Below are 52903 nucleotides of genomic sequence, written 5' to 3' on the forward strand. Positions count from 1 at the left end.
GGTTCGGACCAGGTCGCCGAACTGGACGGACGGATGCTGGACAAACCCGGCACGCCAGAGCTCGCCCGCGAACAGCTGGCCGCCAGTTCCGGCCGCAGCGTGCAGTTCCACACCGCGCTGTGCCTGTTCGATACGCGCAGCGGCGAGCGGCACGTGCATGTCGACCGCACCCGCGTGCAGTTCCGCGTGCTGGGCGCGGATGAAATCGCCCGCTACGTCGAACGCGAACAGCCGCTGGACTGCGCCGGCAGTTTCAAATGCGAAGGGCTGGGCATCAGCCTGTTCGAGCGCATCGACAACGAAGACCCGTCCGCCCTGATCGGCCTGCCGCTGATCGCGCTCGCGCGGCTGCTGCGCACGGCCGGCGTCGCGCTGCCCTAACGGAACGACGCGGCACCTTCGCGCCAGATCACGCAGTTGCCCGGCGCCACTGGCGCCGATCCCGCCACCGGCACGCGCCCGGCATAGAAAGCGATGCGCTTGCGTCCGTCGAACAGATCCAGCCGTTGCAGCGGTTGCGGATTATCGATGCGCTTGCACAGCGAACCGAGCCAGTCGGAACGCTCGCGGATACGCAGCGAGGTTTCGTCGACCGCCAGCAGCATCGGTGCACCGGCCTGCGCCTGGCGCAGCGCGGCTTCGTCGCGATGCCATACCGCGAGCTGCGGCGCGCGCCCGTGCTTGGTATTGAGCGGACTGTCCAGCGCATACACCGGCACCGCGCCGTCGAGCTGGAATTCGAGCTCCGAAGCCAGCATGAAATTGTCGGCCACCAGCACACCCGGATGCGCAGCGAGCAAAGCGCGCGCTGCATCGCCGCTCTCGCGCCAGCCCACGAAGCGCGCAGGAAATGCCTTGACGCCGGCCAGCGCCGTCGCGCCGCGCTCGCTCGCCGCCATGCCCAGATAGGCCAGTCCGCTCAAATGCCCGAACAGCGCCATGCCCACCGCCGCGATGGTGACCCACCGGATCCAGCGCCTTCCCCACAATGGCCGCAGCAACACCGGCAAGGCGCCCAGCAGCGGCAGATAACCCGGCAGCGGCCAGTGCGCGCGGAAACGCTCGTCGTCGGCAAACAGGCCGAGTACGAAATACAGCAGCACGAAGCACAGCGAAGCGATCGCGATCAGATCCCACGGCGCCCCTTCGCCGCGCCGCCGCCAGCTACGCCACGCCGCCCACAGCAGCAGGCCGTACAGCAGCGGCGTACATGCGGCGGCCTGTTCCAGCGGCTGCACCAGCGCATCGGCATGGAAGCTCCACGGATTGCGCTCCACCACCTGGAACGCCAGGCCCGCGCCGCGCTGCTGCCAGTTGGAAACCGCCAGCGGAATCAGCCCCAGCAGCGACAGCACCAGCGCGATCCAGAATCCCGGCCGGCGCCATTGCAGGCGTCCGCGCGGCGTCAGCAGCAGCAGGCCCAGCCCGGCCAGCATCGGCATCACCGCGCGGTAGTGCGTCAGCCAGCACACGGCCAGCGCCGCGCCGAGCAGCAGCCAGTCGCGCAGGCGGTCGTCCTGCATGGCGCGCAGCAGCGCGAACAGGGCCAGCATGCTGGCCACCGTCAGCGGCACGTCCGGCACCGCCATCACGCCCAGCGTGCCGGCCAGCGGCAGCGCCAGGCACAGCAGGCCGGCCTGCCAGCCGGCGCGCGCATCGAAAGCGCGGCGGGCGAACGCGACCACCAGCCACGGCAGCGCACTGCCCACCAGCAGGAACGGCCAGCGCATGCCGAGCACGCCATGGCCGGCCAGCGCTTCGCCGAGGCGGATCATCCACGCGGTGAACGGCGGCAGGTCGCTGTAGCCCCAGGCCGGATGCCGGCTCTCCTGCCAATAGAACGCCTCGTCGCCGAACGGCGCCAGTTGCGCGGCGACCGCAATACGTGCCCCAAGCAGCACAAGAAAGGCAATGAGAAACGCGCCTCGCCAGCGCGCGAGGCCCGGGGCTACACTGCCGCGATCATGCATGGCTCATGCCCTGCCCCATCTCATCCCTCTGCGCGTTGCCATGTCCGCGATCACTCCACTCCACGATGACGCCCTGCACTCCCGCCTCGACGCCGCCATGGCGCAGGTCAACCAGGTGCTGCTCGGCAAGCCGCGCCAGGTCAAGCTGGCTTTCACCTGCCTGATCGCCGGCGGCCACCTGCTGCTGGAAGACGTGCCGGGCGTGGGCAAGACCACCCTCGCGCATGCGCTCGCCGCAAGTTTTGCGCTGGACTTCCAGCGCGTGCAGTTCACCAGCGACCTGTTGCCGTCGGACATTATCGGGGTGAGCGTCTACGAGCGCGAGACCGGCCAGTTCCGTTTCCACCCCGGCCCGATCTTCACCGGCCTGCTGCTGGCCGACGAGATCAACCGCGCCACGCCGAAGACGCAGAGCGCGCTGCTCGAGGCGATGGCCGAGGGCCAGGTCACCGTGGACGGCCAGACGCACACCTTGCCGCAGCCGTTCTTCGTGGTGGCCACGCAGAATCCGCTGGACCTGGCCGGCACCTTCCCGCTGCCGGATTCGCAGCTGGACCGCTTCATGCTGCGCGTCTCGCTGGACTATCCCGACGCCGCCGCCGAACGCGCCCTGCTCACCGGCAGCGACCGCCGCGACCTGCTGGCCCAGCTCAGCCCCAAGCTGGACGGCCCCGCGCTGTCCACCCTGCATCGCCAGGCGCAGGCGATCACCGCCAGCCCGGCCCTGCTCGACTACCTGCAGGCGCTGCTGGCCGCCAGCCGCCGCCATGCGGAAATCCGCGTGGGCCTGTCGCCGCGCGCCGGCCTGGCCCTGCTCAATGCTTCGCGCACCTGGGCCATGCTGTCCGGCCGCGGGCACGTGCTGCCGGAAGACATCCAGGCACTGTTCGTGCCGCTGGCCGGCCACCGCCTGGTACCCGCCCGCGGCGCCAACGGCGACGCGCTCGCGCGCCAGCTGCTTGCCGAGGTGGCGGTGGATTGATGGCCATGGGCGTGGCCGACACCTACCGCCGCTTTCAGCAATGGGCCGAGCGCCGGCTGCCGGCACTCACCCGCTACCGCCGTCCGGAAAGCCTGCCGGTCGAACTGCACCGGCGCCGCATCTATATCGTGCCCAGCGGGCTGGGCGCGGCGTTCGGCGTGCTGCTGATGATCATGCTGGCCGGCGCGCTCAACTACGCCAACAACGCCGCCCTGCTGCTCACCTGCATGCTGGCCGCGGCGTGCACGGCGAGCATGCTGGTGGCATTCCGCGCGCTCGACGGCCTGCGCCTCACCGCGATCCAGGCCGGCCACGCCACCGCTGGCGAAGCGCTGACCCTGCAATTGCACGTGGATGCCGGCGTGCGCGCGCGCCAGGCGATCCGCATGGAAATGGACGGCCGGATGCAGGCCTTCGCGGTCCGTGCGCATCAGCAGCTGCCGGTGGAGATCGCGCTGCAGACCGACCGCCGCGGCTGGCAGCAGCTGCCGCGCATCCAGCTGTGGACCAGCTGGCCGCTCGGCTTGTTCCGCGCGTGGAGCTGGCTGTATCCGGACATGTCGGTGCTGGTATGGCCGCGCCCGGAAGCGGAAGGACCGCCGCCGCGCTCGCCCACCGACGACCCCACCCATCAGCGGCTGCATCACGGCGACGACCTCGCCGCGCTGCGCGACTACCGCGCGGGCGATTCGCAGCGGCGCATCGCCTGGAAAGCCAGCGCGCGGCATGAAGGCCTGCTGGTGAAGGATTTCGAGCAGCCGCGCCCGCGCCTGGAATGGCGGCTGGACTGGCGCGACCTGAAGCACCTGGACAGCGAATCGCGCATCTCCCGCCTGGCCCGCTGGCTGGGCGAGGCCGAGGCCCGCGGCGTGCCGTCCAGCCTGTGGCTGCCCGGCGAGGAGATCGGCCATGGCGCCGGCCCCGCGCATTACGCGCGCTGCATGAATGCGCTGGCGAAGCTGCCATGAGCCCGGCATCGAACAACGCGGAAGCGAAAACGTTCGGCCTGTTCCGCCGCAAGCGCGACGAGGCGCCGCTCGATACGCGCGTCTTCGACCTGCTCTGCCTCACCGCCGCGGTGGTGCTGGTGCTGCACGCCATCCATCTGCCGCCCTGGCTGGATGCCGCCCTGATGGCGGTGCTGGCACTGCGCTGGTGGCAGCGCCGCCGCAAGCCGGGGCGCGCGCCGGCCTATCTGAAGCTGCCGCTGGTGGTAATGCTCGCGGCCACGGTGATCTTCCACTACGGCAACATCTTCGGACGCGAGCCCGGCTCCGCGCTGGCCGTAGGCCTGCTGGTGCTGAAGCTGCTGGAGACCGAGACGGCGCGCGACGCCAAGGTCGCCGTGGCCTTCGCCTGCTTCACCTTGATGGCCGCGCTGCTGTCGGACCAGGGCATGGTCGCCACCTTCGTGGTGGCACTGGGCCTGCTGCCGGCGGTCGCCAGCCTGCGCGCGCTGCAGCCGGCGCGCCTGCCCACCAGCCTGCCGCGCGAACTGCTGCCGGCGCTGGGCCTGCTCGCCGCGGCACTGCCGTTGTCGCTGCTGGCCTTCGTGCTGGTGCCGCGGCTGGAATCGCCGCTGTGGGGCGCGCCGCCGTCGGGGCAGGCGCGCACGGGCTTGAGCGATGGGATGTCCCCGGGCGATTTCGTCGACTTGCTTACCGACGACCGCCCCGCCCTGCGCGCCAGCTTCGACCAGGGCGTGCCCGCACCGGAGCAGCGCTATTTCCGCGCCTATGTGATGTGGCATTACGACGGCCGCCGCTGGAACAGCGTGCCGAGCGGCCGTGCGCCGGTGCCGGTCGAAGCCATCGACAGCATCGGCTACCGCATCGCGCTGGAACCGACCAGCCAGCGCGTGCTGCCGGCGCTGGACGTGCCGTTGGAAGCACCGCCGAATGCCACCCTGGGCAGCGACCACGACATCACCAGCAGCAAGCCGGTGCAGGATCCGCTTACCTACGAACTGCGCTCGGCCGTGCGCTACCGCCTGCAGCCGGAGCTGGACGACTTTGCGCGGCGTCGCGCGCTGCAGCTGCCCGAGGGTTTCAATCCGCGCGCGCTGGCGCTGGCGGCGCAGTGGAAGCAGGCCTACGGCACCCGCGATGCGGCCATCGTGGCCGCGGCGCTGTCGCTGTTCCACGACGGCGGCTTCAGCTACACCCTGGCGCCCGCGCCGCTGGGCCGCGACGCGGTGGACGATTTCCTGTTCGGCACCCACGAAGGATTCTGCGAACACTACGCCTCGGCCTTCACCGTGCTGATGCGCGCCGCCGGCGTGCCGGCGCGCGTCGTCACCGGCTACCAGGGCGGCTACTGGAACAAGCTCGGCCAGTACCTGCTGGTGCGCCAGTCCGACGCGCATGCCTGGAGCGAGGTATGGCTGGACGGCCGCGGCTGGGTGCGCATCGACCCCACCGCCGCGGTGCGGCCGGAGCGGGTCAGCCTGGGCGCCGCGGCGGCCGCCGCCGCCGCGGGCCAGTCCGAATGGCAGGGCGCGGCCTGGCTGCGCGACCTGCGCAACCGCTGGGACGTCGTCAACCATTGGTGGAGCGAAGGCGTTATCGGCTTCGACGCACTCAGGCAACGCGGGCTCCTCACGCCATTCGGCGTCCGCAACACGGATACGATGACCCTGAGCGTGCTGCTGGCGGCCAGCAGCGTGGCGTTCGCCCTGCTCGGCCTGGCCTGGGCCCTGTGGCGGCGGCGCGACGAAGACCCCCTGCGGGCCGCGCTGCGCACGCTGGAGCGCAAGCTGGCTTTGGCCGGCGTGGCGCGCAGGAGCAGCGAGGGCCCGCAGCATTACCTGCAGCGCGCGGCCCGGGCCCTGCCCGGCCAGCGCGCGCAGCTGGACCAACTGATGAGGAGCTACCTCGACCTGCGCTATGCCCATCAAACCCCGCCGCCCGATCCCCTGCGACGGTTCCGCCGGGCGGTGCGGGAATTCAGACCCCGACACGTGGTCAAATGAACCGAACGACTGAATGTTTCGGATCACGGAAGATCCGCCCGATCATGGAGAAAGCGGTCATGTCCACCTACAAGTTCCTCGCTACCGCAGCCGTGACGGCTACGCTGGCGGCCTGCGCAACCATCCCCCAGCCGTTGCAGGGCACCTATACCGAAATCACCACGGCCCAGGCGCAGCAAGGCGGCGCCGGCGGCAGCAAGGTCCGCTGGGGCGGCGAGATCATCAAGACCGAACCCGGCCCGCAGGAAACCTGCTTCTTCCTGCTCTCGCGTCCGCTGGACAGCGAAGCCCGGCCGAAGATGGCCACCGACAACGACAGCCAGGGCCGCTTCGTGGCCTGCCGTTCGGGCTTCTACGATCCGGAGGTGTTCTCGCGCGGCCGCGAGCTCACCGTCACCGGCACCCTGCACGGCACCGTGTCGCAGAAGGTGGGCGAGTACGACTACGCCTATCCGCGCGTCGAGGCCGACGTGGTCTACCTGTGGCCCAAGCGCGTCGCCGTGCGCTACCCGCCGGGCTACTACGACCCGTTCTGGGGTCCGGGCTTCGGTCCGTACTGGGGCCCGGGCTGGGGTCCGTGGGGCGACCCGTTCTGGTACCAGCCGCGGGTGATCGTGGTGCCGCGCGCGGTGCCGCGGGGCAAGTAAGCCAGACGTCCAAACTAAAAACGCCGGCCCCTGGGCCGGCGTTTTTTTGTGCCTCGTCGCGCGCGGCTCAGCCCGGCGGCCAATGCATGCGCCGTCCCGCCAGCAGATGCACGTGCAGATGAAACACCGTCTGCCCGCCGTGCTCGTTGCAATTGATCACCGTGCGGTAGCCGTCCTTCGCCAGGCCCTGCTCGCGCGCATACGCGGCCGCGGCCAGCAGCAGCTTGCCCAGCAGTTCGGCGTCGCCGGGCTGGGCTTCGTCCAGCGAGGCGATCGCGCGCTTGGGTACGAACAGCACGTGCACCGGCGCCTGCGGGTTGAGGTCGCGGAAGGCCAGCACGTCCTCGTCTTCGTAGACGATGTCGGCGGGGATGTCGCGCCGGATGATCTTTCCGAAAATCGTATCGGCCATGCTCAGGCTTCCTTCTGTGATGGTTTCAGCCCAGCGTCTGGCGGCTGCCGAAGGCATGCGCCAGGGTGCTGCGGTCGACGTATTCCAGCTCGCCGCCCAGCGGCACGCCGTGCGCCAGCCGCGTCGGCTTGACCTTGGCCGCGCGCGCCAGCTGCGCCAGGTAATGCGCGGTGGCTTCGCCTTCCACGGTGGGATTGGTGGCGATCACCATTTCCTCGATCTCGCCTTCGGCCAGCCGCTCGGTGAGCAGGTCCAGGCCCAGTTCTTCCGGCCCCAGCCCGTCCAGCGGCGACAGCCGGCCCAGCAGCACGAAGTACTGGCCGCGGTAGCCGGTGGCCTGTTCGATCGCCGCCAGCTCGGTGGGCGACTCCACCACGCACAGCACCTGCCGGTCGCGGCTGCTGCTGGCGCAGAGGGAACACACCGGCTCCTCGCTGAAATTGCGGCAGCGCGTGCAGTTACCGATGCGCTGCATGGCCTGCTCCAGCACCTGGGCCAGGCGCAGGCCGCGCTCGCGTTCGCGCTCCAGCAGATGGAAGGCCATGCGCTGGGCGCTCTTGCCGCCCACGCCGGGCAGGCAGCGCAGGGCTTCGATCAAATCGGTGAGGAGTTTGCTCACGTGGCTTAGAACGGCAGCTTGAAACCGGGCGGCAGGTTCATGCCGGAGGTGACGCCGCCGAGCTTGTTCTTGCTGGCCTCGCCCACTTTGTTGACGGCGTCGTTGATCGCCGCGGCGACCAGGTCCTCGGCCATCTCGGGGTCGTCCGCGAACAGCTTGCGGTCGATCTGCACGCGGCGCACTTCATGCGCGCCGCTCATCACCACGGTGACCAGGCCGCCGCCGGAACTGCCGGTGACTTCCAGCTTGGCGATCTCTTCCTGCGCGCGCTTCATTTCTTCCTGCATGCGCTGCGCCTGCTGCATCAGCTGGCCGATCTGTCCTCTCATGACGCGTACTCCGAAGGCTTAGGTGTATCAGGGTTCAAACGGCTTGACCGACTGCGGCAGCACGCGCGCGCCGAATTCCTTGCGCAGCGACTGCACCAGCGGGTCTTCCTCGATCGATTGTTCGGCGGCCGACTGCGCGGCCGAGCGCGCATGGGCCGCGCGCGCGGCGGGCGTTTCGGCGCCGCTGGAGCGGTCGTCGACGAAGCGCAGGCGGATGCGTTCGCCCAGCGCCTGGCTGATGCGCTCTTCCATCTGGCCGACCATCGGCTCCACCGCCAGGTGCATGTACATCGGCTGCAGCGCCAGCACCAGGGTCGAGCCTTCGCGGTCGCGCAAGGTGGCGTTCTGCGCGAGCTGGCCCATCGGGCCGCGCAGGCTGGCCTGTTCGATCAGGCTGTCCCAGTGCGGCAGGCCGCGCGCGTCGAGCGCGGGTGCGGCGCGCGGCGCGGGCGCCGGCACGGCTGCGGGTTCGATGCGCGGCGCGGGTGCTTCGGCGGCGCGCGGCGCCGGGCGTTCCAGCGCAGGCGCGGACATCGGCGGCGCGGAGCGCGCCGGTGCGGGCGCGGCGGCGGGACGCGGCGCGGCAACGGCCGGACGCTCGGCGCGCGCCGGCTCGCCCTCGCCCGCCGGGCGGAACGCCAGCATGCGCAGCAGCGCCATCTCGAAACCGGTGCGCGCATCCGGTGCCAGCGCGAGGTCGCGGCGGCCGCCGATGGCGATCTGGTAGTACAGCTGCACGTCTTCCGGACCCAGACGCTCCGCCAGCGCGGCGAGCGCGGCTTCGTCGCCGCCGTCGCCTTCGGGGCGATAGCCCGGCACCAGCTGCAACAGCTGCAGGCGATGCAGCACGGCGGCGAGGTCGTCGAGCACGCCGCCGAAATCCGGCGAGAACGAGGCGATGCGCGCGCATTCGGCCATCAGCTGGTCGCCGTCGCCCGCAGCGAGCGCCTCGAGCACGCCCAGCACCTGGCCGCGCGCGACGCTGCCCAGCATGGCGCGCACGTCGTCCAGCTTGAGCGCGCCGCCGCCGTAGGCGATGGCCTGGTCCAGCAGCGACAGGCCGTCGCGCAGCGAACCGTCGGCGGCGCGGGCCAGCTCGACGATGGCGCCGTCTTCGTAAGCGATGGCTTCGGCGCCGAGGATGTGGCGCATCTGCCCGGAGATCTGTTCCGGCAGCAGGCGCTTGAGATTGAACTTGAGGCAGCGCGACAGCACCGTCACCGGCAGCTTCTGCGGGTCGGTGGTGGCGAGCAGGAACTTCACGTGCGGCGGCGGCTCTTCCAGCGTCTTGAGCAGCGCGTTGAAGGCCGGCTTGGACAGCATGTGCACCTCGTCCACCAGGTACACCTTGAAGCGTCCGCGCGCCGGCGCGTACTGCGCGTTCTCGATCACTTCGCGCACGTCGTCCACGCCGGTGTTGCTGGCCGCGTCGATCTCCAGCAGGTCGACGAAGCGGCCGGCGTCCACCGCGGTGCACACCGCGCACTCGCCGCAGGGATCGGCCGACTCGCCGCGCTCGCAGTTGAGCGACTTGGCGAAGATGCGCGCGATGGTGGTCTTGCCCACGCCGCGCGTGCCGGTGAACAGGTAGGCGTGGTGCATGCGGCCGGTATCGAGCGCATTGGTGAGCGCGCGCACCACATGCTCCTGCCCGACCAGTTCGGCGAACTTGCGGGGGCGCCATTTGCGCGCGAGTACCTGATAGGACATGCGTTGGAAACCTGCTGGACGCCGGGCTGGCGCGGCCCTTTGGAGCTGCGCAGCGAGGACGGGAATGAAGTGGCGGGATACTAACTTGGGGCGACGTCCGATTGTGCCAAGTCGCCTACGGCAAGTCAGCACGGTCGCTTGCGGCACGTCGGTACGGGAGGCGGCGCGAATGCGCGTGGCGGAGCCCGAAAAGGCGGCGACCCCGCCAGCCACACCCCGGCACCCGAATCATTCGCTACCGTTGCTCCCTTCCGGGCCTGGCGGGATTTACGAACTATCGTCGCGGGGGGACCGACGGGGTCACCATAGACGGTGGGCTGGTCGCCCTGGTCGACGGTTGCGCCAGGCGCGGACCGTCATGCGATTTCACTGGCGGAGAGGGCGGGATTCGAACCCGCGATACGGGGATAAGCCGTATACACACTTTCCAGGCGTGCTCCTTCAACCACTCGGACACCTCTCCGCGATGGTGAAATCGCCTTGCCGGGCATTCCAGCCCGGCAAAGAGGGGAAATCATAGCGGCAGGCCCCGATCCAGACAAGCCGCCTCAAGCGCTGCCTCAACCGGCATCCGGCCGTGGCGCCGCCGGCGGCGGCAGCGCGATCCGCTCGCCAGCGGCGGCGATGGCATAGCCGCGGGCGGCCAGCGCCGCACCGTCGGCGGCGCTGCCGTAGTGGTACAGGCGCAGGCGGCCGCGCAGGGCCTGCGGGTATTCGCGCTCGATATCGTCGATGCCGGTATGCGAGGGATTGCCGACCAGGCCGCAGTCGTGCGCCACCAGCTCGGTGCCGGCCGCGTAGCGCGCCAGCATCTCCGGCACCGGCCGCGTGTCGCCGGTATAGGCGAAGCTGCCGCCCAGGGCGAGGCCGAACGAGGTCTGCGGCAGGTGGTGGCGGGTGGGAAATACGTCGAACCACTGCCCGTCCAGCCAGAAACCGCGATGGCAGGGAATCAGCTGGAACGCCTCCCAGAAATTCACCCCGCCCTCGGCCAGCACGCCGGGATAGTCCGCCACCCGCGCCTGCAGCCAGCTCATCAGCGCCGCATGCACGAACAGCCTGGTGCGCCCGCGCCGCGCTTCGTCGAACCACAGGCGGAAGAACAGCCGCTCCATGCCGCCGACGTGGTCCATATGCGTGTGCGTGATGAACAGCGCCGGCGGCACGTCGCCGTAGGCGGCCACGTAGCGGTCCAGCGTGTCCGGCCCGCAGTCGATCAGCAGCAGCGGCGCGCCGTCGCGCTCCAGTACCGCGGCGGAAGAGCCCAGCTCCACCGCGTGCGCGGCGCCGACGCCCAGGAAATGCAGGTTCCAGTTCATGCGGCCGCTTCCTCGCGCAGGCAAACCAGGCTCATGGCGCGTCGCCGCCGACGCCGAACGCCGCGGCGTAGCTTTGCGCCAGCGGCTGCCACACGGTCTTCTCAAACACCGCCTCGCTTTCGGCGCCCGCGCCCAGCTTGAGCAGCGAACGGCGCAGGCGCTGCAGGTTGGCCGTGCGCCAGGCTTCGGCCGGCGCACGCCGCTCGCCGCGGTCGAAATCGATCAGGTACAGGCCCGGCTCCGCCACCAGGATGTTGTGCGCGTTGAGATCGGCATGCCACACGCCGGCGCGGTGGAAGCGCGCGATCATGTCGCCGGTGCGCTCGGCCAGGGCGGCGTCGAGGCTGCCCCAGGCCAGGCATTCGGCCAGCGTGCGCGCGGAAGGGACGTGGCGGGTGATCAGATCGGCGGTATAGAACGGGCCGTGGCGCCGGTAGCGCGCGGCGATCGGCTCGGGCACCGGCAGGCCTTCGCGCGCCATCGCGGCGAGCAGGCGGAATTCGGCGAAGCTGCGCGTGCGGTCGGCGCCGGTCCACACATAGCGGTCGCCCAGGAACCGGGCCACCATGCCGCCGCGGCGATAGTGGCGCAGCACGCCCTCGCCCGCCGGCGTGCCGACCAGGGCGACGCCGCCGCGCCCGCCGGTCTGCATGCGCAAGGCGCCCAGTTCGCGCCAGTGGCTAGGCATGAACCAGTCATCGTCGACTTGTGACGAAACCGTGGGGTCGAACAGAATCGCCCCGCCCGCCTTCGTCCGGACCTGCTCTTGCGCCATCATGTGCGACCCGGCACCCCATCCGATAATCATTGATTCTAGCCCACGCCATGCCTGCTCCCACCTCCATCTGCCTGCTGCGCACTTCGGCCATCGGCGACGTCACCCATGTCGTGCCGCTGGTGCACACCTTGCGCAGGGCCTGGCCGCAGGTGGAGCTGACCTGGATCGTCGGCAAGCTGGAGCGCCGCCTGGTCGGCGACCTGCCCGGCGTGGACTTCGTCACCTTCGACAAGGGCGCCGGCTGGGCCGGCATGCGCGCGGTGCATGAGGCCCTGCGCGGCCGCCGCTTCGACGCGCTGCTGCAGATGCAGGTGGCGATGCGCTCCAACCTGCTCAGCCTGGGCATCAAGGCGAAACGCCGCGTGGGCTACGACAAGGCGCGCGCCAAGGACCTGCATGGGCTGGTCATCAACGAGCGCATTCCGGCGCGCACCGGCGAACACGTGCTGGAGGCGATCGGCAGCTTCTGCGAGCCGCTGGGGCTGCAGCAGACCGAGGTTCGCTGGGATATTCCCCTGCCGGAAGAAGCGCTCGCCTGGGCGGCCGAACAGCTGCCGCCGGGCGCGCCGGTGCTGCTGGTCAGCCCCACCTCCAGCCACGCGCTGCGCAACTGGCGCCCGGAGCGCTATGCCGCGGTGATGGACCATGCCGCGCAGCGCGGCTGGCGCGTCATGCTGATCGGCGGCCCCTCGCCGGGCGAGCGCAGCATGGCCGACGCCGTGCTGGCCGCCTGCCGCCTGCCGCATACCGACCTGACCGGCAAGGACACGCTCAAGCGCCTGCTGGCGATGCTGGCGCGCGCCTCGCTGCTGCTCACCCCGGATTCCGGCCCGATGCACATGGCCAATACGGTGGGCTGCAAGGTGCTGGGCCTGCATGCGGCAAGCAACCCGGACCGCTCGGGCCCCTATTCCGACCGCCGCTGGTGCGTGAACAAGTACGACGCGGCCGCGCGCAAATACCTGGGCAAGCCGGCCAGCGAGATTCCCTGGGGCAGCAAGATCGAATACGCGGGCGTGATGGACCTGATCGAGGTCGACGACGTGATCGAGCGGTTCGAGGCTTATGCGGCGACGCTCGGCGCCTGAGGGATAGCGGGCCGGCTTTTTTTGCTCGTCATTCCGGCGCAGGCCGGAATCCAGTAGCGACAAGGCTCGATGGTCGCCAGAACGTTCAAGAGCGGCAGCTTGGAGTCACTCACTCCATGAAGCGCTCCGTCACTGGATTCCGGCCTGCGCCGGAATGACGGCGGTAGGCCGTCAGCCGGCCTTGTAGTCTTTGTACGACTTCTCTTCCACCAGCTGCGAGCCCAGCTTCAGGTTGATCTCGCGCTTCACCGCCGCGCGCTCGTCGTTGCGGAAGTACACCGCGCGCGCCAGCTCGATGAACTCCTGGTCGAAAGCCTGGGCCTTTTCCTTCAGGCGGATGCGGTCTTCGATATCCCACAGCGTTTCGTTGACCGCCAGCAGGCGGGCGCGCTCGTCGCCGATGTCGGTGGCCGCGGCCGGATGGGCGGCCCAGGTGGTATTGAGCTGATCCAGCTCGTTGCGCACGTTGGCCAGCTTGGCCGGGTCGGTCATCTGCTTGGACTTGATCTCCAGGATGGTGATCTTGTCGATCAGCTCACCGTAGGACACCGGGACTAGGATCAGGCTCATGGGAACTCCCTTCGAAAAACAGGCCTGGCACGCGGACGGCGCCGGCAGATTGCACATGATAGAGACAATACCTGGCCGATGGTTCAGCTGATCCGAATAGACTGTGCGGGCCTCACTACACCGGGAGAATCCAATGAACACCAAGCAGCTCCTCATCCTGCCCCTGGCAGCCGCCCTCGCCTTCGCTTCCATGGGCGCCGCCGCGCAGTCCTCCAGCACCAGCCGCCGTCCGGCGGTCGATGCCGCCGGCCAGCTCAACGGCAACGTGCTGATCCGCCGCGACGGCATCTTCCTGCGCTGCACGCAGTGCGGCACGGTCGAGTCGATCGAGCGCACCGTCACCCAGGGCGCCGACCACGGCACCGCCGGCGCGATCATCGGCGCGGTCGCCGGCGGCGTGCTAGGCAACCAGGTCGGCAAGGGCAACGGCCGCAAGGCGGCGACCGTGCTCGGCGCGGTGGGCGGCGGCTTCGCCGGCAACCGCATCGGCCGCGGCGGCAGCAGCGAAAGCTTCACGCTGCGCCTGCGCATGGGCGACGGCGGCTACACCAACGTCACCGTGCCGGACGCCAGCGCGATCCGCGAGGGCGACATCGTGCAGGTGGACCAGGACGGCAACGTGGTGCGCGTGCAGTAAGCGCGGCGCATGCGGTTCGAAGAGCGCGGCCGGTGGCGACACCGGCCGCGTTTTTTTGCACGACGGTGAAATCGCGGCCGCCGTGCTGTCATTCCGGCACAGGCCGGAATGACGGCTGAGAGGTATCGCGACCGGTGGATTGCCGTTGCGGATCAGCTGCGACGGGCCGCCACCAGCTTCTCGGCCACCGCATCGAAGAACGCCTGGGGCAGCACGGCCCGCACCGACACGACCCACGCCTGCGCAGGCGCCAACGCCGCGCATTTCACCGCGTCCTTCTCGGTCATCAGCACCGCAGCGCCGTCGCCGAAATCCAGTTCGCCGGAAACGTAGGCGTGGTGGTCGGGGAAAGGATGCGGCACCACTTCGATGCCGCGCGCGCGCAGGTCTTCGAAGAAGCGTTCGGGGTTGCCGATGCCGGCCACCGCATGCACGCGCTGGCTGCGGAACGCATCCAACGATTGGGTGACGCCATCGCGCAAGGCGCGCGCCGTGCCGCCTTCGAGGCGCATCGGCACTTCGCCCGCTTCGGCGCTGCCGCCGTTGCAGACGCGGAAATCCACTTCGCCCAGGCGCGCCAGCGGTTCGCGCAGCGGGCCGGCCGGCAGCAAGCGCCGGTTGCCGAAGCGGCGGGCGCCGTCGATCACGCAGATTTCCACGTCGCGGCGCAGGCGATAGTGCTGCAGGCCGTCGTCGGCAAGAATCGCGTCGCAGCCGGCGTCGATCAAGAGGCGCGCTGCCGCGGGGCGGTCGCGGCCTACCGCCACGGGCGTGCCGGCGGCGTGGATCAGGCAGGGTTCGTCGCCGAAGCGCGCAGGGTCCGGCTTGTCGCCGAGCAGAAGCGGTCCTTGTTCGGTGCCGCCATAACCGCGGCTCACCACGCCCGGACGGAAACCGCGCAAACGCAGCGCTTCGGCCAGCGCGATGGTCAACGGCGTCTTGCCGGTGCCGCCGACGCTGACGTTGCCGACCACGAGTACCGGTACCGGCAAGCGCACGCTGGACCACAGGCCGCTTCGATAGAGGCGTCGGCGCAGCCGCGTGACGCCGCCGTACAGCCCCGCCAGCGGCGCGGTCCACCACGGCGCCGTGCCCTTGCCGTACCAGGCCGCGGCTAGCGTGTCGGCCAGCGCCACGGCGGCCTCAGTCGCTCGCCTTGTCGTGGAACTGCATGCGGTGCAGCGCGGCGTAGTGGCCGCTCAGGGCGAGCAGCTCCGCGTGCGTGCCGCGCTCGACGATGCGGCCCTGGTCCATCACCGCGATCTGGTCGGCGTGCTCGATGGTGGACAGGCGGTGCGCGATCACCAGGGTGGTGCGGTCGCGCATCAGGCGCTGCAGCGCCTGCTGGATCAGCCGCTCGGATTCGGTATCCAGCGCGCTGGTCGCCTCGTCCAGCACCAGGATCGGCGCATTCTTCAGGATCGCGCGGGCGATGGCGATGCGCTGGCGCTGGCCGCCGGAAAGCATGTTGCCGGCCTGGCCGATCTGGCTGTGGATGCCCTTGGGCAGGCGCTGGATGAATTCCATCGCATTGGCCGCCTCGGCCGCGGCGACGATGTCCTTCTCGCTGGCGCCTTCCAGCTCGCCGTAGGCGATGTTCTCCGCCACGCTGCCGTCGAACAGCACCACGCTCTGCCCCACCCAGGCGATCTGCCGGCGCAGCGAGGCCAGGGTGTAGCTGGCGTAGTCGTGGCCGTCCAGGTCGATGGTGCCGGCACTGGGTTCGTAGAAGCGCGGCAGCAGGCTGACCAGGCTGCTCTTGCCGCTGCCGGAGCGGCCGACCAGGGCGGTGACCGTGCCGGGGCGGCAGTGCAGGTCGACGCCGCGCAGCGCTTCGAAATCGTTGCGCGCATAGGTGAGGCGCACGTCGTTGAACACGATGTCGCCGCGGGTGCGCTCCAGCACGCGGGTGCCGGTGTCCACTTCCGGCGGCAGGTCGATGATGCCGAACAGGTCTTCGCAGGCGGCCACGCCGCGCTGCACGCTGGCCTGCACGCCGGTGAGGCGCTTGAGCGAAGGCAGCATGCCGCCCATCGAGGTGAGCACGGTGATGAACACGCCGGGCGAGATGCTGTCGATCACGTTCGGCCGCGTGCCCAGGTATACCAGCAGGGCCAGCGCGAACGCCGCCGCGGTCTGGATGGTGGCGCTGGAGAACGCGCTGGTCACCGCGACTTTCAGGTTCAGCCGCTTGGAATGCTCGGTGACCTGCTCGAAGCGCTCGGCTTCGCGCTTCTGGCCGCCGTAGATGCGCACCTCGCGATGGGCGCCGACGGATTCCTCCACCGTGCCGGTGACCGAACCCATGGTGCCCTGGATGCGCTTGCTGATGGTGCGGTAGCGCCGGCTGACCACGGTGACGATCAGCACCACCGCCGGCACCATGATCAGCAGCGCCATGGTGAGGTAGGCGCTGGTCGAGAGCATCACGTACATCATGCCGACGATCATCAGCCCTTCCGTGACCGCCACCTTCACCGCGTCGGTGGAAGCCTGCGCCACCTGTTCGCTGGTGTAGGTGATGCGCGACACCTGCTGGCCGGAATGCTCGCTGCCGAAGAAGGCCGCCGGCAGGCGCAGATAGGCGTCGAACACGTCGCGGCGGATGTTCTGCACCACGTTGCGGCCGATATAGGCAATGCCGTAGTCGTTCAGCACGATGGCCACGCCGCGCAGCACGAACAGCCCGATGATCCAGATCGGCATCCAGAAGATCAGGTAGGCGTCCTTGTGCGCGAACAGCTCGTCGATCATCGGCCGCAGCAGCTTGGTGAACGCGGCGAGGCAGCCGCTCTCCAGCGCCATGCCGACCAGCGAGACCAGGCCCACCACCCAGTAGCGGCGGGTATAGCCGAGCAGGCGCTTGTAGGTCCGCCAGGTCTCGGCGTCCCACACGGAGGCTTTCTTGTTGCTCACCGGTTCGCGCCCATGACGTCGGCGCCCGCTGTTTCGGCGCCCATTTAGCGCGAGCCCGCCTGGGTCGGCGTGGTGGCGATGGACAGCTTGGTAAAGCCGAGCTGGCCGAGCGCGTCCATCGCGGTGACCACGTTCTGGTGCGGCGTCATGGCGTCGGCGCGGATGGTCACCTGGCGTTCGCGGTCGTCGCCGGCGATGTTGGCGATGGCCTGCTTGAGCGGTTCGATGCCCTGCCCCAGCACTTCGTCGGTGCCGACGTAGTAGTGCCCGTCGCGGTCCACCACGATGGTGAGCGCGGGCGCCTGCATGTCGCGCTCGTCCGCGCTGGCCTTGGGCAGGGTCACCTGCATCCGCGTGTGCTGGACGAAGGTGGTGGTGAGTACGAAGAACATCAGCAGGGTGAGCAATACGTCGATCAGCGAGATCACGTTGATCTCGAAGTCGTCCTGCCGGCGGTCGTTGCCGATGCGCATGCCGGGTCAGCCCGCGGTCGACTCGGCGGCCGGACGGCGCGGACGCGCCGCGGCCGGAGCGGCGACGGTGAGCTCGTCCAGCAGCACGGTGGTCTGCTTCTCCATCTCCACGCAGTAGCCGGCCACCCTGGAACGGAAATAGCGGTGCAGCACGTAGGCGGGAATCGCCACCACCAGGCCGCTGGCGGTGCAGATCAGCGCCTCGCCGATGCCGCCGGCCATCTTCAGCGGATCGCCGACACCGCCCTTCATCACGTCCATGAACATGCGGATCAGGCCGACCACGGTGCCCAGCAGGCCCAGCAGCGGGCCGATCAGGGCGATGGTGCCGAGCGTGTTGAGGTAGCGCTCCATGTTGTGCACCACATGGCGGCCAGTGTCCTCGATGCGCTCCTTGATCAGCTCGCGCGGACGGTTGCGCACGGCCAGCGCGGCGGCCAGCAGTTCGCCCAGCGGCGAGCCGGTGGCGAGGGTGGCCAGGTGGGCCGGATCGAGCTGGCCCGAGCGCGCCCATTCGCGCACTTCGTCGCCCAGGCCGGGCGGCAGGACCGACTTGCGGCGCAGGGTCCAGCAGCGCTCCAGCACGATCGCCAGCGCGATCGCCGAACAGATCAGGATGGGCAGCATTGCCCAACCGCCAGCCATCAGGATATCCAGCACGACTACACCCACCCATGCGATCGAATTGCAGGGGCGCATCATAGCAGTCCCGTCCGGCGGTTCCGCGGCGCCCGTGGCAAATGCGCGATGCATCGCACACGGCCTGGAAACCGGCGCATGCAGGGGCTTGCTCGCGCCAGTAGCGGGCGCGGTGGCGGCGCCATGCGCGGACCACGCGAGGTGCCCCGCCAGCCGGAAAATCCACCTCGATCGCCCCCTGCTCCGCGGTGTTCAGCAGGGGCACCCCGGACGCGGCATAGCGCTGCGCCACCAGCGGATGCGGATGGCCGAAGCGGTTGCGCCAGCCGGCCGAGACCAGGGCCAGCACCGGCGCCAGTCCGCGGACCAGGGCCGGCCCGGACGAGGTGCGGCTGCCGTGGTGCGGCACCTGCAGCACCAGCGGCGGGCCGGATCCCACGGTTACGGGCAGGCCGCGTTCCGCCGGCAGGCCGATATCGCCGGTGAGCAGCAGGCGGCCGCCCGTGCCTTCCGCCAGCAACACGCAGGAGCGGTCGTTGCCGCGTGCTCCGGCGGCGCCGATGGCCGGACCGAGCATGCGGAAGCGCACGCCGTCCCAGTCCCAGGCTTGTCCTTCCGCACAGGCGGCCGCGGGCACCGGCGTGCGCTGCGGTTCGCCGGCCAGCCGCGCGGCTTCCGGATGCGCCTTGGCCACCGCGGGTGCGCCGCCGGCGTGGTCGTTGTCGGCATGGCTGACCACCAGCAGGTCCAGCCGCGCGATGCCCAGCGCGCGCAGCGAAGGCAGCACCGCGGCTTCGCCAAGGTCGAACTCGGAAGGAAAGCGCGCGCCGGCATCGAATACCAGGGCGTGCTGCCGTGTGCGCAGCACCACTGCCAGCCCCTGCCCCACGTCCAGCATCCACACGCGGAATGCGCCCTCCGGCGGACGCTCCACCGCCGGCCACAACAGCGGCAGGAACAGCAGCGCACCCAGCCAGCGCATCGGCGTGCCGCGCGGCAACAGCATCCAGCCGGCGCCGAGCAGCGCCAGGCCCAGCGCCCATGGCTGCACCGCGGGCACGTAGAGATGCGCGCCGGGCCAGCCGGCGACGCGCTCAAACATCCACCACTGCGCCGCGCACAGCCATCCGGCCGGCACCAGCACCGGCCCCGCCAGCGGCGGCGCCAGCACCAGCAATACGGTGCCGAGCAGGGTCAGCGGCACGATCAGGAAACTCACCAGCGGCACCGCGACCAGGTTGGACAGCGCGCCGACCAGCGACGTCTCGCCGAAGAACCACAAGGTAAGCGGCAGCAGCGCCACCGCCATCACCGCCTGCGCCAGCGTCACTTCGCGCACCAGGCCGCGCCAGCCTTCCTCGCGCGCGACCAGGCTGTACATTAGGAACGCGACGCCCGCAAACGACAGCCAGAAGCCGGCGCTCAACACCGACAGCGGATCGACCGCGAGCATCGCGAACAAGGCCAGCGCCAGCGACTGCGCAGGCGACACATGGCGGCGCGAACAGCGCGCCAGCGCCACCACCGCAATCATCAGCAAAGTACGCACCGTGGGCAGGCCGAACCCGGCCAGCGCGCTGTAGAGCGCGGCGAACCCCAGCGCGGCCATCGCCTGCATCTGCCGCCGCGGCAGGCGCAGTCCGAAGCCGGGCCACAGGATATAGATCACCCGCACCAGCCCGACGCCGGCCACCGCCGCCACGCCGACATGAAAGCCCGAAATCGCGATCAGATGCGAAGCGCCATTGGCGCGCGCCACTTCCCAGTCGCGTTGGCTCAGGCCGCGCGTATCGCCCACGGCGAAGGCACGCAGCAAGGCGGCGGCGCGGACATCCGCGACACGCTGCGCGATACCGTTGGCGATCGCCGCACGCCAGCCATCGATGCACCACGGCGTGCCCAGGCTTTCATTGGACGGACCATCGCGCACGTAACCCGTGGCGACGATGCCACGCTCCAGCGCACCGCGTTCGCCATCGGCGCCGCCCGGGTTGACCAGCCCGCGCGGCCGCTTGAGCCGCAACACCAGCCGCCAGCGCGTGCAAGGAACGATGGCGGGAATCGCCGTACGAGCGGTGGCGTACCACGCGATCCGCACCATGCCATTCAGTGCGACGGGCTCACCGCTAACCGACGCCTGCTCCACTTTCAGCAGGAACCGCGTCGCCTCCTCCCGTACCTGCGGCAAGCCGGCCACCGTGCCGACCACGACCAGATCGCGCCCTTCCAGCTCAAGTGGCAGCCGCGACTCCATCGCGCGCGCACCGCACCACGCGGCCCAGGCGGCGCCCATCATCACAAAGGAAACGACACGCGCCCGCGGCGAATACCACGCGAGCCAGACCATCAGGACCAGCAGCGCCGCCGCCCAGCCTTTGGGCGGCAGCACCGGCATCCACTGCACCGCCAGCACGCCGGCAAGAAACGCCGGCGCCAGCAGGATCGCTCCGTACTCGCGCACCGCCATCATCCATCCGTGGGAGATGGCTCAAGCTAACGCGATGGCGTCCGCAATAAGTACGAAAACGCTGTAGGCATCGGCCGACGCGTCATGTCGGCCAAGTACGGCTTCAGTGCGCGGGACGTTCCCGCAATACGCCGTTATGCAACTCCAGCATGCGATCCATCCGCGCCGCCAGGCGGGTGTCGTGCGTGACCAGCACGAAGCTGGTGCCGATCTCGCGATTGAGCTCCAGCATCAGCTCGTAGACGTGCTCGGCATTGCCCTCATCCAGGTTGCCGGTGGGCTCGTCGCCCAGCACGCAGGCCGGACGCGTCACCAGCGCGCGCGCCACCGCGCAGCGCTGGCGCTCGCCGCCGGAAAGCTCGGCCGGCTTGTGCGCCACGCGCTGGCCCAGGCCCACGCGTTCGAGCAGGTCCGAGGCGCGCTTCTGCGCTTCCGGAATCGACACGCCGCGGATCAGCAGCGGCATGCACACGTTTTCCAGCGCGGTGAATTCCGGCAGCAGGTGGTGGAACTGGTAGATGAAACCCAGCGAGCGGTTGCGCACGCGGCCGCGTTCGGCGTCGGACAGCGAGGACAGCAACTGCCCTTCCACCTCGACCTCGCCCTTGGTCAGCGTGTCCAGGCCGCCGAGGATATGCAGCAAGGTGCTCTTGCCGGAGCCGGACGCGCCGACGATGGACAGCGTCTCGCCGCGCTTCAGCGCGAAGCTCACGTCGCTGAGCACGTCGGTGTGCAGGCCGCCTTCCTCGTAGGTCTTGGCGATGTGGCTGGCGCGCAGCACGATGGCATTTTCGGTCATGGGCTTATTCATAGCGCAGCGCCTGCGCCGGCTGCGTGCGGGAAGCGCGCCACGCGGGGTACAGCGTGGCGAGCAGCGAGAACAGGAAGGTCACCAGCGCCACCTTAGCCACGTCGTCCATCTGCAGCTTGCTGGGCAGCTCGCTGATGTAATAGACGTCCGGCGACAGGAAAGTGGTGTGGAAGGTGCGCTCGATCCACTTGACGATCTGCGGCAGCCGCCACGACAGCAGCGAACCCAGCGTGACGCCGAAGCCGATGCCGACGAAGCCCACCAGCACGCCCTGCACCATGAACATGCCCATGATGCTGCGCGGGGTGGAGCCGAGCGTACGCAGGATGGCGATGTCGGCCTGCTTGTCGGTGACCAGCATCATCAGCATCGAGATCAGGTTGATCACCGCCACCAGGATGATCAGCGAGAGGATGATGAACATCACCTTCTTCTCCATCGAGATGGCCGAGAAGAAGTTGGCATGGCTGTCCATCCAGGTATCCATGCGGTAGACCTGGCCCAGGTTGTTGGCCAGCTCCTTCGCCACCGGCCGCGCATTGAACATGTCGTCCAGGCGCAGGCGGATGCCGGTGGGGCCGTCGATGCTGTTGAGGCGCTCGGCGTCCTGCATGCTGACCAGGGCCAGGTTGGAGTCGAACTCCTGCATGCCCAGCTCGAAGATGCCAGCGACGGTGAAGCTGCGCAGGCGCGGCACGCTGCCCATCGGCGTGGCGCGGAATTCCGGCACGGCCATGGTGACGTGGTCGCCCATCGCCACGCCCAGGGTCATGGCCAGCTCGCGGCCCAGCACGATGTTCCACTTGCCCGGCTGCAGTGCGTCCAGCTTGCCGTCGATCATGTGCTTGTCGATGTCGGAGACCTTCGGCTCCTGCGCCGGGTCGATGCCGCGCACCAGCGCGCCGCTGGAGCGGCGCGCCTGCAGGAAGGCCTGCGCCTCCACATAGGGCGCGGCGCCGCGCACGTGCGGGTTGGCCTCGGCGATCTGGATCGCGCGCTCCCAGTTCTGCACGCTCTCGCCAGCCAGGCCCGACACGGTGGCGTGCGAGATGGCGCCGAGGATGCGCGTGCGCAGCTCGTTGTCGAAGCCGTTCATCACCGACATCACCGTGATCAGCGCGGTGACGCTGATGGCGATGCAGACGATGGAGACAGTCGAGATGAACGAGATGAACTGATTGCGTCGCTTGGCACGCGTGTAGCGCAGGCCGATGAAAAGCTCTAGCGGTCGGAACATGGACGGGTCGCTCGTGGGATTCGGTGGGCTGGCCGCCCGGCATCGCGGAGGACGCCCCAGGATGCTGCCTTCGGTCAGCGGGATCAGACCGCGACGCCGCGGCAGAGTGCCCCAAGCCTTGCGGTTCGGCAAGCCGCCGCTCAGCGGCCCGGCATGGCGGCGGCCAGGCGCATGCGCAGGCGGCGGCGCAGGTCCTCGTCGCTGTTGTCGGGCGCCAGCAGCAGGTTCACCGCCCGGCCCGACGAAGACCGCAGGCACAGCCACACGCAGCCACCCAGCAGGCGGGACGAGCGCAGCGTGGCCGCGGTGTCGGCGGAGTGCGCATCGCGCAGCGTCCAGCTGCCGTCCGCGGCCCAGCCCGCCGCCGTCACGGCCGGATGCCGCCGATGGCGCCGTTCGACGACCAACAAGGCTGCCAGCGCGCAACTCACCATCAACCTGCCCCACCACGGCATGCCGCACAGCCACACCGCGGCGGCCGCCAGCAGCGCCATGCCAACGCAGCTTCGCGCGGCCATGCGCGATGGCGCGTACTCAAAGCCGATGGCGGGCGCGGATGTCATCGATGATCGCCTGCCAGTCCGCGCGCGGCGGCTGCGCATGGCCCATGACCCAGTCCCACAGGTCCGGGTCCTGCACGTCGAGCAGTTCGTCGAAGGCCGCTCGCGTGGCTTCGTCGGCCTGGGCGAAGCGCTCGTCCAGCCAGCCGCCGAACAAGGCGTCGAGCTCGCGGGTGCCGCGGCGGGTGCGCCAGCGCAGGCGCTTGATGCGGGCTTCGTCCATGGCGGTGCTCATGAGCTGGTGGCTGAAACGACATGGCCCGCGGCAAGCCGCGGGCCATGGGAGGGGACGGAAGCCGCCGTCAGGGTGCGCGGCGCTCCACGATCAGCTTCTTGATCTCCGCGATCGCCTTGGCCGGGTTCAGGCCCTTCGGGCAGGTGCGCGCGCAGTTCATGATCGTGTGGCAGCGGTACAGCTTGAACGGGTCTTCCAGGTCGTCCAGGCGGGCGCCGGTGTCCTCGTCGCGCGAGTCGACGATCCAGCGGTAGGCCTGCAGCAGGATGGCCGGGCCCAGGTACTTGTCGCCGTTCCACCAGTAGCTCGGGCAGCTGGTCGAGCAGCAGGCGCACAGGATGCACTCGTACAGGCCGTCGAGCTTCTTGCGGTCTTCCGGCGACTGCAGGCGCTCCTTGTCGGCCGGCGCCGGGCTCTGCGTGCGCAGCCAGGGCTTGATCGAGGCGAACTGGGCGTAGAAGTGCGTGAGGTCCGGCACCAGGTCCTTCACCACCGGCATGTGCGGCAGCGGGTAGATCTTGACGTCGCCGGAGGCGCAGTCGCTGATCGCCTTGGTGCAGGCCAGGGTGTTGGTGCCGTCGATGTTCATCGCGCACGAGCCGCAGATGCCTTCGCGGCAGGAGCGGCGCAGGGTGAGCGTCGGATCGATCTCGTTCTTGATCTTCAGCAGCGCGTCCAGAACCATCGGGCCGCACGCGGCCAGGTCCACCTCGTAGGTGTCGATGCGCGGGTTCTGGCCGTCTTCCGGCGTCCAGCGATAGATGCGGAAGGTGCGGGGCTTCTTCGCGTCCTTGGCCGGGTAGTGCTTGCCCGGCTGGACCTTGGAATTCTTGGGTAGAGAGAACTCTGCCATGTTTGCCTCTCGGTATCGTGTTGTCCTCAGGCGCCCGTCTGGCGAGCGCCGGTACAACGTCAGCAGAACCTCAGTGGTTCCGGGCTCAAATTCAGTAAACGCGCTTCTTCGGCGGGACCACTTCGACGTCCGAGGTCATGGTGTACATGTGCACCGGACGGAAATCGAAGTTCGCCTTGCCCTTGTCGTCCACCGACACCAGGGTGTGCTTCTGCCAGTTGACGTCGTCGCGGTCCGGGAAGTCCTCGCGGGCATGCGCGCCGCGGCTTTCCGGACGCTGCTCGGCCGAGTACATGGTGGCCACGGCCTGGCCCAGCAGGTTGGACAGCTCCAGCGTCTCGATCAGGTCGGAGTTCCACACCAGCGAGCGGTCGCTGACGCCGACGTCCTTGAAGGAGTCGTACACCTTCGAGATCTTCTCGCAGCCTTCCTTCAGCGACTCGCCGGTGCGGAACACCGCGGCGTCGCTCTGCATGGTGCGCTGCATTTCGGCGCGGATCTTCGCCGTGGGCAGGCTGCCCTTGGCGTAGCGCAGGCCGTCGAAGCGGCCCAGCGCCTGGTCCAGCGCGCTGGCGGGAAGATCCTTGTGCGGCGCGCCCGGCTTGACGATCTCGGCGCAGCGGTGCGCCACCGCGCGGCCGAACACCACCAGGTCGAGCAGCGAGTTGGAACCCAGGCGGTTGGCGCCGTGCACCGACACGCAGGCAGCCTCGCCGATGGCGAACAGGCCCGGCACCACCGCGTCGACGTTGTCGCCGCGCTTCTGCACCACTTCGCCGTGGTAGTTGGTGGGGATGCCGCCCATGTTGTAGTGCACGGTCGGGATGACCGGGATCGGCTCCTTGGTCACGTCCACGCCGGCGAAGATGCGCGCCGACTCGGCGATGCCCGGCAGGCGCTCGTGGATGACGCCGGCGCCCAGGTGCATCAGGTTGATGTGGATGTGGTCCTTGTGCTCGCCGACGCCGCGGCCTTCGCGGATTTCCATGGTCATGGCGCGGCTGACCACGTCGCGCGAGGCCAGGTCCTTCGCGTTCGGCGCGTAGCGCTCCATGAAGCGCTCGCCATTGGAGTTGGTGAGATAGCCACCCTCGCCGCGCACGCCCTCGGTGATCAGGCAGCCGGAGCCGTAGATGCCGGTGGGATGGAACTGCACGAACTCCATGTCCTGCAGCGCCAGGCCGGCGCGCAGCACCATGCCGCCGCCGTCGCCGGTGCAGGTATGCGCCGAGGTGGCGCTGAAGTAGGCGCGGCCGTAGCCGCCGGTGGCCAGCACCACGGCGTGGCCGCGGAACACGTGCAGGGTGCCTTCGTTCATGTCCAGCGCGAGCACGCCGCGGCACACGCCTTCTTCGTCGAAGATCAGGTCGGTGGCGAAGTACTCGATGAAGAAGGTGGCGTCATGCGCCAGCGCCTGCTGGTACAGCGTGTGCAGGATAGCGTGGCCGGTACGGTCGGCCGCGGCGCAGGTGCGCTGCGCGGTGCCCTTGCCGTAGTGGGTGGTCATGCCGCCGAACGGGCGCTGGTAGATCTTGCCCTCTTCCGTGCGGGAGAACGGCACGCCGTAGTGTTCCAGCTCGATGATCGAGGGAATGGCCTCGCGGCACATGTACTCGATGGCGTCCTGGTCGCCCAGCCAGTCCGAACCCTTGATGGTGTCGTAGAAGTGGAAGCGCCAGTCGTCCTCGCCCATGTTGCCGAGCGCGGCGGAGATGCCGCCCTGCGCGGCCACGGTGTGCGAGCGGGTCGGGAACACCTTGGTGATGCAGGCGGCCTTGAGCCCCTTCTCGGCCAGGCCGAACGTGGCACGCAGGCCCGCGCCGCCGGCGCCGACCACGATCACGTCGTACTTATGCTGTTGAACCTTGTAGGCTTCCATCGAACTCACACTCCCAGAGCCACGCGCACCACGGCCAGCACGCAGGCCAGCGCGCCCAGCACGGCGACGAACTTGATCAACACCAGCGACACCACTTCGAGCCAGCGGGTGTGCACGTAGTCCTCCAGCACCACCTGCAGGCCGAGCACGGCGTGCCAGAACGCGGTGACGGTGAAGGCGATCAGCAGCAGCGCATTCCACGGCCTGGCCACGGCGGCCCTGGCGGTGGCGTAGTCGGCGTGCAGCGAGCACAGCACGAAGGCCACGAACCAGATGCCGAGGAAGATCAGGCCGGCGGCGGTGAGGCGCTGGGTCCACCAGTGGCCCACGCCCGACTGGGCCGAACCCAGGCCGCGCGCGCGCTTGAGCGGATTGCGCAGGTCCTTGCTGTTGGCGTTGGCGCTCATGCGGCACCTCCGGCCAGCACATAGGCCCAGACCAGGACGGTGAGCACCAGGCTGCCGATCACCGACAGCCAGCTCGAACGCACGAACTGGGCGATGGCGTAGCCGGCGCCGGCGTCCTGCACCAGGTGGCGGATGCCGTTGCACAGGTGGAAGAACAGCGCCCAGCTCCAGCCGAACAGCAGCACCAGCCCGATCGGGCTGCCGATGCAGGTCTTGAACTGGTTGTAGCTGGCTTCGCCGCCGGCCAGGGCGAGCAGGCCCCACATGATCAGCAAGGTGCCGACCGCCAGGGCGATGCCGGTGGCGCGGTGCACGATGGAGGTCACCATCTGCACTTGCCACTTATAGATCTGAAGGTGCGGAGAGAGCGGTCGTCGCGTGTCTGCCATGGCGGCTATCCTGTGTGGAATCGCTTATGTCCGTACGCCGTCCCATGGCCACCATGCCGACGCGTCACGCGCCGGCGCGGCGGTCAGAAGTCGATGCAGCGCCCGTTCTTTTCCCAGTCGCCGTAGCGGGTGGGATCGGGTGCCGGCCGCTCCGCCGGAACCTTGCCCTGCTCCTTGCCGTCGGGCACGGAGTAGTTCTCCGCCGGAGCGGAAGCGGGCTTGGATTCGGCCGAATCAGATTCGGGATGGGAGGATGTGTCGGACATGGGTTCAGTAAGCCGGCAAAGGTTAATACTTGCGTTAAAACGGCACAACCTTGACGACTGCGCCCCGGCTTGACCAACGAGTTGGCCCGCACGCCTTGCGGATGCTCCCGCCCGCCCCCATCCGTCCCGCCATGCCCGTGACATTCCAAGCCGAAACCCTGCTCCTCGAAGGCGACGACGCCATCGCATTCGCCCAAGCCCAGTTCAGCGGCAACGCCGCCGCGCTCGCCGTCGGACGCTGGCAGTTCAGCGCCTGGCTGGATGCCCAGGGGCGCGTGCGCGCGCTGTTCCATCTGGCGCGCGTGAGCGAGAAAAGCCTGCTGCTGCTGTTGCGCGGCGGATGCGCCGAACCGTTCGCCGATGCGCTGCGGCGATTCGTGTTTCGTTCCAAGGTGAAGTTGCAGGCCTTACCTGTGCGTGCACTTGGCACAAGTGCCGCGATGGAGTCGCACACGGTCGAACAACGCGGCGATGCCGTCGTACTCGGCTGCGGCATGCACAGCATCACGATCGGCGCGCGGCAGGACGATGCATGGCGCGCCGAACAGATTCATCTCGGTTGGCCGTGGCTGCCCGATGCGGCGCTCGATGCACTGCTGCCGCCCGCGTTGTCGCTGGAACGATTGCAGGCCGTCGCCTTCGACAAAGGCTGCTATCCGGGCCAGGAAATCGCCGCGCGCCTGCATTTTCGCGGTGGCCACAAGCGGCATATGCATTGCGTCGTATTGTCGCAAGCGCTGCCGCCGGGCACGGTGCTGCGCGACGAACAGAGCGATGCCGCGCAGCTGCTAGATGTCGTTGCGACGGACAACGCAAACGTGGCGCTCGCCGTCATCAACGATGCACTCGCCGAGCAAGGAAAATCTCACGCGCTGAGATGGAACGAAGACATCATCGACATCGAATTGCGCGAACGCTGGCCCGCATGATGCGAACAGGTTCGCTGATGTATCAGCGATGTTCTTGCGATTGTGAGCACAACGTGAACCCGTCGAGCCCGGCACTTGCCATGAACAAAACCTGCCACTAGGCTCCGCCGGTCACATTCGACGGACATCCCTTTGACGGATGTCCCATACGCGACGAACCGGAGGGGTCCGGATCGCGGCGCGACCCGGCCGATAAGGCCGGAGGAACAACCGCCAGACGGCGGCACAAGTTGCAGGCCACCGGATATCGAAAGAGTCCGCGAGCGCCAAGGCAGCAGTAGCGAGCGGCATCGGATTCAGCCGCTCACCGCCACATTCCGTGGCAAACCGCAGCGGCCACAAGTTTCGGCCGGCGCGTGTTCAATCCAGATGGAACGGCCTGCCCGCCCGTCCATCGCAACGGCGTTCCTGTCCAGCAGCACCGGACCGGCGCGTACAGCACGTTGGAGGCAGAATGAAACTTTCCATGCTGTTGTGGCTTGCGTCCGTGCTGCCCCAACCCCTCGCCGACCAGACCTGCCTGGCGACGACGGTGTATCTCGAAGCCCGCAGCGAGTCGACCATCGGCCAGTTCGCCGTGGCCGAAGTAGCGCTCCGCCGCCGCGACCGCGGCACCTGGGGCAAGAACGTGTGCGAAGTGGTCAATGCGCCACGGCAGTTCGCCACCACCACCACGGCCAGCACGTTCGAAGTGACCGATCTCAATGCCTGGGGCAAGGCGTGGAAGATCGCCGGCGATTCCATCGTCAACTGGAATCTGCCGATGGGCGAGCGGATGGTCTACGTTCCGCATGCCGACCATTTCGCCACCACCGCGGTGGCGCCGGCATGGAGCACCAGCCGGGTGGTACGCAAGATCGGCGACCACGCGTTCTACGCCGTCAACTGAAACCGCAACCCAAGCAATAAAAAAGGCCCTCAAATTCGAGGGCCTTTTTCGTTTGGACGTCCAGACGTCTATACGTCAGCGGCGGTACACGCGGTTGTTGCGGATTTCCACGTAGTCGCCCTGGCGGATCTGCGGGTCGTCGGCCTGGGTCACCGTGGCATAGCGGCCGTCGTCGAGGCGGATCGAAACCTGGAAGGCCTGATCCGGACCGCCGTTGCGCTTGCCCACTTCGTTGCCGACGGCGCCGCCGGCCACCGCGCCGACCACGGTCGCGGCGGTGCGGCCATTGCCCTTGCCCACGGTGTTGCCGAGCAGGCCACCGGCGACCGCGCCGATGACCATGCCCAGCGGCGAGGCCTGCTTGTCCACGTTCACCACGCGCACGTCCTCGACCGTGCCGCACTGGTCGCAACGGCTGGAGCGATAGCCCCCGTCGTTGTAGCCGCCGCCGTTGCCGCCGTAATAGCCGCCGGAACGCGGTGGCGGCGTGGCGCAGGCCGCCAGCAGGGCGAAGCAGCCGGCAAGAGCCGCCGTGGCGAGGCGTTTGCTGAGCGTCGTGTTCATGGCGAGGTCCTCCTCAAGAAAGCAAGATCAATGAGCGGCGTCGGAGACGGCGACCACACCTTCCTGCACCTGCACGCGGTCGCCCGGATCGTGGTCCATGCGGATCGTGCGGGTCACGCCGTTGTACTCGTAGGCCACGTCGTAGCCGATGATCTTGTCGCCGCCCTTGCCGGCCACGGTGGTGCAGCGGCGCTGCGTGCTGGAGACGGTGTTGTTCTCCTGGCGGTTCTTCTGGATCTCGTGACCGGCATAGCCGCCGCCGATCGCGCCGGCCACCGTCGCCAGCGTGCGGCCCTTGCCGCCGCCGACCTGGTTGCCGAGCAGGCCGCCGGCCACGGCGCCGATGGCGGTGCCGGCGATCTGGTGCTGATCCTTGACCGGCGCGCGCTGCGTGACCACTTCATCGTGGCAGACCTGCTGCGGCGCGCTGGCCTGGTCGCGCACCGGCGTGACGCTGACCACACGGGCGTACTTGGGACCCGCGGCCGCCGACTGCGACGCCGCCGTGCCACCCACGCCGCCATCGGCGTTCGCGTCGCGGTTACAGGCCGTGAGGCCCACCGCGAGCACGGCACCGAGCCCCAGATTAAGCGCGGAAATGACGAACCTGCTCATAATGCTCTCCTGGATGGATCACTGGCGCACCCCGCGCCATTCAAGGCGATCCGTAGTGAAATCATTGAACCCTCGGTCAACTGAATGTTGGCTAGACCGAGCCGCCCTATCCTAGCCCCGTTGGCCATCCATTCCTGTGATCGATCTAACCGATAGCCACGCACACCTGGACGACGGCAGTTTCGACCCGGATCGCGCCGAGGTGATGCAGCGCGCCGCCGAGGCGGGCGTGCGCCGCGTCGTCGTGCCCGCCATCCATCGCGATTCCTGGGCCGGCATCGAGCGGCTGTGCCGCGACTACCCGCAGGCCCTGCCCGCCTATGGGCTGCACCCGATCTATCTGGAACAGCACCGGCCCGAACATGTCGCCGAGCTGACGCGCTGGCTGAAGGATCACCCCGCCGTGGCCGTCGGCGAGATCGGCCTGGACTATTTCCTGGAAGAACTCGACCGCGAACGGCAGCGCGATTACTTCGAACAGCAGCTGCACGTGGCGCGCGAATTCGACCTGCCGGTGATCGTGCATGCCCGCCGCGCGATGGACGAAGTCACTTCCACGCTGCGCCGTATCGGCGGCCTGCGCGGCGTGGTGCACAGCTTTGCCGGCAGCGAGCAACAAGCCGAACAGCTGTGGCGGCTGGGCTTTTGCCTGGGCATCGGCGGCCCGGTGACCTACGAACGCGCGCAGCGCCTGCGCCGCATCGTCGCGAGCATGCCGATCGAATACCTGCTGCTGGAAACCGACGCACCCGACCAGCCCGGCGCCGGCCACCGCGGGCAGCGCAACGAGCCCGCGCACCTGGTGGAAGTGCTACGCGTGGTCGCCGAACTGCGCGGCGACAGCGCGGAAAACATCGCGGCCGCCACCAGCGCCAACGCCGCGACTTTGTTCCGCCGCGACTGAGCCCACTTGCGGCCCGTCGCCGACCGCTGCTAGCCTAATAGTTCATTGAAGTAATATTTCCTGGTGAAATGTTCGGACTACTGGACCGCATCGACCGCATGAACGCCGGCATCCACCATGCCAGCGAAAGCGTGCCCGGCCTGCCCGTGCACGAGGCCGTGCTGCTGCGCATGCTGCTGATGACCGGCAATGCGGTGGTCGAGGAAATCGAACGCATCCTCAAGCCGCACGGCCTGAGCGACAGCGATTTCCGCACGCTGATGATGGTCTACACCGCACCGGGCGGCAGCACCTCGCCCAGCGAGCTGTGCGGCTTCGCGCAGCAGAGCCCGACCAATATGACGCGCATCACCAACGTGCTGGTGAAGCAGGGTTTCGTCACCCGCGCCGCCAGCGACGAAGACCGCCGCCGCGTCGAACTGAGCATCACGCCGGAAGGCCGGCGCTTCGTGCGCAAGCTGCTGCCCACGCTTTTCCCGCGCATTCACGGCGCTTTCGCCAGCCTCAGCGCCACCGAGCAGAAGACCCTCGAACAGCTTCTGCGCAAGGTGGCCGCCAATATCGATCAACTCATCGGATCGGATTCCCATCCATGATCGCCATTCCTCCCAAGCGCCCGTTCTTCCGCCCGCGCACCGCCCTGGTCGCCGCCGTCGTGGTTGCCCTCGCCGGTTGCGCGATTCCTGCCAAGGTGCAGCACCCGGCATTGCGCGACGAAGTGCCGCTGGCCGGCCTGGAAGCACCCGCCCGCGCCGGCTGGCCGGAAACCGACTGGTGGCGCCAGTACCAGGACCCGCAGCTGGACGACCTGATCGAGCGCGCCATGCGCGGCTCGCCCGACCTGGCCCAGGCGCAGTCGCGCCTGGAGTCGGCGCAGCAGTCGATCCGCATCGCCGCCGCGCAGGCCGGGCTCAGCGTCAACGGCAGCGCGCAGGTCATGCGCCAACGCATGAGCGAGAACGGGCTGATTCCGTCCAAGTTCCTCGGCTTCACCTGGTACAACCAGGGCGACCTGGGCGTGCAGGCGCAGTACGACTTCGACTGGTGGGGCAAGCGCCGCGCGCAGATCGATTCCGCCGTCGACCAGGCCCGCGCCGCCGCAGCGCAGCGCAGCGCCGCGGCGCTGTCGATCCAGAACGCGGTGGCCGACACCTACTTCGGCTGGCTCGCCGACGAGGCGCGCATCGAGGTGGCGCGCAAGCAGGTCGACACGCAGAACCAGTACGTGCGCGTCGAGGATCTTCGCGTGCGCCAGGGCGTGGACCTGCCCGACGACGCGCAGAAGGCGCGCATCCAGCAGGCTTCCGCGCGCGAGCTGCTGGTGGCGCTGGAAAGCTCGGCGAAGATCCGCCAGACCGCGCTGGCCAGCCTGCTCGGCGTCGCCCCGGCGGAGCTGCCGGCACTGACGCCGCGCGCCCTGCCGGCAATCGACGGCGGCCTGCCCGCCAACGTCGGCATGGACCTGATCGCGCGCCGCCCCGACATCGCCGCCAGCCGCTGGCAGGTCGAGGCCGCGCTGAAGCAGACCGACGCGGCGCGCGCCGAGTTCTTCCCCGACATCAGCCTGTCGGCGATGGCGGGACTCTCCAGCATCGACCTCGACAAGATGTTCAACGCCTCCAGCCGCGTGTTCTCGCTGACGCCCGCGCTGCACCTGCCGATCTTCAACAGCGGCCTGCTGCAGGCGAATTTCCGCGCCAGCAAGGCCCAGCTCGATGCCGCGGTGGCGCAGTACAACAGCACCGTGCTGGCGGCCGCGCGCGACGTCTCGCTGCAGAGCCTGACCGCCCAGCAGCTGGTCGCGCGGCGCAAGGAACAGGCGGCGCAGATCGCCGCCAACGAAACCCTGCTGGCCAGCGCGCAGGCGCGTGCACGCCAGGGCGTGCGCGACGTGCGCGAATCGCTGGGCGCACAGGGCCAGCTGCTGCAGACGCGCGACGACGCGCTGAGCCTGCAGGCGCAGGCGCTGTCCACCGACCTGTCGCTGATCAAGGCCCTGGGCGGCGGCTACCGCGTCGCCGCCGAGCCCGCCTCCGCTTCTTCCACTTCATCCCCATCGACCGCTATCGCCGGAGACGCCGATCATGAGCGCCACTGATTCCGCCGCCACGCAGAAAGACGCCAACGACAGCGGGCTGGCCGCGAAGGACCCGCCGAAGCGGCGCCGCGCACTGCTGATCGTGCTGCTGGTGTTCGTGGTGCTGGGGCTGGGCTGGTTCTTGCTGTGGCTGCTGGTGCTGTCCAAGCGCGAGACCACCGACAACGCCTATGTGGGCGGCAACCAGGTGGCGATCTCCGCCCAGGTGCCCGGCACCGTGGTGGCGATCCTCGCCGACGACACCCAGCGCGTCGAAGCCGGCCAGGTGCTGGTGCGCCTGGACAGCACCGACGCCGACGTGCGCCTGCGCCAGGCCAGCAGCGCGCTGGCCCAGGCGGTGCGCCAGGTGCGCCAGCAGACCGACTCGGCCACCAGCGCCGACGCCGCCGTGGCCGCGCGCCGGGTGGATCTGAAAAAGGCCCAGGCCGACCTGCAGCGCCATCTGCCGCTGCTGGCCGAGCACGCCGAAGCGCCCGAAGTGGTGCAGCACCTGCGCGACGGCGTGGAGCAGGCGCAGACCGCGCTCGACGCCGCCGTGGCCCAGGCCAGCGCCTCGCACGCGGCCATCGAAGGCACCGAGATCGCGCAGAACCCGGCGGTCGAACAGGCGCGCGCCAACTTCCGCGCCGCCTGGGTGGCCTCGCAGCGCAATGCGATCTTCGCGCCGGTGTCCGGCTACGTCGCCCAGCGCAGCGTGCAGGTGGGCAACAGCGTGCAGCCGGGCCAGCAGCTGATGACCGTGGTGCCGCTGCACGACCTGTGGATCGACGCCAACTTCAAGGAAAGCCAGCTGCGCCACATCCATATCGGCCAGAACGCGCACTTCTCCGCAGACGTCTACGGCGGCAGCGTGGAATTCCACGGCAAGGTGGTCGGTCTGGGCGCGGGCACCGGCAGCGTGTTCTCGCTGCTGCCGGCGCAGAACGCCACCGGCAACTGGATCAAGGTGGTGCAGCGCGTGCCGGTGCGCATCGCCATCGACAACCAGGACCTGGACAAGCATCCGCTGCGCATCGGCCTGTCCACCGAAGTGACGGTGGACATCACCGACGACCGCGGCCCCGTGCTGGCGGCCTCGCCGGTGCAGACGCCGACCGCCGAAACCAAGGTCTACGACCAGATGGCCAACCAGGCCGATGCGGAAGCCGAGAAGATCATCGGCGCCAACCTCAGCCGCGGCGCGAGCCGCTGAGCCCTGACCAGCCATGGCCGCCACGCCAAACGACGCCGCTCCGCTGAAACCCCTGCAGGGCGGCGCGCTCGTCCTGCTGACCATCGCCGTCGCGTTCAGCACCTTCATGGAGGTGCTGGACATGACCATCGTCAACGTCGCGGTGCCGCACATCGCCGGCAGCCTCGGCGTGAGCTCCAGCGAAGGCACCTGGACGATCAGCTCCTACGCGCTGGCCAGCGCGATCATGCAGCCGCTCACCGGCTGGCTGGCGCGGCGCTTCGGCGAAGTGAAGACCTTTATCGCCTCGGTCGGCCTGTTCGTGGTGTTCTCGATGCTGTGCGGCCTGGCCACCAGCATGCCGATGCTGGTGATCGCGCGCCTGCTGCAGGGCGCCGGCTCCGGCCCGATGGTGGCGCTGTCGCTGACCCTGCTGCTGTCCAGCTATCCGAAGGCCAAGCAAGGCATCGCGCTGGCGATGTGGGCGATGACCGTGGTGGTGGCGCCGATCTTCGGCCCCATCCTGGGCGGCTGGCTGACCGACAATTTCTCCTGGCCGTGGATCTTCTACATCAACGTGCCGGTGGGCGCGCTGGCGGCGGTGATCACCTGGGCCCTGCTGCGCAAGCGCGAGACCAAGACCTTCAAGACCCCGATCGACCTGGTCGGCCTGGTGCTGCTGGTGGTGGGCGTGGGCTGCCTGCAGTTCATGCTGGACAACGGCAACGACAACGACTGGTTCTCCTCCACCCTGATCACCGTGCTGGGCATCACCGCCCTGGTCTGCATCGTGTTCCTGATCGTGTGGGAGATGCACGCCAGGCATCCGGTGGTGGACCTGTCGCTGTTCAAGCGGCGCAACTTCACCGTGGGCGTGGTCGCGCTGTCGCTGGGCATGATGGCGTTCTTCGGCATCAACGTGGTGTTCCCGCTGTGGCTGCAGACCACGCTGGGCTACACGGCGACGTGGGCGGGCCTGGCCACCGCGCCGGTGGGCATCCTGGCGTTCCTGATGTCGCCGGTGATCGGCGCCAACATCAACCGCATGGATTTGCGCATGGTGGTGACGGCGGCGTTCCTGATCTTCGCCGGCACCTCGTGGTGGTTTTCCACCTTCGACAGCTCCGCCTCGTTCGCCACCCTGGTGCTGCCGCGCTTCGTGATGGGCGCGGGCATCGCCTGCTTCTTCATTCCGCTCAACCAGATCTACCTGGCCGGCCTGCCGGGCGACCAGATCGCCAGCGCCTCGGGCCTGGCCAATTTCTGCCGCACCATGGGTTCGAGCGTGTCGACCGCGGTGACGGTGACGATCTGGCAGCACCGTGGCGAATTCCACCACGCCATCCTCACCGAGAACGTATCGCCGGCCCATCCGGCCGCCACGCACTATCTGCAGGGACTGGCCCAGGGCGGTCTCTCAGGCACGCGCGGGCTGGGCGTGGTCGACCAGGTGCTGACGCGCGAAGCGCTGACCCTGGCGGTGAACGACGTGTTCTGGCTGTGCGCGCTGCTGTTCCTGGCGCTGATCCCGATGATCTGGTTCGCCAGGCCGCCGTTCGGCAGCGCGGGCGGTGCGGCAGGCCACTAGCAGACCATTGATTGAGCACTAGCAGACCACTGCCCGGGCAAGATCGATCCAAATTTGCTGCACCGGAAAAGTGCAGCAAAACCGTGCCGGGCGCGACTGGTGCGGCGCAATACGTTCTGGTAGTTTCCGCCGCATGGCACAAACGATCCGCATCATCAAGAAGTATCCGAACCGTCGCTTGTACGACACGGAGATCTCCAGCTACATCACGCTGGAAGAAGTCCGTCAGCTCGTCCTCGACGGCGAAACCTTCGAAGTCCGCGACGCCAAATCCGGCGAGGACCTGACCCGCTCCGTGCTGCTGCAGATCATTTCCGAGCACGAGGAAAAGGGCCAGCCGATGCTCTCGCCGCAGCTGCTGAGCCAGATCATCCGGTTCTACGGCGATTCGCTGCAGGGCTTCATGGGTCCTTATCTGGAGCGCAGCCTGCAGGTCTTCCTCGACCAGCAGCAGCAGTTCCGCAACCAGCTCAACAGCCTGCTGGGCCAGACGCCCTGGTCGATGCTCAACGACCTCACCCAGCGCAACATGGATGCATGGAAGTCCATGCAGAGCGGCCTGCTCGACGCCGCCAGCCAGGCTTCCAACCCGGCCAAGCCCGGCCCCGGCAAGAAGTAAGTCACGCCCCTCTCCCGCGCCGGCGCCCCGCTGGCGCCGGCGCTTCTCCTTGCAACAGCCGCTGCGGCACAGCACGTGCTGCCGTGCGGCATGATCGAGTGAGCGCCACATGACTCGTATCGCCATCGTTACAGGCGGCATCGGCGGCCTGGGCACCGAAATCTGCCGCCAGCTGGCCCTGGCCGGCCGCCAGGTGATCGCCGCCGACCTGCCCGCCCGCGCCGAACGCGTGGAGGCCTTCCAGGCCGAACTGGCCGACCTCGACGGCGCCATCCGCTTCGAGCCGGTGGACGTCAGCGACTTCGCCAGCTGCAACGAGCTGATCCAGCGCGTCGAAGCCGCCCACGGCAGCGTGGACGTGCTGGTCAACGCCGCCGGCATCACCCGCGACACCACGCTGCGCAAGATGGATCCGCAGCAATGGCACGAGCTGATGCGGGTGAACCTCGACGGCGTCTTCAACATGTGCCGCAACGTGGTCGAAGGCATGAGCGCGCGCGGCTTCGGCCGCATCGTCAACCTCAGTTCGGTGAACGGCCAGACCGGCCAGTTCGGCCAGACCAACTACGCCGCGGCCAAGGCCGGCGTGCATGGCTTCGGCATGGCGCTGGCGCGCGAGACGGCGCGCAAGGGCGTTACCGTCAATACGGTGTCGCCAGGCTATTGCGATACGCCGCTGGTGGCCAAGGTGCCGGCCGAGATCCGCGCGCAGATCATCGAAGACATCCCGGTGGGCCGGCTCGGCTCGCCCGGCGACATCGCCCGCGCGGTGTGCTTCCTCGCCGCGGACGACGCCGGCTACATCACCGGCGCCAACCTGCCGGTCAACGGCGGCTATTTCATGAGCTTCTGAAGCACGCCTGATAAAGTCCCGCGATCCGACCGACGGAACAGCCCATGGCGTCGACGCAGCAGCCTTCCATCACCCTTATCGGCGGCGGCCTGGTGGGCGCCCTGCTCGCCCAGCAGCTGGCCCGCCGCGGTTTTCCGGTCGACGTCTACGAAAAGCGCCCCGATCCGCGCCGCGCGGGTTTCGTCGGCGGGCGCTCGATCAACCTGGCCCTGGCCGAACGCGGCCTGCAGGCGCTGCGCACCGCCGGCCTGGCCGACGACGTGCTGGCGCGCGCGGTGATGATGCGCGGCCGCATGGTGCACACCCGCGATGGCCGCTCCGGCCTGCAGCGCTACGGCGTGGACGACAGCGAGGTGATCTGGTCGGTCTCGCGCGGCGCGCTGAACATGCTGCTGCTGGATGCGGCCGAAGCCGCCGGCGTGCGCTTCCATTTCGGGCAGTCGCTGGTGGCGGCGGATTTCGATGCGCGGCGCGTGCGCCTGGCCGACGAACAGGGCAACGAGCGCAGCATCGACGCCGGCGTGCTGATCGGCGCCGACGGCGCCGGCTCCGCGCTGCGCGCCGCGATGCATGCGTACCGCCCGCTGGGCGAGCGCGTCGAACCGCTGGGCCACGCCTACAAGGAACTGGAGATTCCGCCCGCCGGCCAGCTGCCGGCCAGCCTGCTCGGCGACAGCGGCGGCCACGACCAGTTCGCGCTGGAGCCGCATGCGCTGCATATCTGGCCGCGCGGCGGCTATATGTGCATCGCCCTGCCCAATACCGAGGGCAGCTTCACCGTCACTCTGTTCCTGCCGGCGCAGGGCGCGCATCCGAGCTTCGCCACGGTGGCTGATGCCGGCGCCGCGGAGGCGTTCTTCCGCGACGACTTCCCCGACCTGCTGCCCTTGATCCCCGACTTCGCCGAGGACTACGGCAGCCATCCGGTCGGCACGCTGTCCACGCTGTACCTGGACCGCTGGCATCTCGACGGCCGCGCCCTGCTGATCGGCGACGCCGCGCACGCCATCGTGCCGTTCCACGGCCAGGGCATGAACTGCGGCTTCGAAGACACCGTGGCACTCGCCGCCCTGCTCGCCGAAGCGCCGCACGACGTGGCCGACGCCTTCGCCGAGTTCCAGCGCGTGCGCCAGCCCAATGCCAACGCGATCGCCGCGATGGCGCTGGAGAACTACATCGAGATGCGCGACTCGGTGGCCGACCCGCATTACCTGGCCAAGCGCGAACTCGGCCTGCTGCTGGCCGAGCGCGCGCCGCAGCATTTCATGGCGCGCTACCGCATGGTCACCTTCACCCACCTGCCGTACGCCTACGCCTACGACCGCGGCCGCGCGCAGGACCAATTGCTGCAGCAATTGCTGCGCGGTTCGACCGACCCGCGCAGCGTCGACCTGGACGCCGCCGTCACCGCCCTGCAAGCCACCCTGCCGCCGCTGCCCAGCCTGCGGCATGGATGAGCGGCTGCTCGCCGCCTACCTCGCCACCGATTACCGGGTACGGCTCGCGCGCGGCGGCTGGGCCTCGATCCAGATCGGCGCGCCGCTGCCGGCGGCGCTGGCCGCGCTGACGGGTGTGCGGCCGTGGGGGTTCATCACGGCATGGAATCCCGCCTCGTCGCCGCTGCCGCGCCAGCAGAATCGCCAGGCGCAGCGGGCGTTGCTGGCTGCGCTGCGCGAACTGCCGGACATTGCAGCAATCCTTGCCGGTATCGGTACGGGCGCGGGCTGGCGCGAAGCCAGCCTGTTCGTCAGCGGCCCCGGCGCCGCCGCGCTGGACGCGCTGGCCCATCGCTTCGGCCAGCACGCCTACGTGCACGCCCCGGACGCACGCGCGCCAGCGCGGTTGCGCCGCATGGACAACCTTATCGACGTTTTTGGACAATCACCCGGATGACCGCCCCGCCCGCCCGGCCCGCGCTCCTGCAAGCGAGGGCGCTTGCCTTCCGTCGCCAGGACGAACCCGTGTTCGGCCCGCTGGACTTCAGCGTCGGCGCCGGCGAGATCGCCCTGGTCGAAGGCGACAACGGCAGCGGCAAGACCACCTTGCTGCGCATCCTGGCCGGCCTGCTGCACGTGGACGAAGGCGAGCTGAGCTGGCGCGGCGAGCCCTGGCAGGGCGACGCGCACCTGGGCGACATCCTGTTCCTCGGCCACCACCTGGGCCTGAAGGGCGACCTCAGCCCGCGCGAGAACCTGGCCGTGGCCGCCGGCCTGTACGGCCGCCGCGACGGGCTGGCTCCCGCCGATGCGCTGCGCCAGATCGGCCTGGCCGGCTACGAGGACGAACCGGTGCGCCGCCTCTCCGCCGGCCAGAAGAAACGCGCCGCGCTGGTGCGCCTGCTGCTGCTGCCGGCCACGCTGTGGCTGCTCGACGAGCCCTACGCCAACCTCGACCGCAGCGGCATCGAAATGGTCAACGGCCTGCTCGCGCAGCATGCCGCGCGCGGCGGCGCGGCCCTGGTCACCAGCCATGGCGCGGTGAGCTTCCTGGACGGCGCGCCGCGCCGCATCCGGATGCACGCATGAGCCGCCCGCCGCTCGCCGCCGCCTGCGCCGCCGTGCTGCGCCGCGACCTGGTACTGGCCTGGCGCCGGCGCGGCGATATCGCCATGCCGGTGCTGTACGCGCTGATCGTCGCCACCCTGTTCCCGTTCGCGCTGGGCCCGGAAGAAGCGCTGCTGCAGCGGATCGCCGGCGGCGTGGTGCTGGTCACCGTGCTGCTGGCCATGCTGCTGGCGCTGGATGCGATGTTCCGCGGCGATATCGAAGACGGCTCGCTGGAACAGCTGGTGCTCGCGCCGCAGCCGCTGGCGCTGATGCTGGGCATGAAGATCCTGGCGCACTGGATCACCACCGCCCTGCCGCTGATCGTGATCGCCCCGCTGCTGGCCGGCATGCTGCACCTGCCGGGCGCGGCGATGTCCGTGCTGCTGCTGGCGCTGCTGCTGGCCACGCCGCTGCTCAGCCTGCTCGGCGCCATCCTGGTGGCGCTGACGGCCGGCACACGGCGCTCTGGTATGCTCCTGGCGCTGATGCTGCTGCCGCTTTGCGTGCCGGTGGTCATCTTCGCCGCCGGCGCGGTTTCCGCGGCTCAACAGGGGTTGCCCTGGCTCGCTCCCGTCGCCTGGCTGGGCGCCGCGCTGGCCATGGCCCTGGTGCTCGCGCCGCTGGCCTGCGCCGCCGCCCTACGTATCGCCCTGGATGCCTGACACATGGCCAACTGGATTCCGCTGTGGCTGCACAAGCTCGGCTCGCCGCCGATCTTCTACCGCTTCGCCGGCACCCTGCGGCCGTGGGCGCTGGCGCTGGCGCTGCTGCTGGGCATGGCCGCGCTGTACGGCGGCCTGGTGCTGGCACCGGCCGATTACCAGCAGGGCGACGCCTACCGCATCATCTTCATCCACGTGCCCAGTGCCTGGATGAGCCTCTTCATCTACGGCGTGATGGCGCTGGCCTCGTTCATCGCCCTGGTGTGGCGGATCAAGCTGGCCGAAGTGGTGGCGATGGAATCGGCGCCGATCGGCGCGGCCTTCACCTTCGTCACCCTGGTCACCGGCTCGCTGTGGGGCAAGCCGATGTGGGGCACCTGGTGGACCTGGGACGCGCGCCTGACTTCCGAGCTGGTGCTGCTGTTCCTGTACCTGGGCGTGATCGGCCTGTACCACGCCTTCGAGGATCGCCGGCAAGGCGCGCGCGCCGCGGCCTTCCTGGCCCTGATCGGCATCGTCAACGTGCCGATCGTGCATTTCTCGGTGAACTGGTGGAACACGCTGCACCAGGGTTCCACCGTGCGCATCCTCGGCCCCTCGAAGATGAGCGGCGACATGCTGTGGCCGCTGCTCACCATGATGGCCGCCACCAAGTTCTATTACATCGCCAGCCTGTTCGGCCGCGTGCGCGCCGACCTGCTGGCGCTAGAAAGCGGCAAGGACTGGGTCAGGCAGATCGCCGAAGCGGAGGCGGGCCGATGAGCCAGTTCTTCGCCATGGGCGGCTATGCCGCCTACGTGTGGCCGGCGTATGCGGTGTTCTTCATCGTGCTGATCGCCGACTTCCTGGCCCCGGGCATCCGCCGGCGCCGCCAGCTGCGCGAACTGCGCGCCCGCCTGGCGCGCCAGGGCGCGCGCCAGCAACGCAACCCGACGCCGTCGTCCTGACACCTACGCTGATTGGGCGACGCAGAGTTATTCCATGAATCCCACCCCCATGAACCCCGCTCGCAAGCGCCGGCTCACCATCGTGCTCCTGGTTCTGGCCGCCGCCACCGTGGCCATCGGCCTCACGGTGTTCGCCCTGCAGCAGAACATGAACTACCTGTTCACCCCCAGCCAGGTGCAGTCGGGCGAGGCCGGCCAGTACAAGAACTTCCGCCTGGGCGGCATGGTGAAGGCTGGCTCGATCCAGCGCGCCGCCGATTCGCTCAAGGTGACCTTCACGGTGATCGACGCCACCGGCGCGATGCCGGTGGAATACAACGGCATCCTGCCCGACCTGTTCCGCGACAATCAGTCGGTGATCGCCACCGGCCATATGGACAACGCGCGCTTCATCGCCACCGAAGTGCTGGCCAAGCACGACGAGACCTACATGCCGAAGGAACTGAAGGACGCCATGGCCAAGGCGCACCAGGGCAAGCCCATCAACGAAGCCGCCGCGCAGGACAAGCCGCGATGACGCCGGAACTGGGGCAACTGGCGCTGATTCTCGCTTTGCTGCTGGCGCTGGCGCAGGGCGTGCTGCCGCTGCTCGGCGCCTGGCGCGGCAACGGCGCGCTGATGGCGGTGGCGCGTCCCGCCGCGGCCGGCCAGGCGGTGTTCGTGGCAATGGCCTTCGGCGTGCTGAGCTGGGCCTTCCTGCATTTCGATTTCTCGGTGCGCTACGTCGCCGACAACTCCAACCTCGCCCTGCCCTGGTATTACCGGCTGGCCGCGGTGTGGGGCGCGCACGAAGGCTCGCTGCTGCTGTGGATCTTCATCCTCAACCTGTGGACGGTGGCGCTGGCTGCCTTCAGCCGCAAGCTGCCGGACGTCTTCGTGGCGCGCGTGCTCGGCGTGCTCGGCCTGGTCGCGGTGGGCTTTCTCGCCTTCATCGTCTTCACCTCCAACCCGTTCGAGCGCCTGCTGCCGATGCCGCCGGATGGCGGCGACCTGAATCCGGTGCTGCAGGACCCGGGCATGACCTTCCATCCGCCCGTGCTGTACATGGGCTACGTCGGCTTCTCGGTGGCGTTCGCGTTCTCCATCGCCGCCCTGCTCGGCGGCGAACTGGAACAGGCCTGGGTGCGCTGGGCGCGGCCGTGGACGAACGTGGCCTGGGGTTTTCTTTCCGCCGGCATCGTGGCGGGCAGCTGGTGGGCCTATGCGGAGCTGGGCTGGGGCGGCTGGTGGTTCTGGGATCCGGTGGAGAACGCCAGCTTCATGCCGTGGCTGGTCGGCGCGGCGCTGATCCATGCGCAGGCGGTGACCGAGAAGCGCGGCGCCTTGCGCGCGTGGACCATCCTGCTGTCGATCTTCGCCTTCTCGCTGTCGCTGCTGGGCACCTTCCTGGTGCGCTCGGGCGTGCTTACGTCGGTGCATGCGTTTGCTTCGGACCCGAAGCGCGGCCTGTTCATCCTGTGCTTCCTGGCCGTGGTGGTCGGCGGCTCGCTGCTGCTGTACGCGCTGCGTGCGCCGAAGGTGGCCGGCGGAAAACCTTTTGGCGTGGTGTCGCGCGAAACGGCGATCCTGATCGGCAACCTGATGCTGACCGTGGCCGCCGCGATGGTGCTGCTGGGCACGCTGTTCCCGCTGCTGGGCGATGCGCTGAACCTGGGCAAGATTTCGGTGGGCCCGCCCTACTTCGGTTTCCTGTTCACCCTGCTGATGATCCCGATCGTGCTGCTGCTGCCGTTCGGCCCGTACCTGCGCTGGGGCGAGAAAGGCGGCCTGCCGCCGCTGAAGAACGTAGCCGTGCGCGCAGGCCTGGCCGCCGTGGCCTGCGCCATTGCCGCGGCCTTCGCCACCGGCTGGGAGCTCAAGGCGATCGCCGGTACCGCGGCGGCCGTGTGGTGCTGCGTCGGCACCCTGCTGTACGTGATCAAGCGCTGGCGCGAGATGCCGGCCGGCCGCCGCTATCCGGCCGAGATGGCCGGCATGCTGCTGGCGCATTTCGGCGTCGGCGTGTTCCTGGCCGGCGTGCTGCTGACCGAAGCGCTGAGCGTGGAGCGCGACGTGCGCATGGCGCCGGGCCAGACGCAGAGCATCGGCGGCTACGACTTCCGCTTCGACGGCGTGCACGTGGCCGACGGCCCGAACTGGCAGGGCGACCAGGGCACGGTCACCGTCATGCGCAACGGCCGCGAGATCGCGGTGATGCATCCGCAGAAGCGCACCTATACGCGCGGCCAGGTGCAGACCGAATCGGCGATCGATGCGGGCGTCACGCGCGACCTGTACGTGGCGCTGGGCGAGCCGATGGATCGCAATGATCCGGAAGGCGCCTGGGCGCTGCGCCTGTATCACAAGCCGTTCGTGCGCTGGATCTGGGCAGGCGGCCTGCTGATGATGCTGGGCGGATTCTTCAGCGCGGCGGACAAGCGCTTCCGCCTGCGCCGCGAAGCCGAGGCGGCACTCGCTGCGCCGGTGCGGGAGTCGCACGCATGAGCCGGCTGGTTCCGTTCTTCGGCTTCCTGCTGCTGGTGGCGCTGTTCGGGTTCGGCATCTGGTGGAATACCCGCCACGACCAGCGCGAAGTGCCCTCCCCGCTGATCAACAAGCCCGCGCCGGCGTATGCGCTGCCGAAACTGGACGACCCGGCGCAGACGGTGACGCGCGAGGCCATGCTCGGCAAGCCTTACCTCATCAACGTGTTCGCCAGCTGGTGCGTCGCCTGCGGCGAGGAGCACCCGGTGCTGATGAGCGAAGGCCAGCGCATCGGCGTGCCGCTGGTGGGCTACAACTACAAGGACGAGCCGGACGAGGCCAAGGCCTGGCTGGCGCGCCACGGCAATCCCTACGGGCTGGTCATCGCCGACCGCGAAGGCCGCACCGCCATCGACTTCGGCGTGTACGGCGCGCCGGAAACCTTCCTGGTCGATGCCAGGGGCGTGATCCGCTACAAGCGCATCGGGCCGCTGACGCCGGACGTGATCGAGCGCGAACTGAAGCCCGCAATCGCCGCGCTGCGCAAGGAAGCGCCATGAGCGCCGCGCTCCGCCGTGTGCCGTTCGCTCTGGCCCTCGCGCTGGTCTTGGCGCTGTGCTGCGGCGTGCTGAGCGCGCAGGCGATCGACCCGCTGCCGTTCAAGGACCACGCCGAGGAAACGCGCTTCCAGCACCTCACGCGCGAACTGCGCTGCCTGGTCTGCCAGAACGAAAACCTCGCCGACTCCAACGCCGACCTGGCGCGCGACCTGCGCCACCAGGTGTTCGACCTGATGCGCCAGGGCAAGAGCGACGCCGAGATCAAGCAGTACCTGGTCGACCGCTATTCCGACTTCGTGCTGTACGACCCGCCGGTGCAGGGCAGCACGCTGCTGCTGTGGTTCGGCCCCCTGGCCATCCTGCTGGCCGGCGCCGCCGTGGTGGTGGTGACCATCCGCCGGCGCAGCCGCGCGCCGGCGCCCGCCACCGCCGGCACCGGCGCGAACGAGCGCAGCCCGACCGACGAAGGGGACGATTGGTGAAGCCCGTTTTCTACCTGGCCGCCGCGGCGATGATCGCCGTGGCGCTCGCCCTGCTGCTGGTGCCGCTGATCCGCCAGGGGCGCCGCCAGGGCCGCCCGCGCGGCGTCTTCGTGCTGTCCCTGCTGGTGGCCTTCGCGCTGCCGCTGGGCGCCGTGGGGCTGTATCTGCTGATCGGCACGCCGGTGGCGCTGAACGGCGTGCAGAAGCAGCCCGAGGCGATGTCGATCGAGCAGGCCGTGGCCGAACTGCAGGCGCATCTGCAAGCCGAGCCGAAAGATGCCCAAGGCTGGCTGCTGCTGGCGCAGACCTACGCCAGCCTGCGCAAATCCGCCGAAGCGCGCGATGCGTACGAGCAGGTGCTGAACCTGCAGCCGGACAACACCGCCGCGATGGTGGGCTGGGCCGAGTCGGATTCGATCGTGCGCGAGGATCACCACATCGAAGGCCGCTCGCTCGAACTGCTCGAACGCGCCGTGCAGCTGGAACCGGACAACCAGCGCGGCCTGTGGCTGCTCGGCATCAGCCAGTTCCAGCACGACCGCTATGCGGAAGCCGCGACTACGTGGCGCAAATTGCAGCCGATGCTGGAACCCGGCTCCACCGTGGCGAAGGCCGTGGCCGAACAGATCGCCATGGCCGATACGCGCGCAGGCCATCCGCCGGCGCCGCAGGGAACGCCGGTGACGGCGGATGGCCCTGCGCTGCAAGTGCAGGTCACGCTGGCGCCCGCGCTGAAGGATCAGGTGAAAGTGGGTGAGACGCTGTTCGTCTACGCCCGCGCCGAACAAGGCCCGCCGATGCCGCTGGCGGTGGCCCGGCTGGACGCCGCCGCCCTGCCCGCCACGGTGACGCTCACCGACGCGATGGGCATGACGCCGCAGCTGAGGCTCTCTTCCGCCGCGCGCGTGTTCGTCGGCGCGCGCATCAGCCGCAGCGGCCAGGCCATCGCGCAGACCGGCGACCTGGAAGGCGATGCCGGCGTGGTCGAGGTGGCGAGCAAGGCGCCGATCAAGATCGAAATCGACAAGGTTCGCCGATGAGCCAGGACGCGCGGCAGTATTTCAGTCTTCCCTCCCCCTTCCGCATGAAGCGCGGCGGCGAGCTGCACGGCGCGCGCGTGGCCTTCGAAACCTGGGGCAGGCTGAGCGCGGCGCGCGACAATGCGCTGCTGATCCTCACCGGCCTGTCGCCGAGCGCGCATGCGGCGTCGAACGAAATCGATCCCTCGCCGGGCTGGTGGGAGGCGATGATCGGGCCGGGCAAGGCGATCGATACGGACCGCTGGTTCGTGATCTGCGTGAATTCGCTGGGCAGCGACAAGGGTTCGACCTGCCCGGCGTCGATCGATCCGGCCACGGGCGAGCCGTATCGCCTGAGTTTCCCCGAGCTGGCGCTGGAAGACGTGGCGAACGCCGCGCACGGCGCGGTGGCTTCGCTGGGCATCGAGCAGCTCGCCTGCCTGGTCGGCTGCTCGATGGGCGGCATGAGCGCGCTGGCCTACATGCTGCTGCACCCCGGCAGCGTGCGCACGCATATCAGCGTGGACACCGCGCCGCAGGCGCAGCCGTTCGCCATTGCCATCCGCTCGCTGCAGCGCGAGGCGATCCGGCTTGATCCGCAGTGGAACAACGGCCATTACGACGACGCGCATTTCCCGGAAACGGGCATGAGCATCGCGCGCAAGCTGGGCGTGATCACCTACCGCTCGGCGATGGAATGGAACGGCCGCTTCGCGCGCATCCGCCTGGACGCGGAGCAGCGCGACGACGATCCCTTCGGCTTCGAGTTCCAGGTCGAGTCGTATCTGCAAGGCCATGCGCAGCGCTTCGTGCGCACCTTCGATCCCAACAGTTACCTGTACCTGTCGCGCGCCAGCGACTGGTTCGATATCTCCGAATACGGCGAAGGCAGCATCCAGGCGGGGCTGAAGCGCATCCGCGTGAAGCAGGCCCTGGTGATCGGCGTCAGCACCGATATTTTGTTCCCGCTGGAGCAGCAGGAGCAGATCGCCGAGGGGCTGGAGGCGGCCGGGGCCGAGGTGGAATTCGTGGCGCTGGACTCGCCCCAGGGCCACGACGCCTTCCTGGTCGACATCGAGAATTACAGCCGGGCCATCGGGGGCTTCCTGGGCCGTCTCTGAACGCCCTGGACGCCGCCCCGCCCCCGGGCTGGTAAGATCGGCCCTGTCGCAACGCCTTTCCCGAGAATCACATGCTTACCGTGGAATTCCCCGGCTGTCGCAAGCTTATCGACGCCATCGACACTGCCGTCAGCAAGCCCAGCACGCACGAGATCACCGACAGCCTGCGCAACAGCCTGTGCCAGCTGATCCGCGGCCAGGAAGTGAAGCTCCCCGACTGCGTCTTCGAAACCATCGAAGGCCGCTACGCCCGCCGCGAGCTCTACCGCAGCGAAGACCACGACTACTGCGTGGTCGCCATGACCTGGGGCCCGGGCCAGGGCACCCCCATCCACGACCATTGCGGCATGTGGTGCGTGGAAGGCGTCTGGAGCGGCGCCCTGGAAGTGGTGCAGTACGAGCGCCTGGCCGGCGAGAACGACCAGTGGCGCTTCCAGCCCGTCGGCTCGATCCAGGCCGGCCCCGGCTCCGCCGGCAGCCTGATCCCGCCGCACGAGTACCACACCATCCGCAACCCCAGCGATGACGCCGTCGCCGTAAGCCTGCACATCTATTCCGGCCCCATGACCCACTGCGCCATCTTCAAGCCCGTGGTCGGCGCCACCCAGTGCTACGAGCGCACCGACCGCCAGCTGGGTCTCGACCCGGTCCACTGAAGCCGGCATAATCACCCGCTTGCAATGCCGGTGTGGCGGAATGGTAGACGCGGCGGACTCAAAATCCGCTTCTGGCGACAGAGTGGAGGTTCGAGTCCTCTCACCGGTACCAAGAGGATGTCCCAGGGCGTCCAGCAGAATCCAGGAAACTCAAGAAAAGCCCGCAAATATGCGGGTTTTTTTATGCCTGTCGTCCAGCCACGTCCAAGGGCGTCTCCTGGAATCTCGCCATCTTTGGGGATGTTTTTGGGGGTATCCGGGCTGCTCAGCCTAGGCGCTGAAATGGGATTGCGAGCGGGTTTTCATGCCAGGGTCCACTTCGTACCCTTCGGGTCGGGGATGAATACCGTTGGTGTCCAGCAGTCGGTACGCAACGTGCCCACGCCAGCGCCGCACCGGCATACCTGATTGAGGCCATCGCAGCCGTCCAGGCCACAGCAGCCATTGAGGCGACTCACGTCGCTGGTGTTATGGACGGATCCATTGAGATCATCTGGGTTCAACCAGAATTGCGGCACAAACTCCAGTGCGCTTGGCGTGTCGCCGCAGGATCGTTCTATCGGCTCCCAGCTCTCGAATGCTACGCCGCAGGGGGTAAGCGGCTCGCCTTCCTTATGTTTGGCCTGGGGCGCGCCAGGCGTTCTTTCGGACACGATGGAGAGTGCGCCGGTGAGTGTTGTCTCGCAGAGCGCGCATTGCAGGGCCATTTTCATCGATAGCGGTCCAAATCGGGGGTCGTCAGCTGGCAACGGAGTTTGCCGTGAAGGTGCTCACAGATAGCCACCCTTGCCGGGACTACTTGATCCGCCTGACATAAGCATCCACCAGCCCCAGCTGCTGGTGGCGAAAGGCTTTCGGCAAGGTGCCGACGATAGCGAAGCCCAGTTTCCTGTACAGCTCCACCGCCGGCGCATTGGTACGTGCGACCCGAGTCCGGGGTAGTTGGCGCCAAACTTGTACATGCCCAGGATGTTCGTTTCCGTCGCAGCGACAAAGGGCGAGTGCGCGCCGACTATCCCCGACTCGCCCGAACACTCAGCCACCAATCATCGGGCCTGCCCATGCAACGACGTATCTCGCCGACTATCCAACCGGCGTCTGCGATCGCGGACCGCAAGCCGGACTCGCGCCAGTACGTCTCGACATAACGCCGCGATGATGCCGTGCTGCCGTGTGCAGACACACTCTCGCCATCGCCGTCTCTGACTGAGACGTGCAGTGGGCCGCCAATTCGGGTTGCGCCTGCAAGCCGTCGAAGCACCGTGCCGAAATCCTCGCGCGCCACATGAATCAGGCAGGCGCAGGCCCAGATGCCGTCGTATGGCGAATCGGGACGTTGGGGGTCGGCCAGGTCGTCGGTCAATGGATCCAACGGGTCGGCCTCAAAACCATTGCGGCGAAGCAGTTCGACGAAACCGTTCGAAACATCGGTGCGGCGGACGTTGATTCCCCTCAGCTCAAGCGCAAGCGCATCGCGTCCGCCGCCGCTTCCGATCTCCAGCACTCTTCCGGAGCCACCCAGCGCGGCCACGAACGCATCGATTTCGATCGCGACCCATGGGGGCATGGCCGCGGCCTCGGCAGCGTATTCCGCCGCGGCCATGTCATAAGACCTCACGGTATCCCGGTCGGTACTCATCCTCAGCTCCCATGATTAAGAGACCACGGCAGAGGAGAGACTTATCAGCTTCTCTCACGAATTTTAAGTGTCGGACTTGCGGGCGCTGAAGTGTTCACAGGCGCCGCAAACAGAAAGCCCCCTCTTTCGAAGGGGCTTTTTTATTCAGAACCTGATCGACCATCAGCCGCCGGGACCCGGCACGCAAATCCAGGTCCATACCCCATTCTCTTTCACCCGCACCGCCGTCCACCCTTCCGGACAGACCGGCGCATTCGCATAAGGCTGGTGTATCCCACCACCTGCCGGGACGGCGTCGCCCGCCTGCACGGCAAACACGATGGCGGCCAGCGCCAAGGCACCCAAGATCCTTTTCATTGGTGTCCCCTCTTGATGAGCAGCGCTGCGTGAGGCTCCTCAAACCCAGGGAGCGCTGCGGTCCCGTGGGCCAAGTGACGACGCTAGATCAAAGAGAATGATCATGCAATGCGGACGCAGCGGTAGCGGTTGGGCGATACGCGTTGCGGATTCGCCGGAACTCAGGGATTCCTCAACTCCGCCACTTTCTTCACATCGATGTACTTCGTCATACCCGTCAGGCTCTTCTCGACGTCCTGATTGAGAAACAGCTCGCGCCCCGCCACCTGCCCCAGCGCCTGGAAGCCCTGCTGCATGGCCAGGTCGCCTTCGTTCTTCAGGGCCGCTTTCGCCTCGTCCTTGCAGGTCTCGGTCAGCAGGCGGCTGAACAGCTGCGCCATGCGGGCGTTGGCCTTGTCGACCTGGTCTTCGGATACCGAGCCCATGGGCGCCACCGACGGGTGCCGCGACATCGCCGCGAACATCCACTGCACGATCACCACGTGGTCGTCCATCGTGCTTTTCCCGACCAGGCATTGCGACAGCTTGTCGGTATACGGGCCAGCCTGCGCCACGCCGGACAGCAGCAAGCCTGCTGCCAGCAGCATCATTCGTAGTTTCATAAATCCCCCTGTAAGTGCTTTCCTGCAATAAGGGCGGCGCCCTTTCCCTTCGAGTAGCGAAGCGAAACCGCCCTCTGTCTCCCACGCTATCGAGCCGGGAACCCGGCCAGACTTCGCGAATCTTGCAGAACTACCCAAAGCGCGGCAAGGGGCGCTCATCCACTGGTTTCAGACGCGGCGCCCGCCGGCCTTTTTACCTCGGCCGCCATGACGGCACTTATCACCGCCATCCGCCGGTCAAGCTGCGCTTATCGCGGGCTGAAAAACCTTTTGAGCTACCAGACTTTTCCTAAGGACTTGCTCAGTCCCCGCCTCCAGAATTCGCCGCCCCCGGAGGAAAAGGCCATGCACCCGACAGTCAATGAGCGCCCCATCCAGAGCGAGCTGAGAAACCTGGCCCTGGCCATCGGCGTGGCCATGCACCTGGACGCCGCCTTGCCCCTGCTGCCGGAGCAGCACGAAGCCGCCAAATCCCTGCGCCAGGCGCAGAAGTCGGCGATGAAGCTGGTGCGTTATCTGCGGGCCGCTTTGCCCGACAACGGCGAAAACGGCGCCTGAGCGCCAGCGCTCGCTGGCGTCATTCCGCGATACGCGTGGTCTGCACGTTGACCACGCGCCAGACCATTCCTTCTTTCACATAAGTGTCGGTGTAGCGGTAGTGGGTGCGGAACGGCTTGCCCTGATAGGTGCCGTGCATATCGGTGCTGCCGTTGAGCAGGGCGGTATTGCCGTAGATGCGGATGGTGAAGTCCTCGACGGTGTACGGCTCGATCACCAGGTCGGGCGAAGTGAGGTTCTGCAGGAACTGCGCCTTGTCGGCGGTGGCGCCGTCGCTGCCGATCTGGAAGAACGTGTCGGACATGTTCCTGGCGATGGCCTGCCGGTCTTTCTTGACGATCGCCGTATCCCAGGCATCGGCCTGCGCTTTCAGCCGGGCGCGAAGATCGGTGGAGTCCTTAGCGATGGCAGGCATGGAGGCCAGCAGCAGGGCAAGGCAGGCGGTTCTTAGGATCGCCATCGGATAGCTCCCGAGCGGAGGTTCTGAGTGAGAGGACGCCATGGCGCCGCCTTCCCCTGCCGCGCCCGCCGCTGAGCTTAGTCGATCGCGGCAGGCCCCCGCTGTTGCCGCCAAGGAAAAAGCCCGGCGCGAAGCCGGGCTTTTCGATCGGCCGGGGCGGAATGCGATGACCTATTTGCCGAAGTGCTTGCGCACCGCCGCCGCCGATACGCCGACCGCCTTCACTGCCGCCTTCAACTCCTGCTCGGTGCAGCTGAACGTCTTGCACCAGTAGCGCACTTCCCAATCCTCATGCACGTTCACCCTGGCCGCGTCCTGCGGGCCGCGCTTGCTCAGATCGTCAGACATGGGTTCTCTCCGATCGTTGGAAGCCCTGTCGACGGCACGACGCGGATATCGCGCGTCCAGGGCCGGCCCAGTGTTCGGCGCTGGCCCTGCCCTGTCTTTAGATGAAATACGAAAATGCGCTCATGTGGGTTGCGTAATACCGGCACCGTACGGGTTCACTGACATCGCATCGAGCTGATGGATCGAGTCGAGCGACAACGTGGGGGTGGGATTTGCCGGCGCCTGCGAGATGCAACCGGCGGTACCGCGCTTGGCGTTGCCGTCCCTGACCGCGGCCGCCGCATCGGCGGCATAGCCGGCCGCCTCCTGCGCCGCCCCGACGGCGGCGCGGACCGCGGCATCGGTGTCGCGGCTGGGCTGCTTCGCCGCGGCTGCCACGGTCCTGGCCGCGGCGGCCTGCGCCGCGTCGGCGGCCTGCTGTGCCTGGTGGGCCAGTGCTTCGGCAGCACAGCTATTGGGTTCGGCCTTGGCCTTCATAGCCGCATTCGCGGCGTCGGCGGCTGCGGAGACCGCCTCATCCGCCGCGTCCCCCGACGCGACCTCGGCCGCCGTGCAAGGGCGGCCCTCCGAACTGGTGCACGAATTCTGCGCGGCATTCGCTGCGTGGTCGGCGGCGTTGGAAGCCGAATTTGCACCACTAGAACCGGAAACGGAACCTGCCATGGCGATAACTCCTATGGGGGAGCCTCACCCTAGTCAGTCTTCCTTCGGCGGGCACACTAGGACGTTCCCTAGGGACAGGCTGGGTTCGACACAAAAGAAAAGCGCCCAGGTTTCCCTGAGCGCCTTCTTTGATTGGTGGGCCGTGTAAGATTCGAACTTACGACCAATTGATTAAGAGTCAACTGCTCTACCAACTGAGCTAACGGCCCTGAAACTTCAAATTTTGGGGTGGACGATGGGACTCGAACCCACGACATCCGGAATCACAATCCGGTACTCTAACCAGCTGAGCTACGCCCACCATAACCTTGATATGTACTGGCGCGCCCGACAGGAATCGAACCTGCAACCGTCGGCTTAGAAGGCCGATGCTCTATCCGGTTGAGCTACAGGCGCAATGCACTCGGGTGCAGAGCAACTGCTGGT

The 52903-nt window shown here is 68.4% G+C and carries 59 protein-coding genes, 6 tRNA genes, 1 other RNA gene and 2 pseudogenes (2 of these 68 cut by a window edge); 31 read left to right on the forward strand and 37 right to left on the reverse strand.

Features of this window, described 5'->3' with window-relative positions; translation table 11 throughout:
* Positions 1-381: the 3' portion of a Maf family nucleotide pyrophosphatase gene (locus FHW85_RS05080; protein ID WP_168647568.1), read on the forward strand. It extends 204 nt beyond the left edge of the window; only the last 381 of its 585 coding nucleotides appear in the window; its start codon lies off the left edge, out of view; it ends in the stop codon at positions 379-381.
* Here FHW85_RS05080 and FHW85_RS05085 read toward each other — a convergent pair.
* Positions 378-1970: a glycosyltransferase family 39 protein gene (locus tag FHW85_RS05085; protein ID WP_168647569.1), complete on the reverse strand. Its 1593-nt coding sequence runs from the start codon at positions 1968-1970 to the stop codon at positions 378-380. The genes FHW85_RS05080 and FHW85_RS05085 overlap by 4 nt on opposite strands.
* Before the next feature lie 40 nt (positions 1971-2010).
* Between FHW85_RS05085 and FHW85_RS05090 the strand changes: the two genes are divergently transcribed.
* From FHW85_RS05090 to FHW85_RS05105, 4 genes are read left to right on the forward strand one after another with little or no spacing between them, the layout of a single operon-like run.
* Positions 2011-2952: a MoxR family ATPase gene (locus FHW85_RS05090; RefSeq protein ID WP_167257586.1), complete on the forward strand. Its 942-nt coding sequence runs from the start codon at positions 2011-2013 to the stop codon at positions 2950-2952.
* Between the two features lie 11 nt (positions 2953-2963).
* Positions 2964-3920 (forward strand): DUF58 domain-containing protein, encoded by a 957-nt coding sequence (locus tag FHW85_RS05095; protein WP_168647709.1) that lies wholly within the window; start codon positions 2964-2966, stop codon positions 3918-3920.
* Positions 3917-5923: a DUF3488 and transglutaminase-like domain-containing protein gene (locus FHW85_RS05100; protein WP_168647570.1), complete on the forward strand. Its 2007-nt coding sequence runs from the start codon at positions 3917-3919 to the stop codon at positions 5921-5923. The genes FHW85_RS05095 and FHW85_RS05100 overlap by 4 nt, the downstream gene beginning before the upstream one ends.
* A 59-nt stretch (positions 5924-5982) precedes the next feature.
* Entirely contained in the window at positions 5983-6570 is a 588-nt protein-coding gene (locus FHW85_RS05105; RefSeq protein ID WP_167257584.1) for a Slp/YeaY family lipoprotein, read from the forward strand.
* Between the two features lie 67 nt (positions 6571-6637).
* Here FHW85_RS05105 and FHW85_RS05110 read toward each other — a convergent pair whose 3' ends face one another.
* The 8 genes from FHW85_RS05110 to FHW85_RS05145 all read right to left on the reverse strand — a co-directional run bounded on the left by FHW85_RS05110 (position 6638) and on the right by FHW85_RS05145 (position 11737).
* Positions 6638-6982 (reverse strand): histidine triad nucleotide-binding protein, encoded by a 345-nt coding sequence (locus tag FHW85_RS05110; protein ID WP_168647571.1) that lies wholly within the window; start codon positions 6980-6982, stop codon positions 6638-6640.
* Between the two features lie 25 nt (positions 6983-7007).
* Complete coding sequence (gene recR / locus FHW85_RS05115; RefSeq protein ID WP_167257582.1) at positions 7008-7601, reverse strand: recombination mediator RecR; 594 nt, start codon at positions 7599-7601, stop codon at positions 7008-7010.
* Positions 7602-7606: 5 nt separating this feature from the next.
* A complete protein-coding gene (locus FHW85_RS05120) occupies positions 7607-7930 on the reverse strand; it encodes a YbaB/EbfC family nucleoid-associated protein (RefSeq protein ID WP_167257581.1) in 324 nt (107 codons plus the stop codon).
* Positions 7931-7957: 27 nt separating this feature from the next.
* A complete protein-coding gene (gene dnaX / locus FHW85_RS05125; RefSeq protein WP_168647572.1) occupies positions 7958-9640 on the reverse strand; it encodes a DNA polymerase III subunit gamma/tau in 1683 nt (560 codons plus the stop codon).
* Between the two features lie 200 nt (positions 9641-9840).
* Positions 9841-9937, reverse strand: an RNA gene (gene ffs / locus FHW85_RS05130) — signal recognition particle sRNA small type.
* 73 nt (positions 9938-10010) lie between these two features.
* Positions 10011-10103: transfer RNA gene (locus FHW85_RS05135), tRNA-Ser, on the reverse strand.
* A gap of 97 nt (positions 10104-10200) precedes the next feature.
* Positions 10201-10959, reverse strand: a complete 759-nt coding sequence (locus FHW85_RS05140) for an MBL fold metallo-hydrolase (protein WP_167257579.1) — start codon at positions 10957-10959, stop codon at positions 10201-10203.
* A 31-nt stretch (positions 10960-10990) separates the two neighbouring features.
* Positions 10991-11737, reverse strand: a complete 747-nt coding sequence (locus FHW85_RS05145; RefSeq protein WP_167257578.1) for a 3-deoxy-D-manno-octulosonic acid kinase — start codon at positions 11735-11737, stop codon at positions 10991-10993.
* A gap of 47 nt (positions 11738-11784) precedes the next feature.
* On the opposite strand from FHW85_RS05145, the gene FHW85_RS05150 reads away from it, so the two are divergent.
* Positions 11785-12825, forward strand: coding sequence for a glycosyltransferase family 9 protein (locus FHW85_RS05150; RefSeq protein WP_167257577.1), 1041 nt, complete (start codon positions 11785-11787; stop codon positions 12823-12825).
* A gap of 171 nt (positions 12826-12996) precedes the next feature.
* Here FHW85_RS05150 and FHW85_RS05155 read toward each other — a convergent pair whose 3' ends face one another.
* Positions 12997-13395, reverse strand: a complete 399-nt coding sequence (locus FHW85_RS05155) for a DUF6165 family protein (protein ID WP_167257576.1) — start codon at positions 13393-13395, stop codon at positions 12997-12999.
* A 133-nt stretch (positions 13396-13528) separates the two neighbouring features.
* Between FHW85_RS05155 and FHW85_RS22465 the strand changes: the two genes are divergently transcribed.
* Positions 13529-14032, forward strand: a complete 504-nt coding sequence (locus FHW85_RS22465) for a glycine zipper 2TM domain-containing protein (protein WP_279589784.1) — start codon at positions 13529-13531, stop codon at positions 14030-14032.
* A 152-nt stretch (positions 14033-14184) separates the two neighbouring features.
* On the opposite strand, the gene lpxK is transcribed toward FHW85_RS22465, so the two are convergent.
* The 14 genes and pseudogenes from lpxK to FHW85_RS05230 all read right to left on the reverse strand — a co-directional run bounded on the left by lpxK (position 14185) and on the right by FHW85_RS05230 (position 27164).
* Positions 14185-15168, reverse strand: a complete 984-nt coding sequence (lpxK, locus tag FHW85_RS05165; protein ID WP_168647573.1) for a tetraacyldisaccharide 4'-kinase — start codon at positions 15166-15168, stop codon at positions 14185-14187.
* A gap of 7 nt (positions 15169-15175) precedes the next feature.
* Complete coding sequence (gene msbA / locus FHW85_RS05170) at positions 15176-16948, reverse strand: lipid A export permease/ATP-binding protein MsbA (RefSeq protein WP_167257630.1); 1773 nt, start codon at positions 16946-16948, stop codon at positions 15176-15178.
* A 44-nt stretch (positions 16949-16992) separates the two neighbouring features.
* The gene (locus FHW85_RS05175; protein WP_167257629.1) at positions 16993-17421 is read right to left on the reverse strand and encodes a biopolymer transporter ExbD; all 429 of its coding nucleotides are present in this window, start codon (positions 17419-17421) and stop codon (positions 16993-16995) included.
* Positions 17422-17427: 6 nt separating this feature from the next.
* Positions 17428-18066: a MotA/TolQ/ExbB proton channel family protein gene (locus FHW85_RS05180; RefSeq protein WP_167257628.1), complete on the reverse strand. Its 639-nt coding sequence runs from the start codon at positions 18064-18066 to the stop codon at positions 17428-17430.
* Between the two features lie 289 nt (positions 18067-18355).
* A pseudogene (locus FHW85_RS05185) lies at positions 18356-20530 on the reverse strand (DNA internalization-related competence protein ComEC/Rec2); the annotation flags it as partial.
* 100 nt (positions 20531-20630) lie between these two features.
* Complete coding sequence (gene lolD, locus FHW85_RS05190) at positions 20631-21338, reverse strand: lipoprotein-releasing ABC transporter ATP-binding protein LolD (RefSeq protein WP_168647574.1); 708 nt, start codon at positions 21336-21338, stop codon at positions 20631-20633.
* Complete coding sequence (locus FHW85_RS05195) at positions 21331-22575, reverse strand: lipoprotein-releasing ABC transporter permease subunit (RefSeq protein WP_168647575.1); 1245 nt, start codon at positions 22573-22575, stop codon at positions 21331-21333. The genes lolD and FHW85_RS05195 overlap by 8 nt, the downstream gene beginning before the upstream one ends.
* Positions 22576-22715: 140 nt before the next feature.
* Positions 22716-23177, reverse strand: a complete 462-nt coding sequence (locus tag FHW85_RS05200) for a protein YgfX (RefSeq protein WP_343203672.1) — start codon at positions 23175-23177, stop codon at positions 22716-22718.
* The gene (locus FHW85_RS05205; protein WP_168647710.1) at positions 23110-23358 is read right to left on the reverse strand and encodes a succinate dehydrogenase assembly factor 2; all 249 of its coding nucleotides are present in this window, start codon (positions 23356-23358) and stop codon (positions 23110-23112) included. The genes FHW85_RS05200 and FHW85_RS05205 overlap by 68 nt, the downstream gene beginning before the upstream one ends.
* A gap of 79 nt (positions 23359-23437) precedes the next feature.
* The gene (locus tag FHW85_RS05210; RefSeq protein WP_167257571.1) at positions 23438-24223 is read right to left on the reverse strand and encodes a succinate dehydrogenase iron-sulfur subunit; all 786 of its coding nucleotides are present in this window, start codon (positions 24221-24223) and stop codon (positions 23438-23440) included.
* Between the two features lie 91 nt (positions 24224-24314).
* Complete coding sequence (sdhA, locus tag FHW85_RS05215) at positions 24315-26102, reverse strand: succinate dehydrogenase flavoprotein subunit (RefSeq protein ID WP_167257570.1); 1788 nt, start codon at positions 26100-26102, stop codon at positions 24315-24317.
* 5 nt (positions 26103-26107) lie between these two features.
* Positions 26108-26509, reverse strand: a complete 402-nt coding sequence (sdhD, locus tag FHW85_RS05220; protein WP_167257569.1) for a succinate dehydrogenase, hydrophobic membrane anchor protein — start codon at positions 26507-26509, stop codon at positions 26108-26110.
* Complete coding sequence (sdhC, locus tag FHW85_RS05225) at positions 26506-26898, reverse strand: succinate dehydrogenase, cytochrome b556 subunit (protein WP_167257568.1); 393 nt, start codon at positions 26896-26898, stop codon at positions 26506-26508. Before sdhC ends, sdhD begins: the two co-directional genes overlap by 4 nt.
* An 83-nt stretch (positions 26899-26981) precedes the next feature.
* Positions 26982-27164, reverse strand: coding sequence for a DUF1674 domain-containing protein (locus FHW85_RS05230; protein ID WP_168647577.1), 183 nt, complete (start codon positions 27162-27164; stop codon positions 26982-26984).
* 131 nt (positions 27165-27295) lie between these two features.
* Between FHW85_RS05230 and FHW85_RS05235 the strand changes: the two genes are divergently transcribed.
* Positions 27296-28093 (forward strand): folate-binding protein YgfZ, encoded by a 798-nt coding sequence (locus FHW85_RS05235; protein ID WP_168647578.1) that lies wholly within the window; start codon positions 27296-27298, stop codon positions 28091-28093.
* A gap of 454 nt (positions 28094-28547) precedes the next feature.
* Positions 28548-28982 carry a cell wall hydrolase gene (locus FHW85_RS05240; protein WP_243868201.1) on the forward strand — a complete coding sequence of 145 codons (435 nt, stop codon included), beginning with the start codon at positions 28548-28550 and terminating at the stop codon, positions 28980-28982.
* 75 nt (positions 28983-29057) lie between these two features.
* On the opposite strand, the gene FHW85_RS05245 is transcribed toward FHW85_RS05240, so the two are convergent.
* Both FHW85_RS05245 and FHW85_RS05250 read right to left on the reverse strand, forming a co-directional pair.
* Complete coding sequence (locus tag FHW85_RS05245; protein WP_167257565.1) at positions 29058-29546, reverse strand: glycine zipper 2TM domain-containing protein; 489 nt, start codon at positions 29544-29546, stop codon at positions 29058-29060.
* A 27-nt stretch (positions 29547-29573) separates the two neighbouring features.
* The gene (locus FHW85_RS05250) at positions 29574-30161 is read right to left on the reverse strand and encodes a glycine zipper 2TM domain-containing protein (protein WP_167257564.1); all 588 of its coding nucleotides are present in this window, start codon (positions 30159-30161) and stop codon (positions 29574-29576) included.
* A 139-nt stretch (positions 30162-30300) separates the two neighbouring features.
* Between FHW85_RS05250 and FHW85_RS05255 the strand changes: the two genes are divergently transcribed.
* From FHW85_RS05255 to FHW85_RS05355, 21 genes are all read left to right on the forward strand, one after another.
* Positions 30301-31065: a TatD family hydrolase gene (locus tag FHW85_RS05255; RefSeq protein WP_168647711.1), complete on the forward strand. Its 765-nt coding sequence runs from the start codon at positions 30301-30303 to the stop codon at positions 31063-31065.
* Between the two features lie 68 nt (positions 31066-31133).
* Entirely contained in the window at positions 31134-31661 is a 528-nt protein-coding gene (locus FHW85_RS05260) for a MarR family transcriptional regulator (RefSeq protein WP_243868200.1), read from the forward strand.
* Positions 31658-33163, forward strand: coding sequence for an efflux transporter outer membrane subunit (locus FHW85_RS05265; protein WP_168647579.1), 1506 nt, complete (start codon positions 31658-31660; stop codon positions 33161-33163). Before FHW85_RS05260 ends, FHW85_RS05265 begins: the two co-directional genes overlap by 4 nt.
* On the forward strand, positions 33150-34355 hold the full coding sequence (locus tag FHW85_RS05270) for an efflux RND transporter periplasmic adaptor subunit (protein ID WP_168647580.1): 1206 nt from the start codon (positions 33150-33152) through the stop codon (positions 34353-34355). The genes FHW85_RS05265 and FHW85_RS05270 overlap by 14 nt, the downstream gene beginning before the upstream one ends.
* Before the next feature lie 13 nt (positions 34356-34368).
* On the forward strand, positions 34369-35922 hold the full coding sequence (locus tag FHW85_RS05275; RefSeq protein WP_168647581.1) for a DHA2 family efflux MFS transporter permease subunit: 1554 nt from the start codon (positions 34369-34371) through the stop codon (positions 35920-35922).
* Between the two features lie 133 nt (positions 35923-36055).
* Positions 36056-36541: a polyhydroxyalkanoate synthesis repressor PhaR gene (gene phaR, locus FHW85_RS05280; protein WP_167257560.1), complete on the forward strand. Its 486-nt coding sequence runs from the start codon at positions 36056-36058 to the stop codon at positions 36539-36541.
* A 109-nt stretch (positions 36542-36650) separates the two neighbouring features.
* Positions 36651-37394: an acetoacetyl-CoA reductase gene (phbB, locus tag FHW85_RS05285; RefSeq protein WP_167257559.1), complete on the forward strand. Its 744-nt coding sequence runs from the start codon at positions 36651-36653 to the stop codon at positions 37392-37394.
* Between the two features lie 44 nt (positions 37395-37438).
* Positions 37439-38851, forward strand: coding sequence for an NAD(P)/FAD-dependent oxidoreductase (locus FHW85_RS05290; protein ID WP_167257558.1), 1413 nt, complete (start codon positions 37439-37441; stop codon positions 38849-38851).
* A complete protein-coding gene (locus FHW85_RS05295) occupies positions 38844-39287 on the forward strand; it encodes a DUF3293 domain-containing protein (protein WP_168647582.1) in 444 nt (147 codons plus the stop codon). Before FHW85_RS05290 ends, FHW85_RS05295 begins: the two co-directional genes overlap by 8 nt.
* Positions 39284-39919: a cytochrome c biogenesis heme-transporting ATPase CcmA gene (ccmA, locus tag FHW85_RS05300; protein ID WP_168647583.1), complete on the forward strand. Its 636-nt coding sequence runs from the start codon at positions 39284-39286 to the stop codon at positions 39917-39919. The genes FHW85_RS05295 and ccmA overlap by 4 nt, the downstream gene beginning before the upstream one ends.
* Positions 39916-40602, forward strand: coding sequence for a heme exporter protein CcmB (ccmB, locus tag FHW85_RS05305; protein WP_167257555.1), 687 nt, complete (start codon positions 39916-39918; stop codon positions 40600-40602). The genes ccmA and ccmB overlap by 4 nt, the downstream gene beginning before the upstream one ends.
* Before the next feature lie 3 nt (positions 40603-40605).
* Positions 40606-41364, forward strand: coding sequence for a heme ABC transporter permease (locus FHW85_RS05310; protein WP_168647584.1), 759 nt, complete (start codon positions 40606-40608; stop codon positions 41362-41364).
* Complete coding sequence (gene ccmD, locus FHW85_RS05315) at positions 41361-41549, forward strand: heme exporter protein CcmD (protein WP_167257553.1); 189 nt, start codon at positions 41361-41363, stop codon at positions 41547-41549. Before FHW85_RS05310 ends, ccmD begins: the two co-directional genes overlap by 4 nt.
* A gap of 49 nt (positions 41550-41598) precedes the next feature.
* Positions 41599-42066 carry a cytochrome c maturation protein CcmE gene (ccmE, locus tag FHW85_RS05320; protein ID WP_168647712.1) on the forward strand — a complete coding sequence of 156 codons (468 nt, stop codon included), beginning with the start codon at positions 41599-41601 and terminating at the stop codon, positions 42064-42066.
* Positions 42063-44033: a heme lyase CcmF/NrfE family subunit gene (locus tag FHW85_RS05325; protein WP_168647585.1), complete on the forward strand. Its 1971-nt coding sequence runs from the start codon at positions 42063-42065 to the stop codon at positions 44031-44033. Before ccmE ends, FHW85_RS05325 begins: the two co-directional genes overlap by 4 nt.
* Positions 44030-44572, forward strand: a complete 543-nt coding sequence (locus tag FHW85_RS05330) for a DsbE family thiol:disulfide interchange protein (RefSeq protein WP_168647586.1) — start codon at positions 44030-44032, stop codon at positions 44570-44572. Before FHW85_RS05325 ends, FHW85_RS05330 begins: the two co-directional genes overlap by 4 nt.
* Positions 44569-45054 (forward strand): cytochrome c-type biogenesis protein, encoded by a 486-nt coding sequence (locus FHW85_RS05335; protein WP_168647587.1) that lies wholly within the window; start codon positions 44569-44571, stop codon positions 45052-45054. The genes FHW85_RS05330 and FHW85_RS05335 overlap by 4 nt, the downstream gene beginning before the upstream one ends.
* Positions 45051-46094: a tetratricopeptide repeat protein gene (locus FHW85_RS05340; RefSeq protein WP_168647588.1), complete on the forward strand. Its 1044-nt coding sequence runs from the start codon at positions 45051-45053 to the stop codon at positions 46092-46094. The genes FHW85_RS05335 and FHW85_RS05340 overlap by 4 nt, the downstream gene beginning before the upstream one ends.
* The gene (locus tag FHW85_RS05345; RefSeq protein ID WP_168647589.1) at positions 46091-47194 is read left to right on the forward strand and encodes a homoserine O-acetyltransferase; all 1104 of its coding nucleotides are present in this window, start codon (positions 46091-46093) and stop codon (positions 47192-47194) included. Before FHW85_RS05340 ends, FHW85_RS05345 begins: the two co-directional genes overlap by 4 nt.
* A gap of 71 nt (positions 47195-47265) precedes the next feature.
* Entirely contained in the window at positions 47266-47850 is a 585-nt protein-coding gene (locus FHW85_RS05350) for a cysteine dioxygenase family protein (protein ID WP_167257546.1), read from the forward strand.
* Positions 47851-47876: 26 nt separating this feature from the next.
* Positions 47877-47962 (forward strand) — tRNA-Leu (locus tag FHW85_RS05355).
* A gap of 190 nt (positions 47963-48152) precedes the next feature.
* Here the strand turns inward: FHW85_RS05355 and FHW85_RS05360 are convergent.
* From FHW85_RS05360 to FHW85_RS05375, 4 genes and pseudogenes are all read right to left on the reverse strand, one after another.
* Entirely contained in the window at positions 48153-48563 is a 411-nt protein-coding gene (locus FHW85_RS05360) for a hypothetical protein (protein WP_168647590.1), read from the reverse strand.
* Between the two features lie 82 nt (positions 48564-48645).
* Positions 48646-48768: pseudogene (locus tag FHW85_RS22540) on the reverse strand (GNAT family N-acetyltransferase); the annotation flags it as partial.
* A gap of 94 nt (positions 48769-48862) precedes the next feature.
* Entirely contained in the window at positions 48863-49489 is a 627-nt protein-coding gene (locus tag FHW85_RS05370) for a class I SAM-dependent methyltransferase (protein WP_168647591.1), read from the reverse strand.
* A gap of 518 nt (positions 49490-50007) precedes the next feature.
* Positions 50008-50448, reverse strand: coding sequence for a hypothetical protein (locus FHW85_RS05375; RefSeq protein WP_167257518.1), 441 nt, complete (start codon positions 50446-50448; stop codon positions 50008-50010).
* A gap of 345 nt (positions 50449-50793) precedes the next feature.
* Here FHW85_RS05375 and FHW85_RS05380 point away from each other — a divergent pair, with 345 nt between their 5' ends.
* Entirely contained in the window at positions 50794-51006 is a 213-nt protein-coding gene (locus FHW85_RS05380) for a hypothetical protein (protein ID WP_168647592.1), read from the forward strand.
* A gap of 19 nt (positions 51007-51025) precedes the next feature.
* On the opposite strand, the gene FHW85_RS05385 is transcribed toward FHW85_RS05380, so the two are convergent.
* The 7 genes from FHW85_RS05385 to FHW85_RS05415 form a co-directional block, all read right to left on the reverse strand.
* A complete protein-coding gene (locus tag FHW85_RS05385; RefSeq protein WP_168647593.1) occupies positions 51026-51466 on the reverse strand; it encodes a nuclear transport factor 2 family protein in 441 nt (146 codons plus the stop codon).
* 171 nt (positions 51467-51637) lie between these two features.
* Positions 51638-51814, reverse strand: coding sequence for a DUF3606 domain-containing protein (locus tag FHW85_RS05390; RefSeq protein ID WP_168647594.1), 177 nt, complete (start codon positions 51812-51814; stop codon positions 51638-51640).
* 120 nt (positions 51815-51934) lie between these two features.
* Positions 51935-52477, reverse strand: coding sequence for a hypothetical protein (locus FHW85_RS05395; RefSeq protein ID WP_168647595.1), 543 nt, complete (start codon positions 52475-52477; stop codon positions 51935-51937).
* 133 nt (positions 52478-52610) lie between these two features.
* A tRNA-Lys gene (locus FHW85_RS05400) sits at positions 52611-52686 on the reverse strand.
* A 15-nt stretch (positions 52687-52701) separates the two neighbouring features.
* A tRNA-His gene (locus FHW85_RS05405) sits at positions 52702-52778 on the reverse strand.
* Between the two features lie 18 nt (positions 52779-52796).
* Positions 52797-52873 (reverse strand) — tRNA-Arg (locus FHW85_RS05410).
* A gap of 26 nt (positions 52874-52899) precedes the next feature.
* Positions 52900-52903: transfer RNA gene (locus FHW85_RS05415), tRNA-Pro, on the reverse strand; it runs 73 nt beyond the window's last position.

The organism is Dyella sp. SG609 (assembly GCF_012275375.1).
GTDB classification, from domain to species: Bacteria; Pseudomonadota; Gammaproteobacteria; order Xanthomonadales; family Rhodanobacteraceae; genus Dyella_D; species Dyella_D marensis.

What these genes read in the sequence shown, in the direction of transcription:
- FHW85_RS05145 (WP_167257578.1), bottom strand. Translation starts at nt 11,737, where the DNA reads ATGATGGCGCAAGAGCAGGTCCGGACGAAGGCGGGCGGGGCGATTCTG.
- FHW85_RS05140 (WP_167257579.1), bottom strand. Translation starts at nt 10,959, where the DNA reads ATGAACTGGAACCTGCATTTCCTGGGCGTCGGCGCCGCGCACGCGGTG.
- ccmD (WP_167257553.1), top strand. Translation starts at nt 41,361, where the DNA reads ATGAGCCAGTTCTTCGCCATGGGCGGCTATGCCGCCTACGTGTGGCCG.
- FHW85_RS05110 (WP_168647571.1), bottom strand. Translation starts at nt 6,982, where the DNA reads ATGGCCGATACGATTTTCGGAAAGATCATCCGGCGCGACATCCCCGCC.
- FHW85_RS05325 (WP_168647585.1), top strand. Translation starts at nt 42,063, where the DNA reads ATGACGCCGGAACTGGGGCAACTGGCGCTGATTCTCGCTTTGCTGCTG.
- FHW85_RS05245 (WP_167257565.1), bottom strand. Translation starts at nt 29,546, where the DNA reads ATGAACACGACGCTCAGCAAACGCCTCGCCACGGCGGCTCTTGCCGGC.
- FHW85_RS05295 (WP_168647582.1), top strand. Translation starts at nt 38,844, where the DNA reads ATGGATGAGCGGCTGCTCGCCGCCTACCTCGCCACCGATTACCGGGTA.
- FHW85_RS05380 (WP_168647592.1), top strand. Translation starts at nt 50,794, where the DNA reads ATGCACCCGACAGTCAATGAGCGCCCCATCCAGAGCGAGCTGAGAAAC.
- FHW85_RS05350 (WP_167257546.1), top strand. Translation starts at nt 47,266, where the DNA reads ATGCTTACCGTGGAATTCCCCGGCTGTCGCAAGCTTATCGACGCCATC.
- FHW85_RS05395 (WP_168647595.1), bottom strand. Translation starts at nt 52,477, where the DNA reads ATGGCAGGTTCCGTTTCCGGTTCTAGTGGTGCAAATTCGGCTTCCAAC.
- FHW85_RS05265 (WP_168647579.1), top strand. Translation starts at nt 31,658, where the DNA reads ATGATCGCCATTCCTCCCAAGCGCCCGTTCTTCCGCCCGCGCACCGCC.
- sdhA (WP_167257570.1), bottom strand. Translation starts at nt 26,102, where the DNA reads ATGGAAGCCTACAAGGTTCAACAGCATAAGTACGACGTGATCGTGGTC.
- FHW85_RS05250 (WP_167257564.1), bottom strand. Translation starts at nt 30,161, where the DNA reads ATGAGCAGGTTCGTCATTTCCGCGCTTAATCTGGGGCTCGGTGCCGTG.
- FHW85_RS05345 (WP_168647589.1), top strand. Translation starts at nt 46,091, where the DNA reads ATGAGCCAGGACGCGCGGCAGTATTTCAGTCTTCCCTCCCCCTTCCGC.
- FHW85_RS05105 (WP_167257584.1), top strand. Translation starts at nt 5,983, where the DNA reads ATGTCCACCTACAAGTTCCTCGCTACCGCAGCCGTGACGGCTACGCTG.
- FHW85_RS05375 (WP_167257518.1), bottom strand. Translation starts at nt 50,448, where the DNA reads ATGAAACTACGAATGATGCTGCTGGCAGCAGGCTTGCTGCTGTCCGGC.
- phbB (WP_167257559.1), top strand. Translation starts at nt 36,651, where the DNA reads ATGACTCGTATCGCCATCGTTACAGGCGGCATCGGCGGCCTGGGCACC.
- FHW85_RS05230 (WP_168647577.1), bottom strand. Translation starts at nt 27,164, where the DNA reads ATGTCCGACACATCCTCCCATCCCGAATCTGATTCGGCCGAATCCAAG.
- FHW85_RS05090 (WP_167257586.1), top strand. Translation starts at nt 2,011, where the DNA reads ATGTCCGCGATCACTCCACTCCACGATGACGCCCTGCACTCCCGCCTC.
- FHW85_RS05290 (WP_167257558.1), top strand. Translation starts at nt 37,439, where the DNA reads ATGGCGTCGACGCAGCAGCCTTCCATCACCCTTATCGGCGGCGGCCTG.
- ccmB (WP_167257555.1), top strand. Translation starts at nt 39,916, where the DNA reads ATGAGCCGCCCGCCGCTCGCCGCCGCCTGCGCCGCCGTGCTGCGCCGC.
- FHW85_RS05210 (WP_167257571.1), bottom strand. Translation starts at nt 24,223, where the DNA reads ATGGCAGAGTTCTCTCTACCCAAGAATTCCAAGGTCCAGCCGGGCAAG.
- FHW85_RS05180 (WP_167257628.1), bottom strand. Translation starts at nt 18,066, where the DNA reads ATGGCTGGCGGTTGGGCAATGCTGCCCATCCTGATCTGTTCGGCGATC.
- FHW85_RS05155 (WP_167257576.1), bottom strand. Translation starts at nt 13,395, where the DNA reads ATGAGCCTGATCCTAGTCCCGGTGTCCTACGGTGAGCTGATCGACAAG.
- FHW85_RS05195 (WP_168647575.1), bottom strand. Translation starts at nt 22,575, where the DNA reads ATGTTCCGACCGCTAGAGCTTTTCATCGGCCTGCGCTACACGCGTGCC.
- FHW85_RS05330 (WP_168647586.1), top strand. Translation starts at nt 44,030, where the DNA reads ATGAGCCGGCTGGTTCCGTTCTTCGGCTTCCTGCTGCTGGTGGCGCTG.
- FHW85_RS05240 (WP_243868201.1), top strand. Translation starts at nt 28,548, where the DNA reads ATGAAACTTTCCATGCTGTTGTGGCTTGCGTCCGTGCTGCCCCAACCC.
- FHW85_RS22465 (WP_279589784.1), top strand. Translation starts at nt 13,529, where the DNA reads ATGAACACCAAGCAGCTCCTCATCCTGCCCCTGGCAGCCGCCCTCGCC.
- FHW85_RS05150 (WP_167257577.1), top strand. Translation starts at nt 11,785, where the DNA reads ATGCCTGCTCCCACCTCCATCTGCCTGCTGCGCACTTCGGCCATCGGC.
- FHW85_RS05205 (WP_168647710.1), bottom strand. Translation starts at nt 23,358, where the DNA reads ATGGACGAAGCCCGCATCAAGCGCCTGCGCTGGCGCACCCGCCGCGGC.
- FHW85_RS05175 (WP_167257629.1), bottom strand. Translation starts at nt 17,421, where the DNA reads ATGCGCATCGGCAACGACCGCCGGCAGGACGACTTCGAGATCAACGTG.
- sdhC (WP_167257568.1), bottom strand. Translation starts at nt 26,898, where the DNA reads ATGGCAGACACGCGACGACCGCTCTCTCCGCACCTTCAGATCTATAAG.
- sdhD (WP_167257569.1), bottom strand. Translation starts at nt 26,509, where the DNA reads ATGAGCGCCAACGCCAACAGCAAGGACCTGCGCAATCCGCTCAAGCGC.
- ccmE (WP_168647712.1), top strand. Translation starts at nt 41,599, where the DNA reads ATGAACCCCGCTCGCAAGCGCCGGCTCACCATCGTGCTCCTGGTTCTG.
- FHW85_RS05270 (WP_168647580.1), top strand. Translation starts at nt 33,150, where the DNA reads ATGAGCGCCACTGATTCCGCCGCCACGCAGAAAGACGCCAACGACAGC.
- FHW85_RS05390 (WP_168647594.1), bottom strand. Translation starts at nt 51,814, where the DNA reads ATGTCTGACGATCTGAGCAAGCGCGGCCCGCAGGACGCGGCCAGGGTG.
- ccmA (WP_168647583.1), top strand. Translation starts at nt 39,284, where the DNA reads ATGACCGCCCCGCCCGCCCGGCCCGCGCTCCTGCAAGCGAGGGCGCTT.
- lolD (WP_168647574.1), bottom strand. Translation starts at nt 21,338, where the DNA reads ATGAATAAGCCCATGACCGAAAATGCCATCGTGCTGCGCGCCAGCCAC.
- FHW85_RS05100 (WP_168647570.1), top strand. Translation starts at nt 3,917, where the DNA reads ATGAGCCCGGCATCGAACAACGCGGAAGCGAAAACGTTCGGCCTGTTC.
- FHW85_RS05370 (WP_168647591.1), bottom strand. Translation starts at nt 49,489, where the DNA reads ATGAGTACCGACCGGGATACCGTGAGGTCTTATGACATGGCCGCGGCG.
- FHW85_RS05275 (WP_168647581.1), top strand. Translation starts at nt 34,369, where the DNA reads ATGGCCGCCACGCCAAACGACGCCGCTCCGCTGAAACCCCTGCAGGGC.
- FHW85_RS05085 (WP_168647569.1), bottom strand. Translation starts at nt 1,970, where the DNA reads ATGCATGATCGCGGCAGTGTAGCCCCGGGCCTCGCGCGCTGGCGAGGC.
- phaR (WP_167257560.1), top strand. Translation starts at nt 36,056, where the DNA reads ATGGCACAAACGATCCGCATCATCAAGAAGTATCCGAACCGTCGCTTG.
- FHW85_RS05360 (WP_168647590.1), bottom strand. Translation starts at nt 48,563, where the DNA reads ATGAAAATGGCCCTGCAATGCGCGCTCTGCGAGACAACACTCACCGGC.
- FHW85_RS05335 (WP_168647587.1), top strand. Translation starts at nt 44,569, where the DNA reads ATGAGCGCCGCGCTCCGCCGTGTGCCGTTCGCTCTGGCCCTCGCGCTG.
- FHW85_RS05200 (WP_343203672.1), bottom strand. Translation starts at nt 23,177, where the DNA reads ATGCGCAGCCGCCGCGCGCGGACTGGCAGGCGATCATCGATGACATCC.
- FHW85_RS05120 (WP_167257581.1), bottom strand. Translation starts at nt 7,930, where the DNA reads ATGAGAGGACAGATCGGCCAGCTGATGCAGCAGGCGCAGCGCATGCAG.
- dnaX (WP_168647572.1), bottom strand. Translation starts at nt 9,640, where the DNA reads ATGTCCTATCAGGTACTCGCGCGCAAATGGCGCCCCCGCAAGTTCGCC.
- FHW85_RS05310 (WP_168647584.1), top strand. Translation starts at nt 40,606, where the DNA reads ATGGCCAACTGGATTCCGCTGTGGCTGCACAAGCTCGGCTCGCCGCCG.
- FHW85_RS05260 (WP_243868200.1), top strand. Translation starts at nt 31,134, where the DNA reads ATGTTCGGACTACTGGACCGCATCGACCGCATGAACGCCGGCATCCAC.
- FHW85_RS05385 (WP_168647593.1), bottom strand. Translation starts at nt 51,466, where the DNA reads ATGGCGATCCTAAGAACCGCCTGCCTTGCCCTGCTGCTGGCCTCCATG.
- FHW85_RS05235 (WP_168647578.1), top strand. Translation starts at nt 27,296, where the DNA reads ATGCCCGTGACATTCCAAGCCGAAACCCTGCTCCTCGAAGGCGACGAC.